Annotated in this window: 57 protein-coding genes, 1 tRNA gene and 1 riboswitch (1 of these 59 only partly in view); of the genes, 30 read left to right on the forward strand and 28 right to left on the reverse strand. The window is 63.2% G+C overall.

The annotated features are described in order from the left end of the window. Window positions 1-52: 52 nt before the first annotated feature. On the reverse strand, window positions 53-226 hold the full coding sequence (locus DEM27_RS33950; RefSeq protein WP_165823392.1) for a hypothetical protein: 174 nt from the start codon (window positions 224-226) through the stop codon (window positions 53-55). 98 nt (window positions 227-324) lie between these two features. Here DEM27_RS33950 and DEM27_RS10625 point away from each other — a divergent pair, with 98 nt between their 5' ends. From DEM27_RS10625 to DEM27_RS10685, 13 genes are all read left to right on the forward strand, one after another. Further along, window positions 325-798: a hypothetical protein gene (locus DEM27_RS10625; protein ID WP_128755490.1), complete on the forward strand. Its 474-nt coding sequence runs from the start codon at window positions 325-327 to the stop codon at window positions 796-798. Further along, complete coding sequence (locus DEM27_RS10630) at window positions 791-1,051, forward strand: hypothetical protein (RefSeq protein ID WP_109458223.1); 261 nt, start codon at window positions 791-793, stop codon at window positions 1,049-1,051. The genes DEM27_RS10625 and DEM27_RS10630 overlap by 8 nt, the downstream gene beginning before the upstream one ends. Then, entirely contained in the window at window positions 1,048-1,284 is a 237-nt protein-coding gene (locus DEM27_RS10635; protein WP_109458224.1) for a hypothetical protein, read from the forward strand. Before DEM27_RS10630 ends, DEM27_RS10635 begins: the two co-directional genes overlap by 4 nt. Beyond that, entirely contained in the window at window positions 1,281-2,063 is a 783-nt protein-coding gene (locus tag DEM27_RS10640; RefSeq protein ID WP_109458225.1) for a DNA cytosine methyltransferase, read from the forward strand. The genes DEM27_RS10635 and DEM27_RS10640 overlap by 4 nt, the downstream gene beginning before the upstream one ends. Continuing rightward, window positions 2,060-2,347 (forward strand): hypothetical protein, encoded by a 288-nt coding sequence (locus DEM27_RS33955; RefSeq protein WP_165823393.1) that lies wholly within the window; start codon window positions 2,060-2,062, stop codon window positions 2,345-2,347. Before DEM27_RS10640 ends, DEM27_RS33955 begins: the two co-directional genes overlap by 4 nt. Further along, on the forward strand, window positions 2,340-2,552 hold the full coding sequence (locus DEM27_RS33960; RefSeq protein WP_165823394.1) for a hypothetical protein: 213 nt from the start codon (window positions 2,340-2,342) through the stop codon (window positions 2,550-2,552). Before DEM27_RS33955 ends, DEM27_RS33960 begins: the two co-directional genes overlap by 8 nt. A gap of 50 nt (window positions 2,553-2,602) precedes the next feature. Further along, the gene (locus DEM27_RS34350) at window positions 2,603-3,799 is read left to right on the forward strand and encodes a DNA cytosine methyltransferase (protein ID WP_420028816.1); all 1,197 of its coding nucleotides are present in this window, start codon (window positions 2,603-2,605) and stop codon (window positions 3,797-3,799) included. Beyond that, window positions 3,796-4,104: a hypothetical protein gene (locus DEM27_RS10660; RefSeq protein ID WP_109458227.1), complete on the forward strand. Its 309-nt coding sequence runs from the start codon at window positions 3,796-3,798 to the stop codon at window positions 4,102-4,104. The genes DEM27_RS34350 and DEM27_RS10660 overlap by 4 nt, the downstream gene beginning before the upstream one ends. After that, on the forward strand, window positions 4,094-4,363 hold the full coding sequence (locus tag DEM27_RS10665; protein WP_109458228.1) for a hypothetical protein: 270 nt from the start codon (window positions 4,094-4,096) through the stop codon (window positions 4,361-4,363). Before DEM27_RS10660 ends, DEM27_RS10665 begins: the two co-directional genes overlap by 11 nt. Continuing rightward, complete coding sequence (locus tag DEM27_RS10670) at window positions 4,360-4,788, forward strand: hypothetical protein (protein WP_109458229.1); 429 nt, start codon at window positions 4,360-4,362, stop codon at window positions 4,786-4,788. Before DEM27_RS10665 ends, DEM27_RS10670 begins: the two co-directional genes overlap by 4 nt. A gap of 132 nt (window positions 4,789-4,920) precedes the next feature. Then, on the forward strand, window positions 4,921-5,799 hold the full coding sequence (locus tag DEM27_RS10675; protein WP_109458230.1) for a tyrosine-type recombinase/integrase: 879 nt from the start codon (window positions 4,921-4,923) through the stop codon (window positions 5,797-5,799). A gap of 30 nt (window positions 5,800-5,829) precedes the next feature. Further along, window positions 5,830-6,036, forward strand: coding sequence for a hypothetical protein (locus tag DEM27_RS10680; protein ID WP_109458231.1), 207 nt, complete (start codon window positions 5,830-5,832; stop codon window positions 6,034-6,036). After that, window positions 6,023-7,081, forward strand: coding sequence for a tyrosine-type recombinase/integrase (locus DEM27_RS10685; RefSeq protein WP_109458232.1), 1,059 nt, complete (start codon window positions 6,023-6,025; stop codon window positions 7,079-7,081). The genes DEM27_RS10680 and DEM27_RS10685 overlap by 14 nt, the downstream gene beginning before the upstream one ends. A gap of 36 nt (window positions 7,082-7,117) precedes the next feature. Here the strand turns inward: DEM27_RS10685 and DEM27_RS10690 are convergent. Further along, window positions 7,118-7,191, reverse strand: a tRNA-Gly gene (locus DEM27_RS10690). A 135-nt stretch (window positions 7,192-7,326) separates the two neighbouring features. On the opposite strand from DEM27_RS10690, the gene DEM27_RS10695 reads away from it, so the two are divergent. Next, on the forward strand, window positions 7,327-7,776 hold the full coding sequence (locus tag DEM27_RS10695; protein ID WP_109458233.1) for a hypothetical protein: 450 nt from the start codon (window positions 7,327-7,329) through the stop codon (window positions 7,774-7,776). Window positions 7,777-7,819: 43 nt separating this feature from the next. Here DEM27_RS10695 and DEM27_RS10700 read toward each other — a convergent pair whose 3' ends face one another. Beyond that, on the reverse strand, window positions 7,820-8,917 hold the full coding sequence (locus DEM27_RS10700) for a 2'-deoxycytidine 5'-triphosphate deaminase (RefSeq protein ID WP_109458234.1): 1,098 nt from the start codon (window positions 8,915-8,917) through the stop codon (window positions 7,820-7,822). 73 nt (window positions 8,918-8,990) lie between these two features. Beyond that, window positions 8,991-9,069, forward strand: a riboswitch (SAM riboswitch). A 44-nt stretch (window positions 9,070-9,113) separates the two neighbouring features. Here DEM27_RS10700 and DEM27_RS10705 point away from each other — a divergent pair. Beyond that, entirely contained in the window at window positions 9,114-10,298 is a 1,185-nt protein-coding gene (locus DEM27_RS10705; protein WP_109458235.1) for an O-succinylhomoserine sulfhydrylase, read from the forward strand. Between the two features lie 233 nt (window positions 10,299-10,531). Continuing rightward, window positions 10,532-10,924, forward strand: coding sequence for a Co2+/Mg2+ efflux protein ApaG (gene apaG / locus DEM27_RS10710; RefSeq protein WP_109458236.1), 393 nt, complete (start codon window positions 10,532-10,534; stop codon window positions 10,922-10,924). A 120-nt stretch (window positions 10,925-11,044) separates the two neighbouring features. Here the strand turns inward: apaG and DEM27_RS10715 are convergent, their stop codons facing one another. The 4 genes from DEM27_RS10715 to DEM27_RS33965 all read right to left on the reverse strand — a co-directional run bounded on the left by DEM27_RS10715 (window position 11,045) and on the right by DEM27_RS33965 (window position 14,576). Further along, window positions 11,045-12,028 (reverse strand): Hsp33 family molecular chaperone, encoded by a 984-nt coding sequence (locus tag DEM27_RS10715; RefSeq protein ID WP_109458237.1) that lies wholly within the window; start codon window positions 12,026-12,028, stop codon window positions 11,045-11,047. Between the two features lie 219 nt (window positions 12,029-12,247). Continuing rightward, window positions 12,248-13,165 (reverse strand): ornithine carbamoyltransferase, encoded by a 918-nt coding sequence (gene argF, locus DEM27_RS10720; protein ID WP_109458238.1) that lies wholly within the window; start codon window positions 13,163-13,165, stop codon window positions 12,248-12,250. 21 nt (window positions 13,166-13,186) lie between these two features. Further along, window positions 13,187-14,386, reverse strand: a complete 1,200-nt coding sequence (locus tag DEM27_RS10725) for an aspartate aminotransferase family protein (RefSeq protein ID WP_109458239.1) — start codon at window positions 14,384-14,386, stop codon at window positions 13,187-13,189. After that, window positions 14,361-14,576 carry a hypothetical protein gene (locus DEM27_RS33965; RefSeq protein WP_165823395.1) on the reverse strand — a complete coding sequence of 72 codons (216 nt, stop codon included), beginning with the start codon at window positions 14,574-14,576 and terminating at the stop codon, window positions 14,361-14,363. Before DEM27_RS33965 ends, DEM27_RS10725 begins: the two co-directional genes overlap by 26 nt. Before the next feature lie 225 nt (window positions 14,577-14,801). Between DEM27_RS33965 and DEM27_RS10730 the strand changes: the two genes are divergently transcribed. Further along, window positions 14,802-15,323 (forward strand): GcrA family cell cycle regulator, encoded by a 522-nt coding sequence (locus DEM27_RS10730; protein ID WP_109458645.1) that lies wholly within the window; start codon window positions 14,802-14,804, stop codon window positions 15,321-15,323. Window positions 15,324-15,464: 141 nt separating this feature from the next. On the opposite strand, the gene DEM27_RS10735 is transcribed toward DEM27_RS10730, so the two are convergent. Continuing rightward, window positions 15,465-18,110, reverse strand: coding sequence for a bifunctional diguanylate cyclase/phosphodiesterase (locus DEM27_RS10735; protein WP_245445781.1), 2,646 nt, complete (start codon window positions 18,108-18,110; stop codon window positions 15,465-15,467). Between the two features lie 232 nt (window positions 18,111-18,342). Continuing rightward, window positions 18,343-18,735, reverse strand: coding sequence for a PRC-barrel domain-containing protein (locus DEM27_RS10740; RefSeq protein ID WP_109458240.1), 393 nt, complete (start codon window positions 18,733-18,735; stop codon window positions 18,343-18,345). A gap of 181 nt (window positions 18,736-18,916) precedes the next feature. On the opposite strand from DEM27_RS10740, the gene DEM27_RS10745 reads away from it, so the two are divergent. Together DEM27_RS10745 and pgi are read left to right on the forward strand one after the other, a co-directional pair. Then, complete coding sequence (locus DEM27_RS10745) at window positions 18,917-20,614, forward strand: long-chain-fatty-acid--CoA ligase (RefSeq protein ID WP_109458241.1); 1,698 nt, start codon at window positions 18,917-18,919, stop codon at window positions 20,612-20,614. 165 nt (window positions 20,615-20,779) lie between these two features. Beyond that, entirely contained in the window at window positions 20,780-22,405 is a 1,626-nt protein-coding gene (gene pgi / locus DEM27_RS10750) for a glucose-6-phosphate isomerase (protein ID WP_109458242.1), read from the forward strand. A gap of 63 nt (window positions 22,406-22,468) precedes the next feature. Here the strand turns inward: pgi and DEM27_RS10755 are convergent, their stop codons facing one another. The 3 genes from DEM27_RS10755 to DEM27_RS10765 form a co-directional block, all read right to left on the reverse strand. After that, window positions 22,469-24,523, reverse strand: coding sequence for a bifunctional aldolase/short-chain dehydrogenase (locus DEM27_RS10755; RefSeq protein ID WP_109458647.1), 2,055 nt, complete (start codon window positions 24,521-24,523; stop codon window positions 22,469-22,471). Window positions 24,524-24,583: 60 nt separating this feature from the next. Beyond that, complete coding sequence (locus tag DEM27_RS10760) at window positions 24,584-25,567, reverse strand: sugar-binding transcriptional regulator (protein ID WP_109458243.1); 984 nt, start codon at window positions 25,565-25,567, stop codon at window positions 24,584-24,586. A 155-nt stretch (window positions 25,568-25,722) separates the two neighbouring features. Further along, window positions 25,723-26,916 carry an MFS transporter gene (locus DEM27_RS10765; RefSeq protein ID WP_109458244.1) on the reverse strand — a complete coding sequence of 398 codons (1,194 nt, stop codon included), beginning with the start codon at window positions 26,914-26,916 and terminating at the stop codon, window positions 25,723-25,725. 119 nt (window positions 26,917-27,035) lie between these two features. Here DEM27_RS10765 and DEM27_RS10770 point away from each other — a divergent pair, with 119 nt between their 5' ends. Beyond that, window positions 27,036-27,848: an AraC family transcriptional regulator gene (locus tag DEM27_RS10770; RefSeq protein WP_109458245.1), complete on the forward strand. Its 813-nt coding sequence runs from the start codon at window positions 27,036-27,038 to the stop codon at window positions 27,846-27,848. Between the two features lie 9 nt (window positions 27,849-27,857). Here DEM27_RS10770 and cydX read toward each other — a convergent pair whose 3' ends face one another. From cydX to DEM27_RS10800, 6 genes are all read right to left on the reverse strand, one after another. Further along, window positions 27,858-27,980 carry a cytochrome bd-I oxidase subunit CydX gene (cydX, locus tag DEM27_RS10775; protein WP_109458246.1) on the reverse strand — a complete coding sequence of 41 codons (123 nt, stop codon included), beginning with the start codon at window positions 27,978-27,980 and terminating at the stop codon, window positions 27,858-27,860. 29 nt (window positions 27,981-28,009) lie between these two features. Continuing rightward, window positions 28,010-29,164, reverse strand: coding sequence for a cytochrome d ubiquinol oxidase subunit II (cydB, locus tag DEM27_RS10780; RefSeq protein WP_109458247.1), 1,155 nt, complete (start codon window positions 29,162-29,164; stop codon window positions 28,010-28,012). 6 nt (window positions 29,165-29,170) lie between these two features. Next, window positions 29,171-30,751: a cytochrome ubiquinol oxidase subunit I gene (locus DEM27_RS10785; RefSeq protein WP_109458248.1), complete on the reverse strand. Its 1,581-nt coding sequence runs from the start codon at window positions 30,749-30,751 to the stop codon at window positions 29,171-29,173. A 177-nt stretch (window positions 30,752-30,928) separates the two neighbouring features. Then, window positions 30,929-32,614 (reverse strand): amino acid ABC transporter ATP-binding/permease protein, encoded by a 1,686-nt coding sequence (locus DEM27_RS10790; RefSeq protein ID WP_109458249.1) that lies wholly within the window; start codon window positions 32,612-32,614, stop codon window positions 30,929-30,931. After that, a complete protein-coding gene (gene cydD, locus DEM27_RS10795; RefSeq protein WP_109458250.1) occupies window positions 32,614-34,380 on the reverse strand; it encodes a thiol reductant ABC exporter subunit CydD in 1,767 nt (588 codons plus the stop codon). Before cydD ends, DEM27_RS10790 begins: the two co-directional genes overlap by 1 nt. 5 nt (window positions 34,381-34,385) lie before the next feature. Then, window positions 34,386-34,958, reverse strand: a complete 573-nt coding sequence (locus DEM27_RS10800; protein ID WP_109458251.1) for a GbsR/MarR family transcriptional regulator — start codon at window positions 34,956-34,958, stop codon at window positions 34,386-34,388. A gap of 461 nt (window positions 34,959-35,419) precedes the next feature. Here DEM27_RS10800 and DEM27_RS10805 point away from each other — a divergent pair, with 461 nt between their 5' ends. Next, window positions 35,420-36,715, forward strand: a complete 1,296-nt coding sequence (locus DEM27_RS10805; protein ID WP_245445813.1) for an alpha/beta hydrolase — start codon at window positions 35,420-35,422, stop codon at window positions 36,713-36,715. On the opposite strand, the gene DEM27_RS10810 is transcribed toward DEM27_RS10805, so the two are convergent. The 4 genes from DEM27_RS10810 to DEM27_RS10825 are packed head-to-tail and all read right to left on the reverse strand — an operon-like array spanning window position 36,678 to window position 39,648. Continuing rightward, window positions 36,678-37,061 (reverse strand): hypothetical protein, encoded by a 384-nt coding sequence (locus tag DEM27_RS10810; protein WP_109458253.1) that lies wholly within the window; start codon window positions 37,059-37,061, stop codon window positions 36,678-36,680. The two genes, DEM27_RS10805 and DEM27_RS10810, sit on opposite strands and share 38 nt — an antisense overlap. After that, entirely contained in the window at window positions 37,058-38,416 is a 1,359-nt protein-coding gene (gene accC / locus DEM27_RS10815) for an acetyl-CoA carboxylase biotin carboxylase subunit (RefSeq protein ID WP_109458254.1), read from the reverse strand. The genes DEM27_RS10810 and accC overlap by 4 nt, the downstream gene beginning before the upstream one ends. A 3-nt stretch (window positions 38,417-38,419) precedes the next feature. Further along, window positions 38,420-38,872: an acetyl-CoA carboxylase gene (locus DEM27_RS10820; protein WP_109458255.1), complete on the reverse strand. Its 453-nt coding sequence runs from the start codon at window positions 38,870-38,872 to the stop codon at window positions 38,420-38,422. 14 nt (window positions 38,873-38,886) lie between these two features. Beyond that, window positions 38,887-39,648: a LamB/YcsF family protein gene (locus DEM27_RS10825; RefSeq protein WP_109458256.1), complete on the reverse strand. Its 762-nt coding sequence runs from the start codon at window positions 39,646-39,648 to the stop codon at window positions 38,887-38,889. Between the two features lie 152 nt (window positions 39,649-39,800). Here DEM27_RS10825 and pxpB point away from each other — a divergent pair, with 152 nt between their 5' ends. The 5 genes from pxpB to DEM27_RS10850 all read left to right on the forward strand — a co-directional run bounded on the left by pxpB (window position 39,801) and on the right by DEM27_RS10850 (window position 44,666). Continuing rightward, the gene (pxpB, locus tag DEM27_RS10830) at window positions 39,801-40,469 is read left to right on the forward strand and encodes a 5-oxoprolinase subunit PxpB (RefSeq protein WP_245445785.1); all 669 of its coding nucleotides are present in this window, start codon (window positions 39,801-39,803) and stop codon (window positions 40,467-40,469) included. After that, window positions 40,466-41,482, forward strand: coding sequence for a 5-oxoprolinase subunit C family protein (locus DEM27_RS10835; RefSeq protein ID WP_109458258.1), 1,017 nt, complete (start codon window positions 40,466-40,468; stop codon window positions 41,480-41,482). Before pxpB ends, DEM27_RS10835 begins: the two co-directional genes overlap by 4 nt. Further along, a complete protein-coding gene (locus DEM27_RS10840; RefSeq protein WP_109458259.1) occupies window positions 41,479-42,729 on the forward strand; it encodes an NAD(P)/FAD-dependent oxidoreductase in 1,251 nt (416 codons plus the stop codon). Before DEM27_RS10835 ends, DEM27_RS10840 begins: the two co-directional genes overlap by 4 nt. A gap of 63 nt (window positions 42,730-42,792) precedes the next feature. Further along, entirely contained in the window at window positions 42,793-43,845 is a 1,053-nt protein-coding gene (locus DEM27_RS10845; protein WP_109458260.1) for a 4-hydroxyproline epimerase, read from the forward strand. 98 nt (window positions 43,846-43,943) lie between these two features. Further along, window positions 43,944-44,666 (forward strand): Crp/Fnr family transcriptional regulator, encoded by a 723-nt coding sequence (locus DEM27_RS10850; RefSeq protein ID WP_109458261.1) that lies wholly within the window; start codon window positions 43,944-43,946, stop codon window positions 44,664-44,666. 4 nt (window positions 44,667-44,670) lie between these two features. Here the strand turns inward: DEM27_RS10850 and DEM27_RS10855 are convergent, their stop codons facing one another. Together DEM27_RS10855 and DEM27_RS10860 are read right to left on the reverse strand one after the other, a co-directional pair. Continuing rightward, window positions 44,671-45,426 carry a hypothetical protein gene (locus DEM27_RS10855; protein WP_128755491.1) on the reverse strand — a complete coding sequence of 252 codons (756 nt, stop codon included), beginning with the start codon at window positions 45,424-45,426 and terminating at the stop codon, window positions 44,671-44,673. A gap of 203 nt (window positions 45,427-45,629) precedes the next feature. Continuing rightward, window positions 45,630-46,571: a tetratricopeptide repeat protein gene (locus DEM27_RS10860; protein WP_109458263.1), complete on the reverse strand. Its 942-nt coding sequence runs from the start codon at window positions 46,569-46,571 to the stop codon at window positions 45,630-45,632. A 181-nt stretch (window positions 46,572-46,752) separates the two neighbouring features. Between DEM27_RS10860 and DEM27_RS10865 the strand changes: the two genes are divergently transcribed. Then, the gene (locus DEM27_RS10865; protein ID WP_245445787.1) at window positions 46,753-47,391 is read left to right on the forward strand and encodes a FecR family protein; all 639 of its coding nucleotides are present in this window, start codon (window positions 46,753-46,755) and stop codon (window positions 47,389-47,391) included. Here the strand turns inward: DEM27_RS10865 and DEM27_RS10870 are convergent, their stop codons facing one another. From DEM27_RS10870 to DEM27_RS10885, 4 genes are all read right to left on the reverse strand, one after another. Further along, entirely contained in the window at window positions 47,392-49,272 is a 1,881-nt protein-coding gene (locus tag DEM27_RS10870) for a CHASE2 domain-containing protein (protein WP_109458264.1), read from the reverse strand. Window positions 49,273-49,287: 15 nt separating this feature from the next. Beyond that, entirely contained in the window at window positions 49,288-49,992 is a 705-nt protein-coding gene (locus DEM27_RS10875) for a Crp/Fnr family transcriptional regulator (RefSeq protein WP_109458265.1), read from the reverse strand. A 133-nt stretch (window positions 49,993-50,125) separates the two neighbouring features. Continuing rightward, entirely contained in the window at window positions 50,126-50,353 is a 228-nt protein-coding gene (locus DEM27_RS10880) for a hypothetical protein (RefSeq protein ID WP_109458266.1), read from the reverse strand. Between the two features lie 122 nt (window positions 50,354-50,475). After that, entirely contained in the window at window positions 50,476-51,726 is a 1,251-nt protein-coding gene (locus DEM27_RS10885) for an ROK family transcriptional regulator (protein ID WP_109458649.1), read from the reverse strand. Between the two features lie 243 nt (window positions 51,727-51,969). Here DEM27_RS10885 and DEM27_RS10890 point away from each other — a divergent pair, with 243 nt between their 5' ends. The 3 genes from DEM27_RS10890 to DEM27_RS10900 all read left to right on the forward strand — a co-directional run. Further along, window positions 51,970-52,995: a sugar ABC transporter substrate-binding protein gene (locus DEM27_RS10890; RefSeq protein ID WP_109458267.1), complete on the forward strand. Its 1,026-nt coding sequence runs from the start codon at window positions 51,970-51,972 to the stop codon at window positions 52,993-52,995. Window positions 52,996-53,198: 203 nt separating this feature from the next. Further along, entirely contained in the window at window positions 53,199-54,281 is a 1,083-nt protein-coding gene (locus tag DEM27_RS10895; RefSeq protein ID WP_109458268.1) for an ABC transporter permease, read from the forward strand. After that, on the forward strand, window positions 54,281-54,852 hold the 5' portion of the coding sequence (locus tag DEM27_RS10900) for an ATP-binding cassette domain-containing protein (RefSeq protein ID WP_109458269.1). Its footprint extends 211 nt past the window's final position; 572 of the gene's 783 nt are visible here — the first part of the coding sequence; it begins with the start codon at window positions 54,281-54,283; its stop codon lies off the right edge, out of view. Before DEM27_RS10895 ends, DEM27_RS10900 begins: the two co-directional genes overlap by 1 nt.

Below are 54,852 nucleotides of genomic sequence, written 5' to 3' on the forward strand. Positions count from 1 at the left end.
TGCCATTGAGGCCCATAAAGGGCCTCGCCGGCATCTTTCAGAAGTTTTGCGGTCATGCGGCTTCACCTTCGAATTCACGGGCCAGCTCGTCACGGAAGCCGACCAGATACCAGCCGGTCACATTGCTGTTCGGCATAACGCCGTAGGCATGGACTTCGCCGTTACGCTTGATGACGACCTTGTCGGCGGTTTCGAGGATGCGAGCGCGGATCTGATTGTTGGTCATGATATTCGGGCCTCCTTGCCCAGATCGGCGGGACAATTCCCTTCCGTTCATGTCCTAAATCTAGGACATTTATTTCCGGATTGCAAGAGGAATTTTCGATGAGCGATGAAAATCAACACCAAGCTCCCAAGGATAAAATGACGGCCGTTGAAGAGGTCAAGATTACGCATTCGGGTCCGGGCGAATACACGCCGGTTTATCTGACGATAAAAGACAGCATCGTTGCCGTTTTCGCCGGCGACGAAAGAGAAGCCGATCCATACAAATCGGTATGGATGTCTCACAGCCAGTTTGAACAGATTGCCGCATTCTGCTGCGCGCTCGCTAAACCTCAAATGACGGACATCGAGTGGAAAGCACAGGGCGATCAGGCCCGTGTATCCGGGTTCGCCGAAGGCATCGAGCGCGCGGCGAAGATTGCCGACGAACACGCTGCCGATTTCGAAAAACAGGCCGCCGCCGCCTCCTCGGCTCGCATGCATGATGCCTTGCTCTTGGCGTCCGACGCCTGCGAATTAACGGCGGATGCTATCCGCGTCCTCTCCGCCACTACGGAGGGCTCCGATGGTTAACCCGCGTGTCCAGAAATTTATTGAGAAGACGCTCGATTTGTTCGACCGCGCTATTACGCCGCGCCGCTGGCCCGTGTCGATGCGGCGCACTTATGTAATCACTTTCCCCATCTCGTCCCTACTACTCGGCATTGTCACCATTCTGGTCATGTCGACCGTTCTGGTGGCGGCAATTACGTGTTTTTTACTGGCGACCATCCTTGGATTTTTTGAATACGTCCGAGAACTGTGGTCGGCGGAGGATAAGCCATGACCGACATACCCAAGGATAATGTGGAAGGCGTCGATATCCCGCGTCTGCCGGTCGGCACGCCCGTCGTCAAGGTGCTCGGATACCCCTTCCCCGGCACTGTCGTTTCGACCTTCCATACGCTGTCGGGTCAGGAACGGTTTGTCGTCGAGGCAACCGGCGAAGCCTATCGCGGCATGCTCCACATCTTCAACGGTGACCAGCTTCGCGCCACTACGGAGGGCACCGACCGATGACGGCATATTACAACGAGATCGACCCCTACGCTGCGCAGTGGCTCCGCAACCTTATTGCCGCCGGCCATATCGCGCCTGGCGACGTCGACGAAAGGAGCATCGTGGATGTCCAACCGGACGACCTCATCGGATACACACAATGCCACTTCTTCGCCGGTATTGGCGGGTGGTCATACGCCGCCCGCCTCGCCGGATGGCCCGACGATCGACCAGTGTGGACTGGCTCCTGCCCTTGTCAGCCGCTTTCAAGCGCCGGCAAGCAAAAAGGCTATCTCGACGAACGACATCTGTGGCCCGCTTTTTTCGGCCTCATCTCCAAGCGCCGCCCTCCAGTTGTCTTTGGAGAACAGGTTGCTCAAAAGATTGGCCTCATGTGGATGTCAGCCGTTCGAGCTGACTTGGAAGGCGATCAATATGCCTGCGGGGTTGCCTGCCTTCCGGGTTTCTTCGCGGGTTCGCCCCAGCAGAGGGAACGGCTTTATTGGGTGGCCAGCGCCGACGGCGCAGGATGCCACGGGGTCTCGCAACAGAACAAGCAGCAGAAAGCCGGGGGCAATCTTCCATGGCGGCACGACGCTGACAGACGCTGCGGTTCTTTTTGGGCTTCCGCGCTCCCAGTGGAAGGCGCCGACAATACCCGGCGTCTACTGCCACCCGGAGTTAAGCTCCTGGCTGATGGGCTATCCGAAGGAATGGGCAAGCTGCGCGGATACGGGAATGCCATCATCCCGCAAGTCGGCGCGGAAGTGATCGGCTCATACATGGAGATCGCAGCATGACGAACCCTGAAACACCCTCCCCCAAGAACAATTTGCGGGTGAAGCCTCTCAAGTGGCGTGAAGATCGGACAGCAACGGCGCTTGGCGCAAAGTGGATGGTTTGGCCCTACTCCGATCCACTGAACGACGGCCTTGGCAATTGGCTGTGGCAAGTCGTTGATGCGGCTCCGCATGCGTCGGGGCGGTTTCATAGCGAGGCCGAAGCTAAGGCAGCGGCACAAGCAGACTATGAGGCCCGCATCCTGTCCTGCCTCGCCACCACGGAGGGCTCCGACCGTGGCTGATCGCAAATTCCAGAAGGACGATTACGTCCGCAAGACCAAAGGCTCTTGGTGGGAAGGCTACGTGCGCGGCTTTTATGACACCGAGGACAACCCGGACGGCATTTGCGTCCAACTCGACAAACCAAATGGACCGGTCCAGATCTATCCGGCCGCCGCGTTCGAATTGGCTGAGCCGCCCAAGGATAATATGGGAGCGGACGAATGATCCGCGTCCTCGACCTATTCAGCGCTGCGGCCGGCGGCTGGTCGCTCGGAATGCACCGGGCCGGCTTTACCACGATCGCCGCCTGCGAGTTCGTCGATTGGCGCCGGGCGCTCTATTCCCAGAACAACCCGGGAGTACCGGTTTACGATGACGTCAGAACCCTTTCCGCAGATCGACTTGTTCGGGATGGTCATCGACTACCCGACGTCATCGTCGGCTCGCCGCCGTGCCAAGACATCAGTTCCGCCAACACCAAAGGAAAAGGCGTCGAAGGCGAGCGCAGCGGCCTCTACTTCGAAGCAATCCGCATCATCGGAGAATGCCGCCCTCGTTGGTTCGCTCTTGAAAACAGCTCTAATCTCCGAACTCGGGGCGCTGACGCCGTCCTCGCTGCGCTGGAAGCACTCGGCTACTCCTGCTGGTCGTTCGTGGTACGTGCTGGAGACATCGGGGCCAATCACGAGCGGCCCCGATGCTGGCTTGTCGGCTGCGACGTCGGACAAATTGCCGACACCCGTGAAACCAAATGGTGGCCGCTCGCTGACCGTGGAAGCTATCGAGAGCGGCAAGCGGGCGAACGGCGCGAAAGCTCAGATCGATACGCCGAATATGCTGAAGCATGCCTTTCGGATGCTTCCGACCCCTATGGCTTCGGACGGGATGAAGGACGGCAAGGGCGGTGGGGCCGGTTCGACGTATCCGTTTCGGAAAATATTAGCGGAGACGACGAAGCTACCTACGCCAGTCAAAAACGACCGGAAGATGGAGCCGTGGTCAGAGGCTTATTCCCGTCGTCGATCGCCGAAACTGGACGCCCTGATGGACGGTGCGGCGAAATACGAGACCTTGCCGACGCCGACCAAGCGGGACAAGCGGATGGACGCATGGTCGCCGGCCTACGACAAGCGGAAATCGCCGACGATGGACGCGGTGCTCGACGGGGCGATGACGGATCGAGCCTCGGACAAATGGCAGTATGCCCGCCAGATCGCGTCGATGCTCCAATCTGGAAATCTGATTGGTCCCTCGATGACCTTGCCGATCACCTACAACTGGATGATGGGCTTTCCTCCTGGGTGGCTGGCACGCGCATTGCAGTCGGCGGTCCAAAAGGGACTTCTGCAGCTTCCCTCATCGTCGAAGCGTTCGGCGACGCCGTCGTCCCGCAAATCCCCGAAGCAATAGGCCGCGCGATCCTTCGGACGGAACGGGCGCTGGCTGAAGTATATGGAAGGATCGCAGCATGACCACATCCCCCAAGGATAACGTGGCGCCGGCCGATCTGACGAATGAGCAGAAGGAAATCACCCTGCTACGGATCATCGACGCCATGGGCGGCCAGACCGACAGCAGCGAAGGCAAGGGAAGCTGGATCAACTGGTTCTGCAGTGACGAAATTCACAACGTCCAGGATGACACTTTCAACCGCTGCAATGACAAGGGCTGGCTGCATACAACTCACAACAGCGACTGGGATACCAGCACCACGACGTTGACCAAGGCAGGCCGCGCCGTCCTCTCCGCCACCACGGAGGGCTCCGATGCAGGTTGAGATCAAAGGCAAGCCGCCGAAAGATCCGCAAGGCCGCGTTCTGGCGATCGAGGCGGCAGCCAAGGCCATTTGCCAGAGCGCGGGCACCGATCCGGCCGACGCCGTGATGATGCTGATGACGGCAGCTTGCCACCTCTACACGGTCCATTCTGGAAAATCTTCGGCGGACAGCATCACCCACCTTGCTCACTCGCTCGGTTGCGCGACGGTTGCAGCCGACGACTTCTTTAAGCTCAAGACCGTCAAGGTGCAGCCATGACCGACACACCCAAGAACAATGTGACGGCGTCGGCATTCCCTTCCCAGGAAGAGATCCGCGCCCTCGCCGAGAAGGCGCTTGAAGAGATGCAGGCCAAAGGCACCACCGAGCGCGAAGCCTGGGTGTCGTCTTATGAAAACGTCATCATGTCCTATCGCCGCCTCGCGCTGGCGAAGCAGCAGATTGCCGACAAAGAGGCCCTACCGGGCTACTGGCGCCCGATCTCGACAGCGCCGGAACACGTCTGGATACGCACCAAGCTGAGCACCGAAAAGGGTGAAAACGTCTGCATGCGAATCCCTCACAAGGGATACGAGGACGAGTGGGTCGAGCGGGGAACCGGTATCAGCACTGTAACTCACCACTCCTTTGCTGCGCCCGATAGATGGCGGCCGCTGAGCCAGGCAGGAGGAGACGATGCTTGAGGCGTACATCTATACCGCAATTTGGTTCGGGGTCTACAACTGCACCGGACGCCTCTGGTATTCGTTTCTCTGGCCCTATCACGTAGGCCGGTTGCTTGGTGCCACCCTTGTAGTTTTGAGGCCGAAGAAGCAATGAACATGAATTTCATGCCGGCATTTGAGGCCGCAACTACTCAAGCCGAATACGAAATCAAGTCTTTCGCCGAGGCGGCCGCCAGCTATATCGAGCACGGCGGCGAGGCCAAGTATCTGGATGAGGTCTTGCCGCATATCGGTGACAAGATGCTATCACGCATCTTTTCCTTTGATGTCCAGCAACTCGCCAATCAGCTCAAGCCAGAGGCGTCCAATGCCACGAAAAATCGGTGCGTCGTCACGCCGATTCGCGCAGTCTGCAACCACGGCCATGAACGTGGATGGGGCCCGGTCGGTCGGATAAAAGCTTTCAAAATGGAGCGGCCGAAGAGGAAAGATCCGGCCTCTCCTGCGTGGATCATGACCTTCTTGCGGCAATGCGACAAAGACGGACTGCCGCACCTTGCCGCTCTGGTGCTCTTCATGTCGAAGACCGGAGCCCGCGTCTCCGAGGCAATTGCACTTTGCTGGAGCGAGGTTGACCTGGCCCGCCGGACGGCCCTGCTGCTCAAGACCAAAACCGAGCGCAATTCAATCCGACATATGAGCGAGCAGCTTGTATCGCGCCTCAGCGAGATGCGAGTGGGCGCCGGTGAGGATGACCGGGTTTTTGGGTATCGTAACCGCCACTCCGTCAACGATAGGATCAGGGCCGTCTGCGAGCGGGCGGAGATCACCTACAAGCCGAGTCATACGTGCGGGCGGCACGCCTATGCGACAAACACGCTTGCCATGGGCATGGACATAAAATCGACCATGGATGCCGGCGGCTGGCGGAGCATTTCGATTTTTCTTGGTACCTACGTCAACCCGCACGACGCCGGCCGCGCTGTTGCCGCTCGCCACAGCATGTTTGACTTTCAGAACGCGCTTTGAGCCAATCCTTCCGTTCGGCGGAGATTACCTATGACCGCAAGCACTATGATCAAAAAGTCCGAACTCAACAGGATGGCCGACGTTGCCAACGATCGAGGCGTCACTGTTTGGGTGGAGTTTGAAGGCAGGCGTTACGGCGTTACGCCTCCGGCTGCAACGCCGCCACTTGACGACACGGAAGAATCCGATCTTGATCGCGAGCTTGAAGCGTTCAAGGCGAAAAATGGTTACCGTTGAATTGAAGGGCATCCACACCGTAAAAGCTAAGGGCCGCGTGTATTATTATGCCTGGCGCGGCGGCCCGTCGCTTAAGGGCGAGCCGGGCACCCCGGAGTTTATGGCTTCCTATAACGAGGCCGTCACCGGACGTAACGCTCCCGACGAAAGCCGGTTCAAGTCAGTCATCGTCAACTACAAGGCGACGGCCTACACCAAGCTCTCAGCGTCAACGAAACGTGTCTGGTCTCCATGGGTCGACAGGATCGAAGATCACTTCGGAGATCTCAGCATCAAGCAGTTCGCTAAGACGGAAAAGATCAGGCCCTTGATCCGCCAATGGCGCGGCAAATACAGCGGCACGCCGCGATCCGCAGATACTGGCATGCAAGTGCTTTCTCGCATCTTGGCCCACGCTGTCGATCCCATGGGGAAATTGCCGTCCAATCCTTGCGAGGGCATTAAGCACCTGTACACAGCATCTCGCGCCGAAATCATCTGGACGGAAGATGACATCGCTCAGCTGAAAACGGTCTGCTCCCCGGAAATCGCTCTTGCCGTAGACTTGGCAGCGCACACCGGTCTGCGCGTCGGCGATTTGGTCAGATTGTCCTGGTCGCATCTCCGCGAAGACTTGATCGTCATCTCGACCGGAAAGAGTAAACATCGGCGCGAGGCCGCCATACCTCGCTACGACGCATTAAATGAACTGCTTGCCCGCATACCCAAGGTTTCCCCAGTCATCCTCACAAGCAGCCACAAAAAGCCGTGGACGCAGGACGGCCTCGCCAGTTCGTTCTGGACGGCGAAGGTCAAGGCGGAGCTGCAAGACCGCGATCTGCACTTCCACGATCTTCGCGGAACGGCTGCCACGAAATTTTACACCGCAGGTCTTTCGATCCGCGTTATCGCCGAGATCATGGCTTGGGAAGAAGATCAGGTTGAGAAAATTATACGGCGCTATGTGAGTCGTGGCGCGGCTACGCGCGAGGTAATCCGACAGCTGAATGAGGCCAGATCGGGAACAGACATTGTAAAACTGCCTGTAAAACCGCCAAAAAAATAAGGGCGGAAACCCATCGTAAGTCATTGTAATCCATGCTGGAGCGGGTGAAGGGAATCGAACCCTCGTATTCAGCTTGGGAAGCTGCTGCTCTACCATTGAGCTACACCCGCGACAGGGGCACTTTTCCAACAGTTCCGGAAGGCTGTCAAGCGCGGGGCAAAAAGCCCAGATGTTTCTCCGGGAACAGACCGGTGCCCGCATTCGTGGTGAGATCTCCTCATAGACAAGGATTTGAGGAGAAATCGATGCGTATCCTGCTGCAACGCCTGGGGTCCTGCATCGTCGGTTATCTCTGGGCGGCCTTCATTGCCGCCATCGCCCTGACGATCATGCGCGCGACCCGCGACATCTCGAATGGAGCCATGAGCCTTGCCGACCTGATGCTCGCAGTGCCCTATTTCTCCGCGGTGATGACGGCGGCGATTGTGTTTGCGGCATCCGTGCCGGCTCTCATTGCCATCGTCATTGGCGAAGTGCTTCTTGGTCGCCACGAACCGGTCCGGCTTGGCTACTCGCTCATCGCCGGCATGGCCGTCGGATTTTTCCTGGCGATGGAGCCCGGATTGCCGATTTCATCGACCTTCAGCCCGAACAACGCGGAAGCGCTCTTTCGCATCGCAAGCGGCGGTATCGGCGGGTTGGCCTTCTATCATTTCAGCAAGCGCACTGGGAAAAGCGGCGTTCAGCCGGCCTGAGGGACGGACAATTTGTGATGCAACCCTGCTGCCCGCAACACGCCTATGGCAGGCGGAAGTGCTTGGACAGTTTCAGCCCCTGCGCCTGGTAGTTGGAACCCAGCCCCGTACCGTAGAGCCCCTGCGGGCGATCCAGCATATGTTCATAGACGAGGCGGCCGACGATCTGGGCGTGTTCGAGAATGAAGGGCACCTCGTGGCTGCGCACTTCCAGCACCGCCTTCGCGCCGGCGCCGCCGGCATCGGCGTGGCCGAACCCCGGATCGAAGAAACCGGCATAGTGGACGCGGAATTCGCCGACCAGCGTATCGTAGGGTGTCATTTCCGCGGCATAGAGCGGCGGCACATGCACGGCCTCGCGCGACACGAGAATGTAGAATTCATCCGGATCGAGGATCAGTTCAGCGCGGCCACGGCTGTAGAGCGGTTCCCAGAAATCCAGGACGTCGTGCGCCGCCTTGACGTCGACGTCGATGACCGCGGTGTGATGCTTGCCGCGATAGCCGATCAACCCGTCCGGGCCGGTGCCCTCGAGGTCGATCGACACGGCGATACCACCATTGGACACGTTCGGCGCCTCGCTGGCAACCAGGGTTTCGTCGTCGTGCAAGGAGAGCAGATCCGCATCGTTCAGCAGCGCGTGGCCGATGCGGAAGCGGATCTGCGACAGGCGCGAGCCGCGTCGGACGACGATCGGGAAGGTGCGCGGCGAGATTTCGAGGTAGAGCGGGCCGTTGTAGCCGGCCGGGATCTTGTCGAATTCCTGCGCCCGGTCGGTCATCACCCGGGTGAAGATATCCAGGCGGCCGGTCGAGCTTTTCGGATTGGCCGAGGCGGACATCTCCGCCGGCAGGTCGAGGCTCTCCATCAGCGGCACGATGTAGACGCAGCCGGTTTCGAGCACGGCACCGTCGGCAAGGTCGATTTCATGCAGCTTCAGCCGCGCAAGCTTGTCGGCGACGAGATGGCCCGGACCCGGCATGAAGCTGGCGCGAACGCGGTAGGCTTTCGAGCCCAGCCGCAGATCGAGGCTTGCCGGCTGCACCTGGTCGATATCGAGCGCTGCCTCGCTCTTCAGCCGGCCGGCTGCAAAAAGCGCCCGGATGGCGCCATCCGCCAGAATGCCTGTCTGTCTCGTCATTGCCTCTTTCCTTTTGGCGCCGACAAAATCAAACTCAAGGAATTGACGCAAGCCGGGATCGGCAGTATTCAGGGCTTTATCCCGTGGTGATTTGGCCGGTCGGCTTGCAGCCACGTTAAACAAGTGGCTAAAAGGACCGGGTAGAAACCGGTTCGCTTTCGCGACCGGTTTTTTTGTTTTGGAAAGTGATGACGGCATGAGCAACAAATGGCGCCCGGCAACACAACTCGTCCACGGCGGTACGCAGCGCTCCCAGCACGGTGAGACATCGGAAGCGATCTTCCTGACGCAAGGCTTCGTCTACGACACCGCGGAAGCTGCGGAAGCCCGCTTCAAGGGCGAGACGGACGGCTTCATCTACGCCCGTTATGGCAGCCCGACGAACGACATGTTCGAGAAACGCATGTGCGCGCTGGAAGGCGCCGAAGATGCGCGCGCGACAGCCTCCGGCATGGCCGCCGTTTCCTCCGCCATTCTCTGCCAGGTAAAGGCCGGCGATCACATCGTTGCCGCCCGCGCCCTGTTCGGCTCCTGCCGCTGGGTGGTCGACACGCTGGCGCCGAAATACGGCATCGAATGCACGCTGGTGGATGGCCGCGACCTCGCCAACTGGGAAAAGGCGATCCGGCCGAACACCAAGGTGTTTTTCCTGGAAAGCCCGACCAACCCGACGCTCGAAGTCGTCGACATTGCCGGCGTCGCCAGGCTCGCCGACCAGATCGGCGCCAAGCTGGTGGTCGACAACGTCTTCGCCACGCCGCTGTTCCAGAAGCCGCTGGAGCTCGGCGCACATGTGGTGGTTTATTCCGCCACCAAGCATATCGACGGCCAGGGCCGCTGCCTCGGCGGCATCGTGCTCGCCGACAAGCAGTGGATCGACGAAAACCTGCACGACTATTTCCGCCACACCGGGCCGGCCATGTCGCCGTTCAACGCCTGGACGCTGCTGAAGGGCCTGGAAACCCTGCCGCTGCGCGTCAAGCAGCAGACGGAAAGTGCAGCCCGGATCGCCGATTTCCTGGCAAACCGCAAGGAAATCGCCAAGGTCATCTATCCCGGCCGCAAGGACCATCCGCAAGCCGATATCATCGCCAAGCAGATGAGCGGCGGCTCGACGCTGGTGGCGATCGAGCTGAAGGGTGGCAAGCAAGCAGCCTTCCAGTTGCAGAACGCCCTGCAGGTGGTGAAGATTTCCAACAATCTCGGCGACGCCAAGAGCCTGATCACCCATCCGGCAACGACGACGCACAAGAACCTGACGGACGAGGCGCGCGCCGAACTCGGCATTTCCGACGGCACCGTCCGGCTGTCTGCCGGCATCGAGGATACCGACGACCTGCTCGCCGATTTCGAGCAGGCGCTGTCGCGCGTCTCCGCCTGAACCACGACCGGGACGGCACCTGCGTGCGCCGGCGTCCTGCCGGTGCATCGGCCGGCGCATCGCTGTCGGCGGTGTATCTGCCGGCACGTTGAAATATCAACCAATATTAACCTTTACCGGCCATAATGGTGCCGATGTGGTTCAAAACAATACGAGAATGGCGTAAAACCATTTCGTAGGCGCACGCCGTGGCGGCAAAGCATCGAAGATCGGTATTGAGTAAAGGTGTGGGCATGTATCGCGCCCTGACAAGGGACATAGAGGTGGTGGTCGAACCATTCTATCTGGAGGAGCAATCCGATCCGGACGACCATCGTTATGTCTGGGCGTACCGCATCGTCATTTCCAATCATTCGAAGGACAGCGTGCGGCTTTTGAACCGCTACTGGCACATTACCGACCAGAACGGCCAGGTCGATGAGGTCAGCGGCCCCGGCGTGGTCGGAGAGCAGCCGCGCCTGGAACCCGGCGATACCTACGAATATTCCTCCGGCTGCCCGCTCGACACGCCATCAGGCATGATGTTCGGCCGCTACCAGATGGAAACCGACGACGGCGAACTCTTCGACGTCACCATCCCCGCCTTCTCGCTGGATTCCCCCGGCCTCACCCGGACCTTGAACTGACGGGCGCACCCCCAGCTACGCGCGTGTCGCCTGAGGCGCATTCCACGACCAGCATGGAGCTGGCAGGTGGGATCGGCCAATCCGGACGATTGGCCGATCGGAGCCGCCTCGGCGCAACCCTTACTCGGAAAATTCCGCCGGCGCGTAGTGGTAGGTGGTCGAGCAGAACTCGCAGGAAACGGAAATCCGTCCGTCCTCGATGCTGCCTTCGATCTCTTCGGCAGAGAGGCCCTGGAGCACGTCCTTGATGCGGTCACGCGAACAGCTGCAACGATCATGCACGGCCTGCGGCTCGTGGACACGCACCCCGCGTTCGTGGAACAGGCGATAGAGCAGCCGCTCGCTGCCGACCTGCGGGTCGGTCAGTTCGTAGGCGTCGATGGTTTCCACCAGCATCAGCGCTTCGGACCACAGGTCGTCGATCACGTCGCTCTGCGCCGTGTCGCCGTCGCCGCCATGCAGGTCGGGCTGGCGCATGCGCTCCGGCGCCTGCGGCAGGAACTGCGCGATCAGCCCGCCGGCACGCCAGTGATGACGCGACTTGCCGTCGGCATCCCGCTCGTACAGCTCGGCGACGCCGAGGCGCACCCGCGTCGGGATCTGCTCCGACTGGCGGAAGTAGACGCCGGCGATCTCTTCGAGACTGGAACCGTCCAGCGGCACGATGCCCTGGTAGGGCTGCGTGAAACCGCCCTGATCAATGGTGAAGGCGAGGATGCCGGTGCCGAGCAGCTGCTGCGGCTCGGTGCGTCCGGCGGAAACCGCCTCCTGCAGCGCCGCCTCGTCGAAACGGGCGTAGGCACGCACGCTCTCGGGCGTGCGGAAATCGACGACGAGCAGGTCCACCGGCCCGTCACCCTTGGTCTGCACCGTGAATTTGCCCTCGAATTTCAGCGACGTGCCGATCAGCACCGTCAGCACGATGGTTTCGGCAAGCAGCTTGGCAACCGGCAGCGGATAATCGTGGCGGGTGAGAATGGTGTCGAGGATGGGGCCAAGCTGGACCGCACGGCCGCGCACGTCGAGGCCTTCCACCTGGAAGGGCACGACGCGGTCGTCTCCGGCGAAACCGAATTCGCCCAGCTCGGGTGCAGATACTGCCATGATGAATACTCCTTACACGGCGGCCATGACCGCCGGATGAAGTCCGCTGGAGCAATTCCAGGAGAAACGCGGAGCGGTTTTCCGTCCGGAATTGCGTGAAACAAAGAGAGGGAACCTTGTCGGCGAACCCGTGTTCGCCGACAAGGCCCTAAGTGGTATCGCTCGGCCGTGCGGTCAAGCGCCGGCGTCAGAAAATCGACAACAGGCGCAAAGCGCGCCTTACAGCGCGCCCAGGCACCATGCGAGGACGGATTTCTGCGCGTGCAGGCGGTTTTCGGCCTCGTCGAAGACCACCGACTGCGGCCCGTCGATCACTTCGTCCGTCACCTCCTCGCCGCGATGGGCGGGCAGGCAATGCATGAACAGCGCTTGCGGATTGGCCTTCTTCATCAGCGCGGGATTGACCTGGAAGGGCTGGAAGACGTTGTGTCCGCGCGCCTTGTGTTCCAGGTTCATGGAAATCCAGGTGTCTGTCACGACACAATCGGCATTTTCGACGGCGCGGTCGGCGTCATGGCAGAGCATGATGTCGCCACCATTGTCGCGCGCCCAGTTGAGGATGCGGTCGTTCGGCTCCGAACCCATCGGCACCGCCATGTTCATGCGGTAACCGAAGCGGGCAGCACCCTCGACAAAGGAATGCAGCACGTTGTTGCCGTCGCCGGTCCAGGCGATGGTCTTGCCGGCGACCGGGCCGCGATGCTCCTCGAAGGTCATGATGTCGGCCATGATCTGGCAGGGGTGCGTCTCGTCCGTCAGGCCGTTGATCACGGGCACGGTGGCATGCTCGGCAAGCTCGATCAGCCGGTTGTGATCCGTCGTGCGGATCATGATGGCATCGACGTAACGCGACAGGACCTTCGCCGTGTCGCCGATCGTCTCGGCGCGGCCGAGCTGCATTTCCGTGCCGGACAGGAAGATCGTCTCGCCGCCGAGCTGGCGCATGCCGACGTCGAAGGAGACGCGGGTGCGGGTCGACGGTTTTTCGAAGATCATCGCCAGCATCTTGCCCTGAAGCGGCTTGTCCGCGGTTCCGGCTTTCACGGCGGCTTTTCGTACGCGCGCGTCGTCGAGGATGCTGCGCAGATCGTTTGCCGTCATGGCCGAGAGATCGAGGAAATGCTTCGGAGCTGCCATTTTATCGTCCTGTATCCAGTATCAAGCGGATTTCTTGAGGTTTTCCTGCTGCAGTTTGCCGGCGGCGCGCTCGATGCGCGCCAGTCCCTCGCGGGCCTCCTCCGCCGTCGTCGTCAGCGGCGGCAGCAGGCGGATGACGTTGTCGCCTGCGAGAACGCCGAGGATATGCTGGTCGCGCATCGCCATCAGCAATTCGCCCGAGGGAACGCGCGCCTTGACGCCGAGCATCAGGCCTTCGCCACGGACATCCTCGATGATATCGGGGAAGCGGTCCTTGAGCGAGGCGAGGCCCTGGCGGAAGACGAGGGCGACATCACCGACATGCTGGAGGAAACCCTCTTCCAGCACCACGTCGAGAACGGCGTTGCCGATCGCCATGGCCAGCGGATTGCCGCCATAGGTGGTGCCGTGGGTGCCGGCAATCATGCCGGAGGCAGCCTCGGCCGTCGCGAGGCAGGCGCCGAGCGGAAAACCGCCGCCGATGCCCTTGGCGACGGCCATAATGTCGGGGGCGATGCCCGGCCATTCATAGGCGAAGAGCTTGCCGGTGCGGCCGACGCCGCACTGGACTTCGTCGAAAATCAGGAGAAGGCCGTGCTCGTAGCACAGGCCGCGCAGCGCGCGCAGGAACTCGGGGCTGGCCGAGCGGATGCCGCCCTCGCCTTGTACCGGCTCGATCAGGATGCCGGCGGTCGCTTCGGTGATCGCCGCCTTGACGGCGTCAAGGTCACCGAACGGCACCTGATCGAAGCCCGGCGCCTTGGGGCCGAAACCCTCGAGATATTTCGCCTGGCCGCCGGCAGCGATGGTGGCGAGCGTGCGGCCGTGGAAGGCGCCTTCGAAGGTGATGATGTGGAACCGCTCGGGATGACCCTTGGCAAATTGATACCGCCGCGCCGTCTTGATGGCGCATTCCAACGCTTCGGCGCCGGAATTGGTGAAGAACACCTTGTCGGCGAAGGTGTTGGCCGTCAGCCGCTCGGCAAGCTGCTCCTGGCCGGGGCTCTCGTAGAGATTGGAGAGATGCCAGAGCTTTTCGCCCTGCGTCTTCAGGGTCTCGACGAGATGCGGGTGGGAGTGGCCGAGCGCGTTGACCGCGATACCCGCCGCAAAATCGAGATAACGCTCGCCGTCCTCGGTGATCAGCCACACCCCCTCGCCGCGCTCGAAACGCAACGGAATGCGGTTGTAGGTCTCAAAAAGCGGCGTGGCCTGTGCCATAAGCGATGCACTCCTTCGGAAGAGCATGGACGGTCTTGCGATCCACCAGGATCTTAAAATCAAAAATGCCGCCTTTCGGCGGCGCTGCACTATCTCTATTTACCGGCGCGATGTCAACCAAACTGCGGCCTGACGGCATGCGGAAGACGATGGCGGTTGCAACCTTGAAGCGGTGCCGCAACCGTTGCAAAATTGACTCGCTCGTCGAGCAAGTTGGGGAAAACCGCGAAATCGATTCCGGATGATTCCGGCGACTCTTGTCACGGAGTCAGCCTCACACTAGGTTAAAGTTCAATTACTAGACTGCATGCGGCGGAACTAGTCACCAAAAGTATTGAAGCGTTCTGCTCCGGAGATGATCCGGGGCACGAGGATGGATTCTGCCATCAATATGAACGCGACGGCGGAGAGAAGCATGAACTGGACAGACGAGCGTGTCGAGAAACTAAAAAAGCTGTGGTCCGAAGGGCTGAGCGCGAGCCAGATCGCCGCACAGCTCGGCGGCGTCAGCCGCAACGCCGTCATCGGCAAGGTCCACCGGCTCAACCTGCCCGGCCGCGCAAAGGCCGGCAGCGCTCCGGCGAGCGCCCGCACTCCGAAAAGAACGCCCACCGCACCGCGTGCACCGAGCTTCACGCCGCGTGTTGCCACCCGTACCGTTGCCCGCCCCGCCGGCGCGACGATGATCCACGAGGAAATGGAAGTCGAGGGCGTCGAGGAAACCCGCTACGTTGCCAAGAGCAATGTCGTCGTTCCGATCTCCCGCCGCCTGGGCCTGACGGAACTGACGGAGCGCACTTGCAAGTGGCCGGTCGGCGACCCGCTCAAGGACGACTTTCACTTCTGCGGCGGTGAATCCCCGGATAGCTCGCCTTACTGCACCTATCATCAACGCCTCGCCTACCAGCCGGTCGCCGAACGCCGCAAGGCACGCTGAACAGACACGCATAAATCGCATATCACGGATGTTGCGCGCAGGAGGGACGCTTTCTGCGCGTTTTTGTTGCGGCATGTGTATCCGCGGCCCGGTCGGTTTCGGTTGCAAGCATGGTGAAGGCCGCGGCCATCCGCGTCCTCGTCAGGCCGGCAGCCTCAGGCGGTCAGGCTGGCTGCTTTCCCATTCCGTCAGCCAGTTTCTCTGGCGGGCGAAATCGAGGAAATCCGCTCCGCTCATCGGCCGTGCGAAGGCATAGCCCTGCAGGTGGTGGCAGCCGAGATCGCGCAGCAACGCCGCGTGGGCCATGCTTTCCACCCCCTCGGCGACGATTTCGATGCCGCACGCCTGACCGATATCGATGATCGACTCGACGAGCTGGCGCCCCGTCGACGATTGCAGGATGGGGCGGATCAGCTGCCGGTCGATCTTCAGGCGGCGCGGCGTCAGCTTCAGCAGGCTGATGATCGAGGCATGGCCGGTGCCGAAATCGTCGATCTCGATGTCGATGCCGAGCGCCTTCAGCTTCTGGATATTGCCGATCAGCAGCTCGTCGTGCTCATCGAAGGAAATGGATTCCAGAAGCTCGAAACAGACCGAGCCCGGCCGGATGCCGAGGCTGGACAAGCGGTTGAAGAGATTCTGGTCATGCAGGCGCTGGGCGGAGATGTTGACCGACACCTTCGGGATGTCGAGGCCGCTTTTCGCCCATTGCTGGAAGTGCCGGAGCGCATGTTCAAGGACGATCTCGTCGAGCCTGGAAACGACGTTGAGGCTCTCGGCGATCTTCAGGAAGGAGAAGGGCGGCATGATGCCCTTGCCCGGATGGTCCCAGCGCACCAACGCCTCGACGCCGCTGATCTCCAGCGTATGGGCGTCGAACTGCGGCTGGAAATAGGCAATGAATTCGTTCGCCTCAAGGCCCCGGAGGATTTCGTCGGCGGTCTGCTTGGTATGGATGACCGAGGATCGCAGCGTATCGGTGAAGAACTCGCTGCGATTGCGGCCCTTGCGCTTGGCCTCGTATAGCGCGATGTCGGCATCGATCAGAAGCTGCTCCAGCCGTTCGCTGCCATCGCCTTCCGAGGCGATGCCGATGCTGGCGCCGGCGCGGCATTCGTGACCCTCGAAGATGATCGGCGTGCTGAACGCCTCGATGATCTGCTTGGAGAGGGTTTCGTAATAACCGTTTTCGGCCGGCATTTCGGAGACGACGACAAATTCGTCGCCGCCGATGCGGGCCACGAAATCGCGGGGCGGCAGATGGTGCGTCAAAAGCCCGGCGACATGCTTGAGGATTTCGTCGCCGGCCGCATGGCCGAGCGTGTCGTTGATTTCCTTGAAGCGGTCGAGATCGATGTGCAGGATGGTCAGCGGCGATCGCAGCGCCACATTGGCTGCCTTTTCCGCCAGGAGCTGGTCGAGGAACCGGCGGTTCGGAAGATGGGTCAAAGCGTCGTGCAGGGAATTGTATTCCATCTGCCGGCGGGCCTGTTCAAGCTCGGCATTGTGCTGCTCGGCCCGGCGCTTCGCCTCACGCAATTCCTGTTGAAGCAGGACATCCTCGGTGACATCCCAATTCACGCCGATGATCTTCTGGTCTCCGAGGCTGTTGACGTAACTCACGCCGATCGCGCGGACATGGCGGATCTCGCCGTTCTTCAGCAGCAGGCGAAATTTATCCTCGTAGCCCTTCCCGTCCGAGGTCTGGGAAAACTCCCCCAGTGCCCTCTTCCTATCGTCGGGATGCAGGGCATTTTCCCAATCGCTCTTGTCGCCTTTCGCCTGATCCTGCGGCAGATCGTAGATCTGATGCATTCGCTCGTCCCACAGGAGGCGGCCGGTCTCGATATCGATCTCCCAGATGCCGATCTTCGAGGCGTCGATGGCGATCTCCAGGCGCTGCGAAATTTCCTTGAGTTCGTCCTTGCGCTGCTGCAGGACGACGATGTTGCGCTGGCGCTCGCTCATCAACCGCCCGCCCCAGATCATCGGCGCCATCACGACGATGCCGACAAGGGCGGTCAGCAATCGAAACGTCCAGATATCCGGCGGCAACGGGTGCCAGCCACCTTTGGGAACAGCCGCGATCCGCCATGTTTCCCGGCCGAGCTGCACGGTCATATCCACCGGCATATCCTGAAATGTCCGGGCATCCCCGAAAAATGGCGTGCCGTACTGACCCGCCGCGTCATTGCTGGCGAGAGCGATCTCGATCGGCAGATCCTGTGCGAGAAGCCCGGCATCCCGCAAGAGCCGGTCGAGGTCGATGACGGCGGAGACCAATCCCCAGAACTTGTGCTCATGCAGCGGCGTATCGACGAAGACGGGATACCGCGCAATCAGGGCTCTGCCGCCCTGCACCAGCTTCACCGGCCCGGTGACCATGAGTTCGCCGGAATCGCGAACCTGCAACGCCGGCCCGCTCTGGGCGAGATTGAGCCTGTAATCGAAATCGATGAGCTTTTCATTGCCCTTGAGCGGATAGATCATCCGGATGACGAGATCCGGAGCCGCGGCAATGTGGCGGATCTGCGTGTCGTTGCGCAGCAGGCGTTCCACCAGTTGCGCAAAACCGCTCTGGTCGATCGACGGTTCCATTTCCATCATCGCGACCAGACCCTGGACGAGCTGGACGTTGCCGTTGATCTTGCCTTCGAGGCGGGCGCGGATCAGGCTGAGCTGCTCGGTCACGGAGGCGCGGAGGTTTTCATCGGCAATATGCCGCTTCTGGCCATCGGCGAACCAGGCACATAGCACGACCATGACAAGAACGATCAGGGCCGGCATATAAGGCCAGTTCGACGCCTGCCTCAACGCCGTCCCGAAAGAGCCCTTCGCTCGCCTCTCCATTGCCGCCATACCGTTGATCCGTTAGCTGTGCATTGCCATCTATTCCAAGGAAACCTTAAAATTCCGCCCATCATCGCCGGATCGTCAGAAATATCGACGGTTGCAGCCCCATAAACGCGCAAAGGCCCCGCTGATAGCGGGGCCACGAATTTCACAGCGGTCGGACAGGTTACATCCAGTAAGGCGGCACGCCGTAATAATCGTAGATGCGGCGATCCTTCTCGCCATACCAGCTGTCGTCGTTTTCATCGCGGAAGCGCGGGGCGTTCTCGATCTGCTCCCGCGTCAGGTCGACACGGTAGCCGTTCAGGCTTTCGTCATAGGTGAGTTTTTCCCATGGCAGCGGGTAATAGTCGTCACCAAATCCGAGGAAGCCGCCGAAGCTCAGGACGGCATACGCGACCTTGCCGCCGCGCTTTTCGAGAATGACGCGCTCGATGGCACCGATATGCTTGCCGTCGGCGCCGTAGACGGCCGTTCCCTCCACCTTGTCGCTGGCGATCAGCGAACGGGTTTCGCGAATGGTCGGATCCTGGTGCAGCGGCGGATTTTCGTGCAGCATGGCACACCTCCTTCGTTCATCATGTGTTATTCGACAAGGGTTTAACGTGTCCACACGCAGAAGGTTCCTGCCCCGGCTCAAATCCGCGGGACTTGCACCTTGGCGGCAATCGCCTAAGCTGACTTCGGAAAGGGAGGACTTTCCGAACCATGGGCACAGGCATGACAGGGAGCGAGGCAGCATGAGCGAGATTTCCAGCCCAGGGACCGTCTTTGCGATGGAAAAACCGTGGCTTGCTTCCTACCCTAGCATGATACCGCCGGAGATCGTGCCGCCGAAGGAAACCTCGCTTGCCGATCTCCTGGAAAAGAACTGCAAGCTTTACGCCGCGCGGATCGCCTTCACCAGCATGGGCAAGGACCTGACGTTCCGCGACCTGGGGACATATACCGAAAGGATCGCCGCATGGCTGCAGTCAACCGGGCTGGAGAAGGGCGACCGCGTCGCCGTCATGATGCCCAACATCCTGCAGAACCCCGTCGCCGTCTACGGCATCCTGCGGGCGGGTCTGGTGGTCGTCAATGTCAACCCGCTCTATACGCCGCGGGAACTGGAGTACCAGTTGAAAGACGCCGGCGCCAAGGCGATCTTCGTGCTTGAAAACTTCGCCCACACGGTGGAACAGGTCCTGCCGCGCACCGGCGTGAAACATGTGGTCGTCACCAGCATGGGCGACATGCTCGGCCTCAAGGGGACGCTGGTCAACTTCATCGTCCGCAAGGTCAAGAAACTGGTGCCGGCCTGGTCGATCGACGGCCACCACAGGTTCCCCGATGTGATGCGCGCCGGCGAAAAGCTGCCCCTGAAGCCGGTGACGCTCGCCGGAAACGATATCGCCTTCCTGCAATATACCGGCGGCACGACCGGCGTTTCGAAGGGAGCGGTGCTGACGCACGCCAACCTGCTTTCCAACAAGGACCAGATCATTCTCTGGCTGCGGGCGGCTTTCCGCAAGACGCCGCAGCCGGAAATCCTGCGTTTCGTCTGCGCCCTGCCGCTCTATCACATCTTCGCCTTGACGGTGAACTCGCTGATGGGGCTTTCGGTCGGCGGGCACAACGTGCTGATCGCCAATCCGCGCGACATTCCGGCCTTCGTCTCCGAGATGCGCAAATACAAGTTCCACATCTTTCCGGGCCTCAACACGCTGTTCAACGCGATGATGAACTGCCCGAATTTCTCGAAGATCGATTTCTCGTCGATGATCCTCGTGCTCGGCGGCGGCATGGCGGTCCAGCGTCCCGTCGCCGACCGCTGGTTCGAAAGGACCGGCACGACGATCACGGAAGGATACGGCCTGTCCGAGACCTCACCGGTCGCCACCGCCAACCGTTTCGATTCCAGCGAATTCACCGGCTCCATTGGCCTGCCGCTGCCCTCCACCGACATCGCCATCCGCGACGACGCCGGCCATGACATGCCGCTCGGCGAAGTGGGCGAGATCTGCATCCGCGGCCCGCAGGTGATGGCCGGCTACTGGCAGAAGCCGGAGGAAACCGCCAAGGTGATGACCCCGGACGGCTATTTCCGCTCCGGCGACATGGGCTTCATGACGCCGGACGGCTATACCAAGATCGTCGACCGGAAGAAGGACATGATCCTTGTTTCCGGCTTCAACGTCTATCCCAACGAGATCGAGGAAGTGGTGGCGATGATGCCGGGCGTGATGGAGGTGGCGGCCATCGGCGTTCCCGACGAACATTCCGGCGAGGCCGTCAAGCTCTACATCGTCAGGAAGGATCAGGCGCTGACGGAAGCCGACGTCAAGGCCCATTGCGCGGCCAACCTGACCAACTACAAGCGGCCGCGCGTCGTCGAATTCCGCACCGAGCTGCCCAAATCGCCGGTCGGCAAGATCCTGCGCAAGAACCTGCGATAACCGCCCGTCATCCGCGTGTCAGCGCCCCGGGCTAACACTTGCCCGCAAGCGCTGCTTTTGCGTTTCGGCTTTTTTACGTTTCGAAAAGGGCCGAACTTGATTTGCCGCGGCGAATACGACTAGTTTCCGCAACCATTCCATGGACCTCGCCAAGGAGCCATCACCATGCAAGCGATCGTCGAACAATTGAAAAAAGCCGCCGCGGAAACCAGCGCCACCGATATTCGTGCCGCCTTTGCAGCCGATGCCGACCGGTTTTCCCGCTTCAGCGTCTCGCTGGACGATCTTCTGATGGATTATTCGAAGACGGCGGTGAACGACAGGATCCTCGCCCTGCTGCTCGAACTCGCCGACAAGGGCGGCGTCGCCGAAAAGCGCGAGGAGATGTTTACCGGCAAGGCGATCAACTTTACCGAGAACCGCGCCGTTCTGCACACCGCGTTGCGCAACCGCGGCAACACGCCGGTGCTGGTAGGCGGCAAGGACGTGATGCCCGACGTCAACGAGGTTCTGGCCGCCATGGGCGCCTTTGCCGACGGCATCCGTTCCGGCGAACTGAAGGGCGCCACCGGCAAGGCGATCACCGATGTCGTCAACATCGGCATCGGCGGCTCGGACCTCGGCCCGGTGATGGCGACGTTGGCGCTCGCCCCCTTCCACGACGGCCCGCGACTGCACTTCGTCTCCAACATCGACGGTGCCCATATCGCCGACACGCTAAAACTGCTTGCGGCCGAAACGACGCTGTTCATCATCGCCTCGAAGACCTTCACCACCATCGAAACGATGACCAACGCCCAGACGGCGCGCAACTTCATCGCGACAGCGCTCGGCGAAGACGCCGTCAAACATCATTTCGCCGCCGTTTCCACCGCGCTCGACAAGGTCGATGCCTTCGGTATCGCCAGCGACCGCATCTTCGGCTTCTGGGATTGGGTCGGCGGCCGCTACTCGATCTGGTCGGCCATCGGCCTGCCCTTGATGATCGCCGTCGGGCCGGAGGATTTCGGCCGTTTCCTCGACGGCGCGCATGCGATCGACACGCATTTCCGCACTGCGCCGGCGGAGAAGAACCTGCCGCTGCTGCTCGGCCTCATCGGCTTCTACCATCGCAACGTGCTGGGTTACCCGACGCGGGCGATCCTGCCCTACGACCAGCGCCTGTCGCGCTTCCCGGCCTACCTGCAGCAGCTCGACATGGAATCGAACGGCAAGGGTGTCACCATCGACGGCACGCCGGTCGAGGGCAATTCCGGCCCGGTGGTCTGGGGCGAGCCCGGCACCAACGGCCAGCATGCCTTCTACCAGCTGATCCACCAGGGCACGAGCGTCATCCCGGCGGAATTTATGATCGCCGCCAACGGCTTCGAACCGGAGCTGCGCCACCAGCACCAGCTTCTGATAGCCAATTGCCTGGCGCAATCGGAAGCGTTGATGAGGGGCCGCACGCTGGAAGAGGCGAAAGCGCAGCTGACCTCCAAGGGCATGGACGATAAAAAGGCTGATTTCATCGCGCCGCACCGCGTCTTCACCGGCAACCGCCCGTCGATCACTTTCGTCTATGACAAACTGACGCCGTTCGCGCTCGGCCGGCTGATCGCGCTTTACGAACACCGGGTGTTCGTCGAAGGCGTGCTGTTCCGCATCAACTCCTTCGACCAGTGGGGCGTCGAGCTCGGCAAGGAACTGGCGACGGGGCTGCTGCCGGTCGTGGAGGGCAAGGAGAGCGCCGCAGGACATGATTCCTCGACGCAGGGACTGGTCGCGGCGTTGGCGAAGGCTGCCAAATAAGCTTTCGCGACCAGGTATCTGGAATGATGGGGCGGGGCCGAAAGGTCCCGCCCTTTTCTGTGTTTACCGCATCGCCGCGGCAATGTTGCCGCCATCGACCGTCGTGACATCGGCCGTGGTGCGTTCGGCCAGCGCATGGTGGACGAAGGCCTGGGCCACGTCGTCGGCCGTCACTTCCAGGCCGAGCAGGTTGCCGCCCATATAATCCTTCACCGAGAGACCGCGGGCGGCGGCACGGTTGGCGATCATCTCGTCGTTCAGCAGGCCGGAGCGGATGCGGTCGGCATTGACGGCGTTGACGCGGATATGGTCTGCGCCGTGCTCCAGCGCATACTGGCGCGACAGGAACAGCGTTGCCGCCTTCGGCAGGCCGTAGGCGCCGAACTTGGCGCCCGGATTGACCGCCTGTTTCGAGGCGTTGAACAGGAGGACACCGCCGGTGCCCTGCTCCTTCATGATGCGCACGGCATTCTGCGCCACCGTCTGGTGCGAGAAGAAGTTGAGCTCGAAGCTCTTGCGCAGCAAAGCATCGTCCATTGTGGCGATCGGGCTTTCCCAGGCCGCGCCGGCATTGGAGACGACGATATCGACGCCGCCATAGGTTTCGACCGCCTTGTCGAAGGCGGCACGGACCGAGGCCGGATCGGTGACGTCGCAACCGACGCCGATCGACTGGTTGCCGGCCGCCTTGGCCGATTCCGCCGCCTTGGCGCCGTCGAGGTCGAGCACGACGACATGCGCGCCTTCACGGGCGAACGCCCTGGCGACGGCCGCACCGATGGCGCCGGCGCCGCCGGTGACGACGGCGACCTGTCCGGTAAACGGCTTCGGCTTGGCGCCGGCAAGCTTGGCTTGTTCCAGCGACCAGTATTCCAGCTCGAACAGGTCCGGCTTGCTGACCGGCTCGAAGGTCCCGACCGACTCGGCATCGCGGGCCGTTTCGATCCAGGTCTCGGCGACGTCGGCGGCGATCCTGGCGTCCTTCAGCGTGCGGCCGTGGCCGAACAGGCCGAGGCCGGGCACCAGTGTCAGGCGCGGCATCGGATCGAGCATGATCTTCTTGACGCCGCCGCGACCGTCATTGGCCTTGAAGTAGTTGGTATAATCCTCGATGAAACCGGCGGTACGCTCGGCGATCGCCTTTTTATAGTCGGCGAGATTGCCGGCATCCGGTGCCGGCAGAACCATCGGGCCGGTCTTAATGCGGATGGAAAGGTCCGGCGTCGACACGCCGCGGCGCGCCATATCTTCCACCTCAGCCGCATTGACGAAGGCGAGGATGTCCGGGGAGGTACGGAACTCGCTGACCATGTGGTCATAACGGCCCTCGCCCTTGGACACGGCGACGGCGCCGCGCAGCATCGGAGCGATATCGTTCGGCTTCGCCAGATTGGCCGGCAGGGTGACCGGCGTGAACGGGTTCTTGCCGTTGGCGCGGACGTAGTCTTCGGCAACCGTGACGTAGTGGATCATCCGGTCGTAGGCTTCCCTGGCGGTGGCGCCGAAGGTGAAGATGCCGTGCTTGTCGAGGATCAGACCCTCGACGGTCGGATCCTGATCGTAAACCTCTGCGGCGAGCTTGGCGAGGTCGAAGCCCGGCATGACATAGGGCACATACCCCATCTTCGGGCCAAACACTTCGCGGCTGCGCTTGTCGCTGTCGGCGAGGTCGGCAATCGCGAGAACGCCGGTCGAATGGGTGTGGTCGACGAACTTGTGCGGGATGAAGGCGTGCAGCAGCGCTTCCACCGAGGGGTTCGGCGAGGCGGGGTCGATGAGGTTGGCGCGCTGCAGCGTCACCATGTCCTCGTCGGTCAGCTTGTCGAGCTTGCGGGCCTTCAGCAATGCGTCGATCTTGACGGCCGGCAGGCCGGCGGGCTCGATGATGCCCATATCCCAGCCGCTGCCCTTGACGCAGAGCACGTCCCATTCGTCGCCGACGAGATCCTTGACCGTGGTCTTGACGGAGGTATTGCCGCCGCCGTGCAGCACAAGGCGCGGCTCGCCGCCGAGCAGGCGGGTCGTATAGGTGCGCAAGGCGAGATCGCGGTTGATGCCCTTTTCGGCATAGGCCGCCACCATGGCTTCCGCGTCACTGTCTTTCCAGAGATTCTCCACGTCGAATTCCTCCCTCATGAAGTTTGAAAGGCCCGGACCGACCGGGCGGATGATGATCGTTTATCCCTGCGCCTGTTGCGCCATGCGTCGGTTGCCGCCAGCGGCCCAGCGGCCGAGCAGGCGCCGCGCCATGCTGGCGGTCACGACGAGATGGGAGACGAAGCCCCCGTTCAGCGCCGAAACCAGCGGTTCGAATTTCGCATCCTCCTCGACCACCATCATCCGCTTGGGGATGGAGCGGATCGAAGACAGATCGGCGGAAATGCAGCGGCGATTGTGGGCGCACTCCATGCGCTGGCCATTGCGGTCGATGACCTGCCCGGCGATGACGCCGCCGGCGCCGGCCTCGGCAAGCGCCTGCATCTCTTCCTCCGTCAGGGCGCCGCAGCGCACCAGGTGGCTGTCGCTTTCGCAACCGCCGACGGAATAAAGCACCAGATTGCAATCGGAAATCGATGCCAGTTGCTCGCGGATGACGGGTTCGTTGCGCAGCGCGGTGGCAAGATCTTCCGAACTCAGCACCAGCGGCGCATAGATGTTGATGCCCTCGGCATTCAGCCGGCGGGCGATTTCCGTCGTGCACTGGTCCGGCCGATAATTGTAGGGGGCACCGAGATTGCCGCACAGTTGCACGACGGTGACGCCCTGCAGGTCGGCATTGGGCATGACATCGGCGATATGATAGACCGTGCGGCCCCAGGCGACGCCGATGCGATCGCCCTTGTTGATCAGTTCGAGGAAGACGGCGGCCGCGACCACCGGCATTTCCGACGCCGGATCCATGGCCTGCCGGTCCTCCGGGACGATCCAGACACCCTTGAGGCCGATGGCATCCTCCAGCTCCCGCGCCAAAACGTCCTCGGCGAAAAGCTGCGTCGATGTGGAGATGGTGACGACGCCGTTTTCACGGGCGCGGCGCAGGTACATGGCGACGGAGGCGCGGGAAATGTCCAGATGCCTGGCCACTTCGTCCTGTCTCAGACCATGCGTGTAATAAAGCCAGGCGGCTTTGTGCATGATCTGGTCGGCGGGCCGGATGGGCATGAAACGTCCTCAAGAAAAGTCTTTCGACATTATTCATGGGCGCTGACAAAAGTCAAACCACTCTGACGAAAGAAAAGCGGCCCATAGAAAAACCAGCCATGGCTTACGCACATGGCTGGCTGGCGGTGGAAGCGGTATCGCGGCGGCGATTGTGATCAGCGACGCGGAATGCGCGGCAGGAAGATGGTCAGAAGCCCCAGAAGCGGCAGGTAGGAGCACAGGCGGTAAACGAATTCGATGCCGTGCGTATCGGCAAAACCGCCGAGCGCCGCAGCGCCAAGGCCGCCGAAACCGAAGGCAAAACCGAAGAAGATACCGGCGATCATGCCGACGCGACCCGGCACCAGTTCCTGGGCGAAGACGACAATCGCGGAGAAAGCCGATGCGAAGATCAGGCCGATCAGCACGACGAGGATCATCGTCCATTGCAGGTTGGCGTAAGGCAGCAGCAACGCAAAGGGGATGACGCCGAGGATCGAGAACCAGATGACGAAGCGGGCGCCGAAACGATCGCCGATCGGCCCGCCGAGGAAGGTGCCGACGGCAGCCGAACCGAGGAACAGGAACAGCATCAGCTGCGCATCCCGAACCGAAAGCGCGAACTTGTCGATGACATAAAAGGTGAAATAGCTCGACAGGCTGGCCATGTAGACGTTCTTGGTCGCCGTCAGGAGGACGAGCAGCAGGAAAGCCAGCACTACCTTGTTCTGCGGCAGCGGCAAGGCGCGGCTCGGCGCACCCTTGCTGGCGGATGCCCGGCGATGAGCGGCGTACCAGTTGCCGACCCAGGTCAGGATGACCATGCCGAGCATGGCGATGGCCGAGAACCAGGCGACCGTATGCTGGCCGAGCGGCAGCACGATGAAGGCGGCGAGCAGCGGGCCGATGGCCGAGCCGGCATTGCCGCCGACCTGGAAAAGCGATTGCGCGAAGCCGTGACGGCCACCGGAGGCAAGGCGGGCGACACGCGAAGATTCCGGATGGAAGATCGCAGAGCCGAAGCCGATCAGACTGGAGGCGATCAGCAGCAGCGAGAAACTATCGGCGTAACCGAGCAGGAGCAGGCCGACCAGCGTGCTGCCCATGCCGACAGGCAGCGAAAACGGCATCGGCCAGCGGTCCGTCACCATGCCGACGACCGGCTGCAGCAGCGATGCCGTGACCTGGAAGGTCATCGTCAGGAGGCCGATCTGGATGAAGTCGAGATTGTAGTTTTCCTTGAAGATCGGGTAAAGCGACGCCAGCAACGACTGCATGATGTCGTTGAGCATGTGGCAGACGCTCACGGCCACCAGAATGGAAAACGTCGTCTTCTCGAACCGGGCCTCGGTGCCGGTAACAACCGCCATAATCTATTTCCTCCGTGATTCCGCTTATCGATGCGGACAGTCAACCACGGCTTTCTACCTGCCTTGCCTCTGGCCTGCTTTTGTGTTTTGGTCCAATTCTTTCGCGATTGGGCCAAAAGATGGAAAAGCTCACTGCCAAAACCCTGTCCGCGCTGAACGACGACCATTATCGCAATTTGGCATGGATGGAGCAGTCGGAAGCGGAAGTGCTGGTTCACAGCACCGAGATCCCCGGCGGTTACACCGTGCCGGTGCATCATCACCGGCGCACGCAGATCCTTTGCGTCTTCCGCGGCGTGGTGCTGGTGGCGACCGACAGCGGCCGGTGGATGATCCCGCCCGGCCACGCGCTGCTGATCCCGCGCGGGCTTGCGCACGCGGTGGAAATGCTGAGCGACGTCTCGATGCGGTCGCTCTATATCTCGCCGCGTGATGGCAAAGCCGTGCCCGGGGCGCCGAAGGTCCTGGAGGTCACCGATCTTGCCCGCAGCCTGCTTCTGGAAGCACTGAAACTGCGTGAGGCGCCGGCCGGCCACGGTAAGGCCAGGCTCGTCTATGCGCTGCTGCTGGAAGAAATGGAGAGCCTGCCGGAACGGCCGCTCGGCCTGCCCTTCCCGCTGCACGAACGGCTGGCGGATCTGTGCCGGCGTTATCTGCGCAATCCGGCGCCCGATGCGCGCATCGACGACTGGGCCGAGAGCCTGGCGATGAGCCGCCGAACCTTCACACGGCTGTTTCGCGAGGAGACGGGCCTGAGCTTCGTCACCTGGCGGCAGCAGGCCTGCGTCTTCGCAAGCCTGCCGAAGCTGGCGGAGGGCTGGCCGGTCACCCATGTGGCGCTGGAAGCGGGTTACGAGAGCGTGCCGGCCTTCACGACGATGTTCAAGCGTATGCTCGGAACATCGCCGCGCTCCTATTCGATGCAGCACTGAGGCGCTGCGTCAGTTTTTCGGCGCTTCGGCCTTCTTGCGGCGTTCGTCGTCCATCAACTCGTACCACATGGCGTTGAGCACGGCGAAGGCGGCGGCCAGCGGCAGGCCGAGGACCCAGGCAAAATACCACATCGTTCTTTCCTTTCTCAGTAAGCGTGGTCTCAGTAAGCGTGACCGCCCTTGTCGGTGACCGAAGCCTCATCCACCTTGCCCCAGAGCACCTTGTAGACCCAGCTGGTGTAGGCGACGATGATCGGCAGGAAGATGGCCGAGACCACCAGCATGATGAACAGCGTCATGTGGCTGGACGAGGCATCCCAGACGGTGAGGCTGGAGCGCGGATCGAGCGACGACGGCAGGATGAACGGAAACATCGAGACGCCGACCGTCGAGATGATGCCGAAGATCGACAGCTTGCTGAACAGAAGCGTCGAGACTTCACGACCGGCGCGCAGGCCGAAAAACGCGGCGAGCGCACCGAAGAAACCGAAGGCCGGCGCCACCCAGAGCCAGGGATGGGCGGCATAATTGGCGAACCAGGCGCCGCCTTCGGTCGTTACCGTCTTGAAGAGCGGGTTGGAGGGGCCGGTGGTGCTGATCTCGCTGGTGATGCGATATCCATCGACGCCGACCCAGAGGCAAAGACCGCCGAGGGCGAAAAGCACGATGGTGGCCAGTGCCGCTACGCTGCCGAACCGGCCGGCGCGTTCCGCCACCGGGCCGCTCGCCTTCAGCGCCAGCCAGGCAGAACCGTGCATGATCAGCATGGAGACCGACAGCAGGCCGCAGAGCAGCGCGAAGGGATTGAGCAGGCCGAAGAACGACCCCTCGTAGAATATCCGCATGTCATCGGCAAAGCGGAAGGGCACGCCCTGCAGCACGTTGCCGACGGCGACGCCGAAGATCAGCGACGGCACGAAACCGCCGACGAACAGCGCCCAGTCCCAATTGTTGCGCCAGCGGGCGCTGTCGCGCTTCGAGCGGTACTTGAAGCCGACCGGCCGCAGGATGAGCGCGAAGAGGATGGCAAACATCGCCAGGTAGAAGCCGGAGAAGGAGACCGCGTAGAGCGGCGGCCAGGCGGCGAAGATGGCGCCGCCGCCGAGGATCAGCCACACCTGGTTGCCTTCCCAGACCGGGCCGATGGTGTTGATGGCAACGCGCCGTTCGGTATCCGTCCGGGCGACGAAGGGCAGAAGCGTGCCGACGCCGAGGTCGAAGCCGTCGGTGACGGCAAAACCGATCAGCAGCACGCCGAGCAGCAGCCACCAGATGAGACGCAGGGTTTCATAGTCGATGAGTTCGTGCAGGATCATGGCTGGTCACTCCGCGGCCGGGACGATGGTTTCAGAGATGAGCCTTGCCTCCGGCTCGTGATCCGGTTCCGGGCCGTGCTTGATCGCCTTGATCATCAGCGTCATCTCGATGACGATCAGGACGGTGTAGAGCGCGGCGAAACCGACGATGGTGAACAGCACCGTGCCGGCGCCGAGGCTGGAGACGGCCATGGCCGTCGGCAGCACGCCTTCGATCACCCAGGGCTGGCGGCCGATCTCGGCGACGATCCAGCCGGCCTCGATGGCGATCCAGGGCAGCGGGATGGCGAAGACGGCAATGCGCAGAAGCAGCGGATAACGGTCGAGCTGACGCCTTGCCGAAAGCCAGAAGAAGGTGGCGGTGAGCAGGATGAAGAACATGCCGAGCCCGACCATGATGCGGAACGACCAGAACAGGGTCGGCACATGCGGAATCGTGTCCATCGCCGCCTGGCGGATCTGCTCGTCGCTCGCCTGGCGCGGATCGTCGACATACCGCTTCAGCAGCAGCGCGTAGCCGAGATCGTGGCCGAGATCCTCGAAGGAGGTGCGGATGTCGGCGGCAACCTCGGTGTTGGCGGGGGTAGCGCGGATCTTCGCCAGCGCATCATAGGCCTTGATGCCGTCGCGGATGCGCTCTTCCGCCTTCAGCTCGAGTTGGTCGATGCCGGGGATGACCGTCGTCAGCGAACGCGTGCCGATCAGGCCCATGGCCCAGGGGATATGCACGGCGAAATGGGTCTCGCGAGCCTGTTGATCCGGAAAGCCGATGGCGGTGAAGGCAGCCGGTGCGGCTTCCGTTTCCCACATCGCCTCGATGGCGGCGAGCTTCATCTTCTGGTTTTCGGTGGCGAGGTAGCCGCTTTCATCGCCCAGCACCACGACCGACAGCGCAGCCGCCAGGCCGAAAGAGGCGGAGACCGTCATCGAGCGCTTGGCAAGTTCGATATGCCGGCCCTTCAGCACGTACCAGGCCGAAACGCCGAGCACGAAGATGGAGGCACAGACGTAACCGGCCGAAACCGTATGAACGAACTTCGCCTGCGCCACCGGATTGAACACCACCTCGTAAAAACTGGTGATCTCCATGCGCATGGTCTGCGGGTTCAGCGCCGAACCGACCGGGTTCTGCATCCAGCCATTGGCGATGAGGATCCACAGCGCCGAAAAGTTCGAGCCCAGGGCAACGGCCCAGGTGGCGACGAGGTGGCCGACCTTGGAGAGCTTGTCCCATCCGAAGAAGAACAGGCCGACGAAGGTCGCTTCGAGGAAAAAGGCCATCAATCCTTCGATCGCCAGCGGCGCGCCAAAAATATCGCCGACATAGTAGCTGTAATAGCTCCAGTTCATGCCGAACTGGAATTCCATGACGATGCCGGTGGCGACGCCCAAAACAAAATTGATGCCGAACAGGGTGCCCCAGAACTTCGTCATCTGCCGCCAGATCTGGCGGCCGGTCATGACGTAGACGGTTTCCATGATCGCCAGAAGCACCGAGAGCCCGAGCGTCAGGGGGACGAACAAAAAGTGATAAAGCGCAGTCAGTGCGAATTGAAATCGCGATAAATCGACGATGTCGAGTTCCATAGTCTTTCTCCATGGCACCACGGGTTGCAAAGGGGGTCTCTACGCCAGATGGCGATGCGGGCAATTTTTCACGCTTAGAGCATTTCCAGCCGCAGCGGAATCGCTGTGACGTCGAACAATGCGGCAAAAACAACAGGATAGAGCATTTCCTGTGAACCAGTGGTCACAGGAAATGCTCTAATCCGGCCGCAGCCCCTGAAGCGCCATTTCGAACGCCGCCTCTCCACGGCGCGAAATTTCGATGATCCGTCCACGGTCGATATGGACGATACGGTCGGCGATGGCCGCCTCCCGCCGCAGGTGCGTGGCGATGACCACGGTCTTTTCCGCGGCGCGCGCCGCAAGCCGATCCAGCACGTCACAGGCCGTCGGCCCGTCCAGACCGTCGGTCGGCTCGTCCAGCAGCCAGAGTGGCGTGTCGCGCAGGAAAAGCCGCGCCAGGGCCAGCCGGCGCGATTGCCCGCCCGACAGGCCAAGGCCACCTTCTCCAAGCACGATATCGAGCCCGCCCAGTGCTGCGATGTCGTTCTTCAGGCCGGCATCGGCCAGAGCCTGCCAGAGCCTGCCATCATTGGCGTCGGGATCGGCGAGTTTCAGATTGTCGCGCAGCGTGTCCTCGAACAGTTCGGTGCGCTGCGTCATCAGCGTCGACGGCAGGCTGGCGACCGTTCCCTGCCGAACGGGGATCTCGCCGGCGGCGAGGCCAAGCAGCGTCGTCTTGCCGCTGCCGCTGGCGCCGATGACGGCAAGACATTCGCCGCGCTCGACGGCCAGCGAGAGTTCGCGGAAAACCGGATGCGGCGCACCAGCATGAGCCGCCGTCACGCCATCGAAGCGGAGCGCTTCACCGGCGGCCGGTTGTTGCGACAAAGGCACTTCCACATCGGCCGAGAGCCGCGGCGCGATCCGCCGGGCGGCCAGAAGGCTGCGGCCGAGTTCAAGCGCCCCACGGCGCAGGCCGGCAAAGGGTTCGACGGCGGCGAGCGTCAGAAGCACGCCGAAGGCGGCGACGGGAGCAGTGATCGCACCCGCCTCGGCGAGCGCTGCGACCGCCAGCAGGACGCCGCCGGTCAGACAGGCGCCGAGCATGCCGAGCGCCGCCAGCGTGCCGGTTTCGATCCGGTTCAGGCGATCCTCAGCCTTACCGAGGCGTTCGTCGGCATGGACGGCTGCCGCGCGTGCGGCGGCAAGCCGGCCGGTCATGACAAGATCGGTGCGCCCCGAGACCATGTCGATGGTCCGCGCGCGCAGGGCCTCCAGCGCGATCAGCCGCCGGCCGGCCGGGCGTAACGCCTTGCCCGCGGCGAGGAACAGGATGGCGTTTCCGCCGACCAGCAGCACCAGCCCGACGGCAAGGCCGAGCGGAACGCTGAGGAAAGCAAGGGCGATGCCGGCCGTCAATGCCGCGCAGAAAGCCACCAGTCCGGGGACCAGCACGCGCAGATAGAGGCTGTCGAGCGCATCGATATCCGCCGTCAGGCGGAAAAGCAGCCGGGCCGGCCGCTTGACGAGATCGCGTGCGGCACCCGGCGCCGACCAGCCGCGGAACAGCTTTTCCCGCAGGGTGGCCAGGATTTTCAACGTCGCGTCATGGGTGACGAGCCGTTCGCCGTAACGCCCGGCCGTGCGGGCGATGGCGAAGAAGCGGATGCCGGCGGATGGCGCGAAGACGTCGAAGGCGAGCGCCGAACCGGCCGAAAGGCCCGCCAGCGCCGTTGCCGTGACGAACCAGCCGGAGAGCCCGAGCAGGGCAAGCCCGGCCAGCATGGTGGCTGCCGCCAGCACGGCGCCGAGCAGGAGGCCGCGGCGCTGCACGCGCAGGAAAAGCGAAAGCACCGGATAAAGATCGGTAAGCCGAAGCATCAGACTGCCTCCTTCTGCAATGAGGAAAGATCGACGATCCTGTCCATGCGTGCCGCAAGCAGCGGATCATGGGTTGCGACGATCAGGGTGCGGCCCTGCGACAGCGCCATCAGGCCATCGACGATCCCGGCAGCCGTCTGGCGATCGAGGTGGGCGGTGGGTTCGTCGGCCAGCACGAGGCCGGCATCCTCGCCGGCGGCGGCGCGGGCGAGCGCCAGCCGCAACACCTCGCCACCGGAGAGGCCGACGCCGTTTTCGCCGAGCGGCGACGGGCCGTGATGGCGGGCGATCTCCTCGAAGGACACCGTCCGCATCGCCTTGTCGCGACAGACACCATCGACCCCGGGCCGGCCGAGCCCGATATTGGCCGCGACGCTGCCGGCAAAGATGTGCGGCTTCTGGCCGACGAAGGCGATGCCGCGGCGCAGACGATCCGCCGTCTTTGCCGTCAGCTCGGTGCCGCCGATGGAAATGCGGCCGCTATCGGCCGCCGCCAGGCCGGCGATCAGGGCGATCAGGGTCGACTTGCCGCAGCCGCTCGGGCCGAGCAGCGCTACCCGCTCGCCGGCGGCGACTGCCAGCGAGATGGCCTGCAGCGTCGGTTCGGTGCGGCCGGCATGGGTGAAGCTCACGGCCTCGACGCGAACCGAAGGGGCCGGACAGCGGGTTGCTGCAAGCGTCGCCGCGGCATCGCCTCCACCCAGGAGCACGCTGCCCTTGACGGCGAGTTCATCGAGCGCTTTCAGCGCCGCTTCGCCGGCAGCGCGATCGTGCCAGACGGCGGCGAGTTCGCGCAACGGCTCGAAGAAGGCGGGGGCAAGCAGGAGGATGAACAGGCCTTCAGCCAGCGACAACTGCCCGCCCCATGCGCCGATATCGAGATGCCCGAGCAGATGGAAACCGACATAAACGGCCATCAGCGCCACGCCGAGGGCGGCGAACAATTCCAGCACGGCCGACGACAGGAAGGCGATGCGCAACACCGCCATGGTGCGCCGGCGCAGCGAATCCGCCTCCTCGGCCAGCCGGATGGCGGTGCGGTCGACGGCGCCGAGCGCCCGGATGGTGGCAAGCCCGCGCAGGCGGTCGAGAAGGAAGGCATTCAGGCTGCCGGTCCTGACCAGTTGTTTTTCGCTGGCCGCCTGGGCGCGCCAGCCGATCAGCGCCATGAAGATCGGAATCAGCGGGCCGGAGATGAACAAGACGAGCGCCGCCATCCACGAGAACGGCAGCACGGCCGCGACGATGACCAGCGGCACGACGGTGGATTTCAGTCGCGCCGGCTGGAACCGCGACAGATAGGGCACGATCATGTCCGCCTGCTCGGCGACGACGCTGGCGGCAAGGCCGGAGGCCGGCGCCGACCTGTCGAGCGGCGAACGGGCGGCGAGGCTTTGCAGCGCATCGGCACGCTTCCTCGACAGGATGGCCCGCGCATCCAGAAAGGCCAGCCGTGCAGCAAAAGCGTCGAGCAGGACCTTGAGACAGCCGACGACGACGACAACCGCCACTGGCAGGAAGGCGTCCTGGAGACTGCCGTTTTCGGCGATGCCGCCGATCGCATAACTGATCGCCGCCGCCTGGGGCAACCAGAGCAACGCCGCAACCACCTGCAGCCAGGCCGGCCGCCGGGACTGCGGACCCGCCCTGTGCCTCGCCTTCCGCGACGGCTTGCCGCTGGAAGGGGCAAGCGCATCTCGCACCTGCGGCCGGACCTTGCCGGCGACATCGTCGAGATCGGCAGACAATCTGGCGCTGTGATCCATGGTAGTCATTCCTTTTCCGACGTACGGCGTACGCGCCCCAGCGACACGATCTTATCCTTGGTATCCAGAAGTTTCGTGACCTTGGCGCCGAGCGACAGCAGCATGGCAAGACGCCTGGTCTCCAGTTGCTTGACGTCGTCGTACCAGGTGGTCAGCTGCTCGATGAGCACATGCATCTCGCCCATGCGCTGCTGCGCATGGCGCTCGGCCTCGCTGGCCGGTTTCTGCATCAGGATTTCGCGCAGCACGGAGAGCGTCGGATCGACTTCGCGTTTCTTGCGCTCTTCGGCCAGCGTCCGCAGGATCTGCCAGACATCGTCGGGCGTAGTGTAGAAATCACGCCGGTCGCCCGGCCGGTGACGCAACAGCACCAGATTCCAGGCCTGCAGTTCCTTGAGGCTCATCGAAACATTGGAGCGGGAGATGTCGAGCGCATCGGTGATCTCTTCGGCGCAGAGCGGCTCGGGAGAGACGTAAAGCAGCGCATAGATCTGGCCGACGGTGCGGTTGATGCCCCATCGGCTGCCCATTTCGCCGAAATGCAACACGAAAGCCTGGACGAGAGGGGGAAGATCCATAAATTTCGTTCCATCTGAATTTTCAGAAATTTCTGAAATTCTTGTATTCCACGAACCCGAACTTTGCAATTTGCATTTTCCGCTGCGTCAAAGTGTGCCGGTCCTGCCTTCGCCGCATCCGTTGGACCGCAATGGGCTCTAGGATAAAATATGCAGCAGGCATAAAGCGCTACATCGAAGGTCCATGGCGCACGGTGCTTCGGTATCGCCCGGTTTCGCCACGCATCTGTGCATCGACATGGGGCCGCCGGCCTTGATGCATGTCAAGTCCGGAACCTTTGTGATGTTGCGCGCCGCCTCTGGCAAATTCGATGATACGCCTATATGACTTTGCCGGGCGGACGTCCCGTTCACAGGGGTAATTGCGTTTGATGCAAAACATCGTCGCCGGGCGTTTCAACGCCTTTCCAGGAGTTTTGGCCCGGCTTTGCGGCGCCGTTCTAGTCGTTGGCACCGTCCTGATGCTTTCGGGCTGCGGCGGCCGGCCGATCGGGGTCATGCAGCCGACCGGCCAGCAACTGCCGGGCACCACCGCTGTCGACCTTCTCGTCGCCACGACGCGTGCCCCTTCCGAAGACAGGGCGATCCTGTTTACCGGTGAACGGGGCACCGGCCTGCGCGTCGATGCGGTAAAGGTTTCCATTCCGCCGGAGGCCAACCGCAAGGTCGGCCAGGTGCAGTGGCCGGAAAAGCTGCCGGGCGATCCGCTGCGCGACTTCACCACCGTTTCGGTCGAGCCGATCGAAAGCGCTGCCGAAAGCTCCGCCTGGGTGCATCGCCACCTGCCGGCCAATCGCCGTGTCATGGTGTTCGTCCACGGTTTCAACAACCGTTACGAGGATGCGGTCTACCGGTTCGCGCAGATCGTCCACGATTCGCATGCCGAGGTGACGCCGGTCGTCTTCACCTGGCCGTCGCGCGCCAGCATCTTCGACTACAATTACGACAAGGAAAGCACCAACTATTCCCGCGATGCGCTGGAAGAGCTGCTGCAGCGGCTGGCCAACGACAAGTCCGTCGGCGAGGTCACCGTCATGGCGCATTCGATGGGCACCTGGCTGGCCGTCGAGGCGCTGCGCCAGTTGGCGATCCGCGACGGGCGCGTGCCGGCCAAGATCAGCAACGTCATCCTGGCCTCGCCCGACCTCGACGTCGATGTCTTCGGCCAGCAGATGGCGAGCCTCGGCAAGCAGGGTCCACATTTCACCCTGTTCGTTTCGCAGGACGACCGGGCGCTGATCGTCTCACGGCGCATCTCCGGCAATGTCGACCGGCTCGGCCAGATCGATCCGTCGCAGGAACCCTATCGTTCGGCGCTGGAACAGGCGGGCATCACCGTCATCGACCTGACCAAGCTCAAGACCGGCGACAGCCTCAACCACGGCAAATTCGCCGAAAGCCCCGAGGTGGTGCAGCTGATCGGCCAGCGCCTCGTCGCCGGCCAGACGATCACCGACAGCGAAGTCGGCCTCGGCGAGGCCGTCGGCTCGGTGGCGCTCGGTGCGGCGCAGACGGTCGGCAATGCCGCCAGCGTTGCCGTCAGCACGCCGATCGCCGTCTTCGACCCGCGCACCCGCCGCAATTACGGCCGGCAGGTGGAACGGCTCGGCAGTTCCGTCGGCAATACGTTGACATCGGTCGATACGGTCGGTCAGGCGGTGGATATCGGGCAATCGTCCGGTGTGCGCAGCGTGGCGATCGGCGGCGACTGCGCCGCGATCAGAGATAGGCGAAGAGCGGGCTGCAATAGCCGGTAACGGTCCCTTCGGCGACCAGCGGCGGGCCGAGGCGGCCATCCCGAGGCGCAACGACGGGCCGCAGCAGCGCGCCGACCTGCAGGTAGGCGACGATATCGCCCTTGCGCACCGGGCGCGGCGCGGCAGCGGCCGGCATATCGTCGAGCGGATGGTGCGAGCGGAAGAGGCCGGCATGCGGCGCCTGTATCGTCGTCAGGGAAGACCGCGCCACCGCTGCAGGGGACGGCAAGGCATCAGACCGGCCCGCCGGCAGCGATATCCTGCCCGTGGCATCCTCGTACACCACTTCGGCTATGCCGTAGCGGCGCATCAGCGCCCGCAACGCCTCGATATCGCCGCCGCTCATGACGGCGCTCCCCAGCCACCCTGCAGCAGCCGTTCCAGGTGATGGATATCGAAGCCACCGGCGACGAAACCCGGCTCGTCGAGCATGCGCAGATGCAGCGGGATCGTGGTGCGGATGCCCTCAATGGTGGTTTCCCGCAGCGCCCGGCACATGCGGGCGATGGCCTCCTTGCGCGTCGCGCCATGGGCGATGATCTTCGCCACCAGCGAGTCGTAATGCGGCGGCACGCGGTAGCCGGAATAGAGGTGGCTGTCGACGCGGATGCCGGGACCGCCCGGTGCCACGAACTGCGAGACAAGCCCCGGCGACGGCGTGAAGCGGAAGGCATCCTCGGCATTGATCCGGCATTCGATGGCATGGCCGGAAAAAACCACATCCTCCTGCGCCAGCGACAGGCGCTCGCCTATGGCGATGCGTAGCTGCTCACGAACGATGTCGATACCGGTGACCATCTCGGTCACCGGATGCTCCACCTGCACGCGGGTGTTCATCTCGATGAAATAGAAGGCGCCGTTTTCATACAGGAACTCGAAGGTGCCGGCGCCGCGATAGCCGATGGCGATACAGGCCTCGGCGCAGCGGCTGCCGATGGCATCGATGACGTTGCGATCGATGCCGGGGGCCGGGCTTTCCTCGATGAGTTTCTGATGGCGGCGCTGCGCGGAGCAGTCGCGTTCGCCGAGATGGATGGCGTTGCCGTGCCCGTCGGCCAGCACCTGGATTTCGACATGGCGCGGGAATTCCAGGAATTTTTCGATGTAGATGTCGCGGTTGCCGAAGGCGCGGCCGGCCTCTTCACGCGTCATGGCGGCGGCTTCCACCAGGGTCACTTCGGATCGGACGATGCGCATGCCGCGCCCGCCGCCGCCGCCGGCCGCCTTGATGATCAGCGGATAACCGATGCCGGCGGCAACGGCGCGGATGGCGTTCGCATCCTCCGGCAGGGCGCTGTCGGGGCCGGGAACGCAGGGCACGCCGGCGGCGATCATCGCCCGCTTGGCGGCCACCTTGTCGCCCATGGTGCGGATCGCCGCGGAAGGCGGGCCGATGAAGACGAGGCCGGCCGCCTCGACCATCTCCGCAAAACCGGCATTTTCGGAGAGGAAGCCATAACCCGGATGGATGGCGTCGGCGCCGGTGAGCCGGGCGGCGAGCAGGATCTCCCGGCCGTCAAGATAACTTTTTGCCGCCGGCGGCGGGCCGATGCAGAGAGACTGGTCGGCCAGGGCCACATGCCGCAGGTCGGCATCCGCCTCGGAAAACACGGCGACGCTTTCCAGCCCCATGTCGCGGCAGGCGCGCTGGATGCGCAGGGCGATTTCGCCGCGATTGGCGATCAGCACGCGGCGGATCACGGCTCAGGCCTCTTTTTCGATGAGGAACAACGGCGTGCCGGCTTCCACCGACGTACCGTCCGCCACAAGGATCGCGGTGATGCGGCCGGCGCAATCGGCCTCGACCGGATTGAAGGTCTTCATCGCTTCGAGTAGGCCGAGCGTCTGGCCATCCTCGACCCGGTCGCCCTCCTCGACGAAGACGGCGGCATCGGGTGCCGATGCCCGGTAGAAGGTGCCGATCAGGCCGGCGACCACCTTGTGTTCACGACCGGCATGTTCATGCGGCAGCGCCAGCACTTCGGCAATCTGCGCCTCGGCCGACATTTCCGGCGTTTCGGCACGGTCGCCGGCAGGCCCGCTACCACGGACCGATTTCGCAAGACGAATACGGACACCGTCCTGCGTGACGTCGAGTTCTTCGAGCGCGGAGTTTTCCAGCAGGCGCATCAGCTTTTCGATGAGAATGAGATCCATGCTTGGCACCCGGCTCAGATGAAATTGCGGACGACGATGCCGGCGGCTTCCAGCCCGTCGCGCACCGTGCGGGCGATGGCGACGGCCGAGGGCGTGTCGCTGTGGACGCAGATGCTTTCGATCGACGTCTCGATGCGCTTGCCGGTGATGGTCTCGATGGCGCCGTCCCTGACCATGCGGGCCGTGCGGGCCGCCGCTTCCGCCGCATCATGGATGACGGCGCCGGCGATGCTGCGGTGAACGAGATACCCTTCGTCGGTATAGGCGCGGTCGGCAAAGATCTCCGAGCGCACGGAAAGCCCCATGTCGCGCGCCTGTCGCTCCTGGTGGCCGAGCGCGATGGTCAGGCAGATGAGGTTCGGATCGACCGCCTTGATGGCATTGTTGACGGCGCGGGCGACGGTTTCGTCCTGCTGCGTCAGGTTGCCGAGCGCGCCATGCGCCTTGACATGGGTGATCGGATGGCCGGCATAGGCGGAAAGCGCCTGCGCCGCGCCGATCTGGTAGGCGACCAGCCGCTCGATCTCGCCGGCGGAAAACGGAATGTTGCGACGGCCGAAGCCCCAGAGGTCCGGAAAGCCCGGATGGGCGCCGACGGCAACGCCACGCTCCTTGGCGAGCGCAAACGTCGCCGCCATGATTTCCGGGTCGCCGCCATGCAGACCGCAGGCGATATTCGCCGAAGAGACGATGGAGAGCATCGCCGCGTCATCGCCCATCTTGTAGGCGCCGAAGCCTTCGGCCATGTCGGAATTCAGATCGACGCAGAGCGCCATGGTGTTTCCATCCCTGTTCTTTTCTCGGGCATGATCCTAAAACCAACCGCAGGGCTCTGACAACGTCGGGCCGGCCGATAAAATCGATAGGCAAGTTTCGTGAACTGATATATCAGAGAAACAACGAGGCACATGTGAGGCAGGAAGCGCCGGTGCAGGCAGGTCGCAACACACCGAGATTGAGCATGGAGGGCGCCGGCGCCATCCTTCTCGATTGCGCCGGCCAGACCTTCGACGACGATGCGCAAGCCCTGATCTGGGCCGTGGCGGCCGAGTTGCGCGCCCACGCCGGCGTGCTGGAAACCGTGCCCGGCATGAACAACCTGATGATCGTCTTCGATCCGCTGCGCCTGGCACCCGAGGCACTGGAGCAGGCCATCCTGCATTGCTGGCGAACGGTGGTTGCCGATACCGTCAGCGGCAGGACCATCGACGTGCCGGTGACCTATGGCGGGGCGAAAGGCGAGGATCTCGCCGCCTTCGCCGCCGCCAAGGGCATGAGCGTCGCGGCACTGGTCGCCGCGCATGTGGCGCCGCTCTATTCCGTCGCCGCCGTCGGCGCCATGCCCGGTTTCGTCTACCTCTCCGGCCTCGATCCACGGCTGGCGATGCCGCGCCGGGCCAATCCGCGCATGAAGGTGGAGGAAGGTTCGGTCATCATCGGCGGCGCGCAGGCGGGCATCATGCCGCTCACCGCGCCCTCGGGCTGGCACATTCTCGGCCATACGGATTTTTCGCTCTTCGATCCGATGAAGGACCAGCCCGCCGCCTTCCGGCCGGGCGACCGCATCCGCTTCACCGTCAGGGAGATCATTGCATGATCGAGATCCTGTCGACGGGCGCGGCAAATTCGGTGCAGGATCTCGGCCGTTTCGGCTATCTCGACGCCGGCGTCGGTCGTTCCGGCGCCATGGACGGGCTGGCGCTGGAAATCGGCAACCGCATGCTCGGCAATGTGCCCGAAGCCGCCGGCATCGAAGTAACGCTTTTCCCCTTCCGCCTGAGGTTCGACAGCGCGACGGCGTTTGCCGTGACGGGGGCTGATTGCCTGGTACGGCTCAACGACCGCCCGCTGCCGCCATGGTGGGCGATGCGGGCGGAGGCCGGCGACGTGCTGCAGCTTGGCCTGCCGAAATCCGGGGCGCGGGCCATGATCTGCATCGGCGGCGGCATCGACGTGCCGCCGGTCCTCGGATCGCGGGCGACCGACCTGAAAAGCGGCTGGGGCGGCTTCGAGGGGCGTGGATTGAAACGCGGCGACCGGCTGGCGCTCGGACCATCGGCAGCCAGCGGCCTGGCCGATTTGCCCGCCGGCTTCGGCATCGATCCGACGGAGATCCGCGGGCCTGCCGCGGAAACCGGCCAGGCGGGCGAGACAACGGTCCGCGTTCTGCCGAGCGCGGAATTTGCCGATTTTACCGACGCGGCGCGCGACGCCCTCTTCGCCAGCGCCTGGCAGCTGACCAACGATGCCAATCGCCAGGGTTTTCGCCTGCAGGGACCGCATCTGGCGCTGTCGAAAAAGCTCGAACTGTTTTCCCACGGCATCATGCCGGGCACCGTGCAGGTGCCGCCCTCCGGCCAGCCGATCATCCAGCTTGCCGAGGCCAATACCTGCGGCGGCTACCCGAAGATCGCCAATATCGTTGAAGCCGATCTCTGGCGGCTGGCGCAGGTGCCGGTCGGCCGGGCGATCCGCTTCGTCGAGATCGATCGCCCGGCCGCAATCGCGGCCCTGCGGCGCCAGAGAGCGATGATCGACGATATCGCAGCCCTTGCGGCGCTTGCCCGCAAGGATGTCAAACACCCGGAAAAGAGCGGAACCGCCGAATGAGCCCCGAACAGAACACTTCCGTCATCGTCGTCGGCGCCGGCATTATCGGCGCGTCGATCGCCTTTGCGCTGCAGAGCCGCGGGCGGCAAGTGACGCTTATCGACAAGGGCGAACCGGGGCGCGGCACCTCCTTCGGCAACATGGCGAGCATCGCGCTCGATTTCGCCGCCGGTTCGGGGCCGACGACATGGAAACGCATCCCGCGCTGGCTGCTCGATCCGGAAGGTCCGGTCTGGCTGCGCGCCTCCTACGCGCCGAAGATGATCCCCTGGTTCCTGCGCTTCCTCGCCGCCGGCCGGCCCTCGCGTCTGCGCGACATCGAGGATGCCGGCATGAGCCTTTCCGCCCATGCGCTGGCCGACATGCGGACCATGTTGCAGGCGATCGGCGCGCCGGAGCTGATCACCGACGAGGGTTGCCTGGCGATCTACGAGACGGAAGCGGAATTTGCGGCCGACCGCGGCCATCTGGAGCTGCTGCGCCGCTACAGGCTGGACCACGAGGTGCTGAGCGGCAGCGCCATCCGCGACCACGAGCCGACGCTTTCGCCGGGCATCGCCAAGGCGCTGCTTCTGCCGCACAACAAATCGATCCGCAATCCTTACCAGCTGGTGGTGAAAATCGCCGAGGCTGCCCAGGCGCTTGGGGCACAATTCCGCTCCGGCGCGGTGCGCACCGTCGAGAAGAAGCCGGGCGGCGGCGTTGTCGTCGTGCTCGAAAATGGCGAGCGGCTGGAGGCCGGTGCGGCCGTGCTTGCCGCCGGCGTGCACACGCGCTTCCTGGCGGATGCGCTGGGTGAGCCAATCCCGCTCGAAACCGAGCGCGGCTATCATACGCAGATCATGAAACCCGGCATCGCCATGCGTTACGCGATCATCTGGCCGCACCGCGCCTTCATGGTGACGCCGACGGCGGGCGGCATCCGCGTCGGCGGCAATGTCGAGCTGGCCGGCCTCGACGCCGCCCCGGACTATCGCCGCGCCCGGGTGCTGGTGCGCCATGCGCAGCGGGCGCTGCCGGGGCTGAAGGCGGAGGAAACGAGCGAGTGGATGGGTCATCGCCCGGCTTTGCCCGATACGATCCCGATCATCTCCGCCTCGTCGAAACTGCCCGGCGTCTGGTACGCCACCGGCCACGGCCATCTCGGCCTGACCTATTCCGCGACGACGGCGCGGCTGGTCGCCGACATGGTGACCGGCGCGAAGACCAATGTCGACATGGCGCCCTTCCGCATCGATCGTTACTGAGCCGATCGGCGAGCAAGAACATGAATGGCGGCCCGGTGCCGCGCCTGAACGGGAGTTTGAGCAATGAGATGGAAACGGACGATCCAGCTGCTGGATGTGCATGCCGAGGGTGAAATCGGCCGTGTGGCGATCGGCGGCGTTCCGAAAATTCCCGGCGATACCGTCGCCGAACAGCTGCACTGGCTGAACACCGATCCGAAGGGCGACGAACTGCGGCGCTTCCTCGTGCTCGAACCACGCGGCGCACCAATCGGCTCCGTCAACCTGCTCCTGCCGCCGAAACATCCCGATGCCGATGCGGCTTTCATCATCCTGCAGCCGGACCAGGCGCATGCGAGCTCCGGCTCCAACTCCATCTGCGTCACCACGGCACTCCTGGAGGCGGGCATCGTCGAGATGCAGGAGCCGGAGACGGTCGTGACGCTGGAGACGGCGGCCGGCCTGGTGAAGGCGATCGCCACCTGCCGCGACGGCCGTTGCGAAAAGGTCAGGCTGACCATGGTGCCCTCCTTCGTGCACGAACTGGACGTGGCGCTCGACACGCCGGAATGGGGCCGGATCAGCCTCGACCTGTGTTATGGCGGCATCTTTTACGCGCTGGTGGACGTCGGCCAGGTGGGGCTGACCATCGAGAAGGCCAATGCGGCAGCCCTGGTCCAGGCCGGCATGGCGCTCAAGGAGCGCATCAACCGCACCATTTCCGTGGTGCATCCGGAAATCCCGGCGATATCAGGCGTCGCCTACGTGATGTTCCGCGATATCGATCCGGATGGCGCGGTGCGCACCTGCACCACCATGTGGCCCGGCCGCGTCGACCGCTCGCCCTGCGGCACCGGAAGTTCCGCCAATCTCGCCACGATGCATGCGCGCGGCAAGGTCAAGGTCGGCGACATCCTGACATCGCGTTCGACCATCGGCTCGGAGTTCGAGGTGGGCCTCGCCGCCGAAACGACGGTGGCCGGCAAGCCAGCGATCATCCCGACCATCACCGGCCGCGGTTTCACCTTCGGCCTGTCGCAGGTGGCGCTCGATCCGTTCGATCCGATGGCGGCGGGTTTTGCCCTGACCGACGTCTGGGGACCATCTGCAGGTGAAATCGGCGACGCAACGAAATAAACCCGGCACCTCGCCCGTCATACGTTCGAAGAGTTTCAGCCGGACCGCCTCGCCCGACAGGGCGGGGACGGCCGGCACCAGCGAACGAGAGATCTGTTGTGACGAACGATATCCTGCTTTTCCCCTCGCGGAAGCACTCCATCAGCTTTCGTGTCTCCTCGATCTTTTCCAGCCTGTCGGAGGAGGAAGACCGGGCCTGGTCGCAACGCTGTCATGTCCGCTGCCTTCGCGCCGGCGAAACCCTTGTGGACCATGCCGACGAATCGACCGACCTTTTCCTGCTGCAGAGCGGCGAAGTTCGCGCCGTGCTGCGCTTCGGCGTCGGCAAGGAAGCGATTGTCGGCGTCTTCCGCCGGCATGAGGTGATGGGCGAACTTTCCGCCATCGACGAAATGCCGCGCGCCGCCAGCCTGACGGCGGTCAACGATTCCGTCGTGACCGTCATCCCATCGGCGGTCTTCCACGAGATTATCGCCCTCAAGCCGCAGGTGAACAAGGCCGTGCTGCAGCTTCTTTCGCTGCGCATGCGGCAACTCAACGACCGTGTTTCTGAACTGTCCTTCCTCGACACCAAGCACCGGCTCTACAATACGCTGCTGCGGCTTTCCCGCATCCGCATGGACGGCGGCGGCGAACGGGTGATCTCCCCGCCGATCGTGCATTCGGAGCTGGCCGAACATATCGGCTCCAGCCGCGAGACGGTGTCGCGCGAAATGGCCCGCCTGATGCGCGAAGCCCTCGTCGAGCGCACCAGCCGGGCGATCATCCTCAAGGACCCGGGTGAGCTCTCGAGCCGGATCTCGCGGGCATTGCAGAACTGACGGCTCAGAATATCCCGAGAGAAGCCGTATCGAACTTCAATGCCTCCAGCTTGGTCCGGAATGCCGGAAGATGCTGCTGGAATTTCGGATTTGGCTGGTAGGAGCCGTTGGGCTTGAATTTCCCGGCCGAGCCATAGACCTGCTGGTTGGCGCCCATATTGCCGCTCAGATCCACGGCTGCCATATCAAGAAGTTCGTCAAAAATATCGGGGTGGATGCCGGTCGCGTCACGGCCGAGCTTGCCGCCGATGAAATTGATCAGGCCGCCCCTTTTGATCTTGTCGACACTGGTGCGTCCGACGCTGTCCACCTGATCGATGACGGACTTGCCAAAAGCTTTGCGGTCGAAAGCAGCTCCCTTGATATTGAGCCCACCGGCGACGAAGGTATTCACCGCAACGCCAAAATCCTTTTCTTCGAGATAGGCTTCTTTCAGAAAGATCGCCTGCCGCTTCTTGCCGGTCTTGCGGAACTCGTTGACCAGCAGAAAGAAGGTTGCTTCCCCCGTGCAATAGATCAGGGTGGAAAAATTGAAGAAGGCGCGACGCCGCGCCGTCGTGGTGGTGTAACCAAGTATTTCGTTGATCGCCAATGTTTCTTTCATGTTCCCTGCAGACCTCTCGAAACGTCCAGAAAGCTCAAACCCGGCTTGACGGTCGCACCGACTCGCGGACGCACGGTTTCCTGCCGCGAGCGCGTCGCAGCCTGGAGAATTTTGCGAAATCCGCAGTGTCCGACCATCGCGTGAATGGTGTGGCATTGTTCCTGCAATGCTTTGATCTTGCAATCAATCTTGCGTAGTAGTCGCACTTTTGAGACGTCTAATTTTGGGGCAATATCCGATGTCGCCGACGCCGCATCGGACGGAAGCAGGCGCTTCCGGGGATCACGCATCACGCAAAAGCAATCGCGGCAGAGGCAAATCCTCCGCCGCGATTGCTTTTGCGTGAGAACAACGGGTGATCAGATGCCCGTGTCGTCCTTCGAGATCGAACCCACGGCTTCCGGGTCGATGGCGGGCATATCGGCGCCGCTGCTGGCCTGCATCTGTTGCTGCTGTTCCTTCAGGGCCGCGATCATCGCACCGATCGTTTCGAATTTCTGGGCGGCGTACTGGTCGCCCTTTTCGGCAGCGCTGCGATAGAGGTCGGCGGCGGCCATCAGGTTCGACTGCGTGCCTTCGCCGCCCTCGTACATCAAGGCGAGATTGACCATGGCGTCCACCTGGCCCTTGGCGACGGCGATCTTGTACCATTCGATCGCACGGGCATTGTCTTCCGGCACCAGGTTGCCTTCGTCGTAGATCACGCCGAGATTATAGGCAGCCGGGCCATAGTCCTTGGCGGAAGCATCCTCGAACCAGCGGATGGCCTGCGCGGCATCGACCTGCGTGCCGATGCCGTCGCGATAGAGGACCGCAAGATTGTAGGCACCCAGCGCATTGCCATCGTTTGCGGCCTGGTTGAACAGCGCAAATTCCTGGTCTGCGTCACCCATGCGGCCGTAGAGGAAACCGAGATGCACCTTGGCGATGGTATAATTGTCTTCCGCCGCTGCGGCATAGGCCTTCATCGCATCGGCGACGTCACCACGATTGTCGAGGGCACGGCCGAGTTGGAACGAAAAGCGGGGACTGCCGGTTTCGGAGAAAGCAACGCGGCAAGCGTTCACGGCATCTTCGCCACTCTTCAGCGCCGCTTCCTCGACGGGCTTGAAGGCGATGTTGCGGTTGATGTCGTAGCGGCTGCCGGCAAGGCGATCGCAATCGTCCTGGCTGGCGGATGGGGCTGCATGCGCCATGCTGACGGAGGCGGCCAACGCCGCCACCATCACCGCGCCGACACCAGCGGCGCGCGAGAAGCAAGCCTTCGAATGCGATGCGAAATGGGCGAAACCGGCGGACATTGCTTTTCTCCGTTATGTTGATGTGTCCGGATTTAACAACGTATCAACCTGCGAAGTTGTTCCCTGAGGGACAGCCGCCGGCTCGAAAATGTTTTAGAACATCCTAAGATGCCGGGCAGTTCGAGCTTGCACTCGGGTGCGACCGAAGTATCGTGGCGCAAAACAAGCGGCGGGGGTTAGAATGACGATGAAATATGCACAGCGTACAGTGACACTCCTCACGCGTCGCACGTTGATGGTGGGCGCAGGCGCCATGGCGCTCCTGCCTGCCTGGACGCCGGCCCATGCTTCGGCAATCGGCGAGACCGTCAAGGTCAGCGGCGAGGTGACGAGGCGCCAGCAGAAGGCGGAGGACCGCCTTGCGGCCGGCGCGCCACTGATGGACAACGACCTCGTGGTCACCGCAGCCGAGAGCTTTGCCGACCTGAAGCTCGGCAGCGATACCCGTGTGCTGCTCGGCGGCGACACGGAGCTTCTGATCGACAGCTTCATCGCCGGACAGGGCGGCACGCTGGAACTCGGCGCCGGCGCCATGATGTTCGATCGTCCTGAGGGTCTTGCCAAGATCGATGTCAGCGTGCGCACCACTTTCGGCATGATCGGCGTGCGCGGCACGAAGTTTTTCGCCGGGCCGAGCCGCGGCCGTTTCGCGGTTTTCGTCGAACACGGCAAGGTCGCCGTCACCAATGGCGGCACGACCCGCGAAGTGGGCAAGGGACAGGGTGTGGAAATCGCTTCCGTGGATGCGCGGCCGAGCGAACCCGTCGATTGGGGCAAGCAGCGCATCCGCGAGGCCTATGCGCTGGTCGGCGCGCGCTGATCAGGCTTCTGTGGCCGGCAGCCGTTTCGGCGGCTCGGGGCTGAACAGTTCCATCTCGCCGAAGCCGCGGATTTCGTGTGTGCCGAGACTGACCAGTTTGCTCGACGCCTGCCCGGCCGCCTGCGGCCCGATGCAAATCTGCGTGCCCAGGAACTTGTTGGCGTCCTGCAGCCGGGCCGCGAGGTTGATCGCCTCGCCATGGGCGGTGTAATCCAGCTTGCCGCCATGCCCGACCTCGCCCAGCACGGCGATACCGGTCTCGATGCCGAAGCGCGTCCGGCCGAAATCATGGTCGCGAAAGCGCGGCCGCGTGCGCATCTCCTCCGTCAGCCGACGCATCTCTGCGGCGCAGCGGATCGCCTGGTTGACGTGGTCGTCGAGATCTTCCGGTGCATTGAAAAGCGCATGGACGGCATCGCCGACGATCTTGTCGACCATGCCGCCATGATCGGCGACCAGCGCATTGACCTCGGAATAATAGGTATCGAGCATGGCGACGAGGTCGTGCGGCCCGACACGCTTCGTCAGGGCGGTAAATCCCTCGATATCCGTGAACAGCGCCGTCACCGGGCGCTCCTCGCCGGCGACACGCGCCAGATCGGGATTGTCGAGATAACGATCAACCACCGAGCGCGGCAGGTATTGGCCGAACCGCCGGCGCGCCAGCGCCTCGACACGGCGGATATGAGCAAACTGCGCAACGCTGGTGACGACCAGCACGAAAGCGAGCGCCAGCGTCAGCCGGAAACCGTCGGCCAGAATGGCTGTCGTGATGTAGAGCGCAAACGTTCCCCCGAGCACGGCGACGATGGCGGCGGCCCCGGCGGCAGCGGCCGTCACCGGGCGCAGGCGGATCGCCACCAGCGTGACGACAAGGCCGCAGATCAACGCCGCCAGCGCTTCGAACGGCACGTAGCTGTCGTCACGCTTGGGAATGAAGCCGGTCATCAGAGCGTTGACGATGTCGGCATGGATCTGCAGCGACGGTTCGAGCGGCATCGAGGCGCTGGCGCGGAGGCCGCCGAGGCTCGGCAGGCTGGAGCCGATCAGCACCACCTTGCCGGCAAGCCGCTCCGCCGGCACCTTTCCGCCGATGATGTCGCCGGCGGATATCGTCCGGCCGGAAATCGTCGCTTCCTGTCCGGCGACGAAACGCAGGCTGCCGTCGTCGCTGAAATCGATGATCGTGTCGTCGAGTTTCAGCCGCGGCGGATCGCCGCCGAGGATCGGCGTGCGCACATGCCGGGCCAGGCGGAAGATTTCGAGCGCCAGCGCCGGATAGGCGTCGTTGCCGATGATCGAGAAGGCCTGCACCTGGCGCACCTTGGAATCCTCGTCGCCGACGAGAAAATTGGCGGCGGTGGACCGGGCCGCCTCGGCAAGCACCGGGCAGGAGCTTTCCGCCCCGTCGATGAACCAGAGGTCGGGAACCGCCAATGGCCGGCTGATGGCCAGCGGCGGTCGGGGGCGCGGCATATCCCTGGCGATGTCGGCGATCAGGAAACCCAGCACCACCGGTGCCTGCCGCATCGCCGCCGCCAGCACCTGGTTCGTGGCATTGACCGGATCGCAATCGCCGCTGAAGACAAGATCGAAACCGATCGCCGCCGGCTTGGCCTCGGCAAGCGTGCGCACCAGCGCCGCCGTTTCGCTGCGGTTCCAGTCGGCGTTCGGCGCGGCCTGATAAGCGGCGCGGTCGATATCGACGGCAACGATGTCGGGCGAGACATGCTGCGGCGCCAGTTGCGTGAGGGTGTCGAAGAAAAGCTCGCGCTGGGCCTCCATCATTTCCTGGGGAACGGCAAACACCGCAAAGGCCGCCAGCAGGCTTGCCGCGATGCCGAAATGCAGGGGTCTGAGGCGAAAGGGACTTATCGCCATGGCGTGGCTGCGAAACTATGCCTCATCAGGTTCGGCAACCCGAATGAGCCGGTCGACATGGCAGGAGATGATGCCGTCCTTGCGGGAGATCGCGCCTGCCTCCTCCAGCGAAACGATCGCCCGGTTCATCTTCGGCCGGCTGCAACCGACGATGGCGGCGATTTCCGTCTGGCTGAGCTCCATCTGCAGGTTGGCGCGATCGGGCAGTTCCATGCCGTGGATCTGCTTCAGCGTTGCGAGGAAAAAGCGGGCGACGCGGGAATCGAGATCGTAGAGCGCCATGGTTTCCAGCCGCTCGGTGGTTTCGCGGATGCGGGCGCAGAGGAAGCGGATGACCGTCTCGGCCGTTTCGGACCTTTCGGTGATGATCGGCAGCAGGTCGCGCTTGGCGAGCACATAACCTTCCGTCGCGGTGACGGCCGTGGCATCGGCGGATCGCGGCTCGCCGTCGAGGATCGCCATTTCGCCGAGAATCGTGCCGGGTTCCATGTGGCGGATCGCCAGTTCCTTGCCCTGCGGCGTGATCAGCGACAGTTTCACCCGGCCGTTGAAGATGGCGATCATGTAATTGCCTTCGTCGCCGCGCTGGAAGATCACCGTTCCCGGCGACCATTTGCGATAGGTGGCGATGGCCGCGATTTCGGCGATCGTTTCCTTGTCGAACTCTTCGAAAATCGGGAAGGAACGCCAGAAGGCGGGACTCTTGTTCACTTCACTCATGGGACTCTTTCCGCCTGTTGCCGCGTTCGCAAGGACTGGATATGCGGAAAGAAGTTTTTGCCCAGTCGCTCGCATGTTGCAACAGAAAACATGCTTATCCCAGTCCGGGCATCGACTTGGGGGCGTCTTCCGCTCAGCTGCAGACGCGCACACGGGTTTTTGCAGCACCTGCGGCCGTTTCCCGCCTGTCGAGCGTGCGGGTCTCGCAGGCGGTCGGCGCGTGGAAGCTGGCATCGGCATCGACGCGGATCTCGCTGCCGGCATGACCGAACAGCGCCTGGAGGAAGCGCCCGGGGCTATCCGGCGCGGTCAATGCCAGCGCGGCGGCGGTAATCATGGCAGCAGTCAGCAGCAGGCGCATGAAGCCGTTTCCTTCGATCGGTGGCCAAAGGGCGTATTTTGCCCTGGCTCCTCTCTGTCAGATTCGAGCGGCAGCCGGCTGTTCCCGCGGGAACCGACCCCTGACCATCGCCGCCCGACCGGTCACCCCGGTTCGCTGCCGCTCTCGATTTCCTTGAAAAGCACGTTCTGATCGAGGAGATAGCGGGCAAAGATCGGCAGACAAGCACCCCCGATCGCCCGCGCCTGCGCGCCGACCGCGCCTTCCAGCAATTCCGGCATGATGACACCCTGCAGGTCGAGACGCCCGACCGCCCGCACGGTCGCCGCCACCAGCCGCGAGCGTACCCAGGCCGGAAAGCCGCCATCGATGACGGCGGCGGAAAAATCGATGATCGACGCGGCCGAAACGATCGCCTGGGCCAGCGCGGTGGCCGCCTCCTCGATCCAGCTTTCCAGCGGCTCGCCGAAATCGATCCAGTCGTCGGCCGAATACCAGAGCGGCTGCGGATCGAGGCCGCGCTGGCGCAGCATATTTTCGAGCACGAAGATCGAGGCGACCTCCAGCAGCTGCTTCGTCTCCCCGCCCCCGCCGCGCACCGGCAGCGATCCCACCGAGCCGGCCGTGCCGGTGCGGCCGACGAACAGGGCAGAATTCAGCACCACGCCGCCGCCGATGAACGAGCCGATGAAGAAATAGACGAAATCCGGATAGGACGGCCCGACTCCGAAGACCAGCTCCGCGCCGCAGGCGCTGGTCGCATCGTTCTGCAGGAAGACCGGATAGGGGACGACGGCGGAAACCGCCGCCTGCAGGTTGAACGACCGCCAGCTGTCCATGGCGCCGGCCGGCGCGCCCACCTCTTCCGCCCAGTTCCACAATTCGAACGGGGCGGCGATGCCGATGCCGGCCAGCCGCCGGCGCTGCTCGCCGGTCATCTGGCGTTCCAGGTCGCGGATACCGGAGGTGATGAACCCCATGATCTCCTGCGGCAGCGGATAGGCATAGGTCTGGTGCAGCTGCAGCCGGATGCGGCCGACGAAATCCATCAGCACCAGGTCGGCGCTGCGCCGGCCGATCTTGACGCCGAAGGAATAGACCGCGTCCGGATTGAGATGCAGCGGGATCGACGGCTGTCCCACCCGGCCGCGCACCGGCGCGCCGCGGATGAGCAGCCCGTCCTTTTCCAGCGACCGCATGATCACCGACACCGTCTGCGCCGAAAGCCCGGTGCGTCTGGCGATCTCGGCCTTCGACTGGCTGCCGTGACGGCGGACGAGCGACAGGACCAGCCGCTCGTTATAGGCGCGCACCCGCACCTGGTTGGCGCCGCCGGTCGGATCGAGCACCGGCAGGGGCGAGGATATGGCGAGACCATCCTCCAGCGACGACATGAATTTTTCCTCCCGCATTGGCTTGCCGCCAGTGCATTATTTTCCGCAACAATGCCACAACGAATTAATAATTCAATTGGATTTATTTATTGACAGGCCGGATTTCGAATGCTCTAAATTGCGGCGTGGAGCAGAGATCCTGATCGGAGGAGGTCTGGACGAGTCCTGATCCAGGCCCGCCTGCGGACTGTGCGACACGACATTTGCCGGGATGCCGGCCTCAAAAACTCTTGGGAGGAGTTCATGAAAAAAACGCTGCTTTCGGCCACTTTCGGTGCCCTGTCTCTGGGCGTCGCCTTCGTCGCACCGGCGCAAGCCGCCGACGTTTCCGCCTGCCTGATCACCAAGACCGACACCAATCCCTTCTTCGTGAAGATGAAGGAGGGTGCGACCGCCAAGGCGCAGGAACTGGGCGTGACGCTGAAATCCTACGCCGGCAAGATCGACGGCGATTCCGAAAGCCAGGTGGCCGCGATCGAAACCTGCATCGCTGACGGTGCCAAGGGCATTCTGATCGCCGCCTCCGACACCAAGGGCATCGTGCCGCAGGTGCAGAAGGCCCGCGAGGCCGGCCTGCTGGTCATCGCGCTCGACACGCCGCTGGAGCCGGCCGATGCCGCCGACGCGACGTTTGCCACCGACAACCTGCTCGCCGGCAAGCTGATCGGCCAGTGGGCGGCGGCAACGCTGGGCGACAAGACCAAGGACGCCAAGGTCGCCTTCCTCGACCTGACGCCGTCGCAGCCGACCGTCGACGTGCTGCGCGACCAGGGCTTCATGATCGGCTTCGGCATCGACCCGAAGGATCCGAACAAGATCGGCGACGAGGACGATCCGCGCATCGTCGGCCATGACATCACCAACGGCAACGAAGAAGGCGGGCGTACCGCCATGGAAAACCTGCTGCAGAAGGACCCGACCATCAACGTCGTGCACACCATCAACGAACCGGCTGCTGCCGGCGCCTATGAAGCGCTGAAGGCCGTCGGCCGCGAGAAGGACGTGCTGATCGTTTCGGTCGACGGCGGTTGCCCCGGCGTCAAGAACGTTGCCGACGGCATTATCGGCGCAACGTCGCAGCAATATCCACTGCTGATGGCAGCGCTCGGCGTCGAGGCGATCAAGAAGTTCGCCGACAGCGGCGAAAAGCCGAAGCCGACCGAAGGCAAGGACTTCTTCGACACCGGCGTTTCGCTGGTCACCGACAAGCCGGTCAGCGGTGTCGAATCGATCGACACCAAGGTCGGCACGGACAAGTGCTGGGGCTAAACCCGGCTTGCGGCCTTTTCACTGGGGGCGGCCTGCCCGCCCCCTCTTTCGCCGCCACCTTTCATTTTGACAAAACGCCTGAACCGTGAGCAGACTTCCCGTCCTGCCATGGCGCACCGTGACCGGCGCGTCCTATGAAAAAGCAGGGATGGGAAGAGGAGCCCATCATAAAAACAACGGTTTATGAGGCGGGAGGAGCTTTCATGAGCGAGCCGACAGCAGTTTCGCAGCCAGCCCAGGAGTTCGAGAAGGTCCTGAGCGACAGTTCGCGGCAACTCGCATCGTTCGATACCGACGACAAGACAGCCATTCAGAAACTGCAGCATTTCCTGCATTCTCATCCGGCCGGCGTGCCGCTGATCGTGCTCCTGTTGTCGATCATCATCTTCGGTTCGATCCTCGGCACGAAGTTTTTCTCGGCTTTCTCGCTGACCCTGATCCTGCAGCAGGTGGCCATCACCGGCATCGTCGGGGCGGCGCAGACGCTGGTGATCCTGACCGCCGGCATCGACCTGTCCGTCGGCGCAATCATGGTGCTGTCGTCGGTGGTCATGGGCCAGTTCGTCTTCCGTCTCGGCATGCCCGTCGAGATCGCCATCCTCTGCGGCTTCGGCGTCGGCGCGCTGTGCGGTTTCGTCAACGGCTGGCTGGTGGCGCGCATGAAGCTGCCGCCCTTCATCGTCACGCTCGGCATGTGGCAGATCGTGCTCGCCTCCAACTTCCTCTATTCCGCCAACGAGACGATCCGCGCACAGGATATCAGCACCACCGCGCCGCTCCTGCAGATCTTCGGCGCCAATATCCGCATCGGCAACGCCGTCTTCACCTACGGCGTCATCGCCATGGTGCTCCTGTCCATCGGCCTCTGGTACGTGCTGAACAAGACCGCCTGGGGCCGCCACGTCTATGCCGTCGGCGACGACCCGGATGCGGCGGAACTCGCCGGCGTCAACGTCAAGAAGATGCTGATGTCGGTCTACGTGCTTTCCGGCCTGATCTGCGCCTTGGCGGGCTGGGCCCTGATCGGCCGCATCGGCTCCGTTTCGCCGACCGCCGGCCAGTTCGCCAACATCGAATCCATCACTGCGGTGGTGATCGGTGGCATCTCTCTGTTCGGCGGACGCGGCTCGATCATGGGCATGCTGTTCGGGGCGCTGATCGTCGGCGTCTTCCAGCTCGGCCTGCGCCTGATCGGCACCGACCCGCAATGGACCTATCTCTTGATCGGCGTGCTGATCATCGCCGCCGTCGCAATCGACCAGTGGATCAGAAAGGTAGCAGGCTGATGGCTTCCGAACCCATTCTCACCGCCCGCGGCATCGTCAAGCGCTACGGCCGGGTGACAGCCCTCGACAATGCCGATTTCGACCTGCACAAGGGCGAAATCCTCGCCGTCATCGGCGACAACGGCGCCGGCAAATCCTCGCTGATCAAGGCGATCTCCGGCGCCATCCGGCCCGACGAAGGCGAGATCCGTCTCGACGGCGAGGTGGTGAACTTCCGCTCGCCGATCGAGGCCCGCAAGGCCGGCATCGAGACAGTGTACCAGAACCTGGCCCTGTCGCCGGCGCTCTCCATCGCCGACAACATGTTCCTCGGCCGCGAGATCCGCAAATCCGGGCCGCTCGGCAAGGTTTTTCGCATGCTCGACCATGCGGCGATGGAAAAGATCGCCCGCGACAAACTCTCCGAACTGGGGCTGATGACCATCCAGAACATCAACCAGGCGGTGGAAACATTGTCCGGCGGCCAGCGCCAGGGCGTGGCGGTGGCACGCGCCGCCGCCTTCGGCTCGAAGCTGATCATCCTCGACGAGCCGACGGCAGCGCTCGGCGTCAAGGAAAGCCGGCGCGTGCT

The sequence above is a fragment of the Rhizobium album genome, assembly GCF_003122325.1.
GTDB classification, from domain to species: Bacteria; Pseudomonadota; Alphaproteobacteria; order Rhizobiales; family Rhizobiaceae; genus Metarhizobium; species Metarhizobium album.

Bases quoted from the DNA above. Each gene is read 5' to 3' on its own strand.
- DEM27_RS33950 (WP_165823392.1), bottom strand. From the start codon at position 226: ATGACCAACAATCAGATCCGCGCTCGCATCCTCGAAACCGCCGACAAG.
- DEM27_RS10625 (WP_128755490.1), top strand. From the start codon at position 325: ATGAGCGATGAAAATCAACACCAAGCTCCCAAGGATAAAATGACGGCC.
- DEM27_RS10630 (WP_109458223.1), top strand. From the start codon at position 791: ATGGTTAACCCGCGTGTCCAGAAATTTATTGAGAAGACGCTCGATTTG.
- DEM27_RS10635 (WP_109458224.1), top strand. From the start codon at position 1,048: ATGACCGACATACCCAAGGATAATGTGGAAGGCGTCGATATCCCGCGT.
- DEM27_RS10640 (WP_109458225.1), top strand. From the start codon at position 1,281: ATGACGGCATATTACAACGAGATCGACCCCTACGCTGCGCAGTGGCTC.
- DEM27_RS33955 (WP_165823393.1), top strand. From the start codon at position 2,060: ATGACGAACCCTGAAACACCCTCCCCCAAGAACAATTTGCGGGTGAAG.
- DEM27_RS34350 (WP_420028816.1), top strand. From the start codon at position 2,603: ATGCACCGGGCCGGCTTTACCACGATCGCCGCCTGCGAGTTCGTCGAT.
- DEM27_RS10660 (WP_109458227.1), top strand. From the start codon at position 3,796: ATGACCACATCCCCCAAGGATAACGTGGCGCCGGCCGATCTGACGAAT.
- DEM27_RS10665 (WP_109458228.1), top strand. From the start codon at position 4,094: ATGCAGGTTGAGATCAAAGGCAAGCCGCCGAAAGATCCGCAAGGCCGC.
- DEM27_RS10670 (WP_109458229.1), top strand. From the start codon at position 4,360: ATGACCGACACACCCAAGAACAATGTGACGGCGTCGGCATTCCCTTCC.
- DEM27_RS10675 (WP_109458230.1), top strand. From the start codon at position 4,921: ATGAACATGAATTTCATGCCGGCATTTGAGGCCGCAACTACTCAAGCC.
- DEM27_RS10680 (WP_109458231.1), top strand. From the start codon at position 5,830: ATGACCGCAAGCACTATGATCAAAAAGTCCGAACTCAACAGGATGGCC.
- DEM27_RS10685 (WP_109458232.1), top strand. From the start codon at position 6,023: ATGGTTACCGTTGAATTGAAGGGCATCCACACCGTAAAAGCTAAGGGC.
- DEM27_RS10695 (WP_109458233.1), top strand. From the start codon at position 7,327: ATGCGTATCCTGCTGCAACGCCTGGGGTCCTGCATCGTCGGTTATCTC.
- DEM27_RS10700 (WP_109458234.1), bottom strand. From the start codon at position 8,917: ATGACGAGACAGACAGGCATTCTGGCGGATGGCGCCATCCGGGCGCTT.
- DEM27_RS10705 (WP_109458235.1), top strand. From the start codon at position 9,114: ATGAGCAACAAATGGCGCCCGGCAACACAACTCGTCCACGGCGGTACG.
- apaG (WP_109458236.1), top strand. From the start codon at position 10,532: ATGTATCGCGCCCTGACAAGGGACATAGAGGTGGTGGTCGAACCATTC.
- DEM27_RS10715 (WP_109458237.1), bottom strand. From the start codon at position 12,028: ATGGCAGTATCTGCACCCGAGCTGGGCGAATTCGGTTTCGCCGGAGAC.
- argF (WP_109458238.1), bottom strand. From the start codon at position 13,165: ATGGCAGCTCCGAAGCATTTCCTCGATCTCTCGGCCATGACGGCAAAC.
- DEM27_RS10725 (WP_109458239.1), bottom strand. From the start codon at position 14,386: ATGGCACAGGCCACGCCGCTTTTTGAGACCTACAACCGCATTCCGTTG.
- DEM27_RS10730 (WP_109458645.1), top strand. From the start codon at position 14,802: ATGAACTGGACAGACGAGCGTGTCGAGAAACTAAAAAAGCTGTGGTCC.
- DEM27_RS10735 (WP_245445781.1), bottom strand. From the start codon at position 18,110: ATGCCGGCCCTGATCGTTCTTGTCATGGTCGTGCTATGTGCCTGGTTC.
- DEM27_RS10740 (WP_109458240.1), bottom strand. From the start codon at position 18,735: ATGCTGCACGAAAATCCGCCGCTGCACCAGGATCCGACCATTCGCGAA.
- DEM27_RS10745 (WP_109458241.1), top strand. From the start codon at position 18,917: ATGAGCGAGATTTCCAGCCCAGGGACCGTCTTTGCGATGGAAAAACCG.
- pgi (WP_109458242.1), top strand. From the start codon at position 20,780: ATGCAAGCGATCGTCGAACAATTGAAAAAAGCCGCCGCGGAAACCAGC.
- DEM27_RS10760 (WP_109458243.1), bottom strand. From the start codon at position 25,567: ATGCCCATCCGGCCCGCCGACCAGATCATGCACAAAGCCGCCTGGCTT.
- DEM27_RS10765 (WP_109458244.1), bottom strand. From the start codon at position 26,916: ATGGCGGTTGTTACCGGCACCGAGGCCCGGTTCGAGAAGACGACGTTT.
- DEM27_RS10770 (WP_109458245.1), top strand. From the start codon at position 27,036: ATGGAAAAGCTCACTGCCAAAACCCTGTCCGCGCTGAACGACGACCAT.
- cydX (WP_109458246.1), bottom strand. From the start codon at position 27,980: ATGTGGTATTTTGCCTGGGTCCTCGGCCTGCCGCTGGCCGCCGCCTTC.
- cydB (WP_109458247.1), bottom strand. From the start codon at position 29,164: ATGATCCTGCACGAACTCATCGACTATGAAACCCTGCGTCTCATCTGG.
- DEM27_RS10785 (WP_109458248.1), bottom strand. From the start codon at position 30,751: ATGGAACTCGACATCGTCGATTTATCGCGATTTCAATTCGCACTGACT.
- DEM27_RS10790 (WP_109458249.1), bottom strand. From the start codon at position 32,614: ATGCTTCGGCTTACCGATCTTTATCCGGTGCTTTCGCTTTTCCTGCGC.
- cydD (WP_109458250.1), bottom strand. From the start codon at position 34,380: ATGGATCACAGCGCCAGATTGTCTGCCGATCTCGACGATGTCGCCGGC.
- DEM27_RS10800 (WP_109458251.1), bottom strand. From the start codon at position 34,958: ATGGATCTTCCCCCTCTCGTCCAGGCTTTCGTGTTGCATTTCGGCGAA.
- DEM27_RS10805 (WP_245445813.1), top strand. From the start codon at position 35,420: ATGCTTTCGGGCTGCGGCGGCCGGCCGATCGGGGTCATGCAGCCGACC.
- DEM27_RS10810 (WP_109458253.1), bottom strand. From the start codon at position 37,061: ATGAGCGGCGGCGATATCGAGGCGTTGCGGGCGCTGATGCGCCGCTAC.
- DEM27_RS10820 (WP_109458255.1), bottom strand. From the start codon at position 38,872: ATGGATCTCATTCTCATCGAAAAGCTGATGCGCCTGCTGGAAAACTCC.
- DEM27_RS10825 (WP_109458256.1), bottom strand. From the start codon at position 39,648: ATGGCGCTCTGCGTCGATCTGAATTCCGACATGGCCGAAGGCTTCGGC.
- DEM27_RS10835 (WP_109458258.1), top strand. From the start codon at position 40,466: ATGATCGAGATCCTGTCGACGGGCGCGGCAAATTCGGTGCAGGATCTC.
- DEM27_RS10840 (WP_109458259.1), top strand. From the start codon at position 41,479: ATGAGCCCCGAACAGAACACTTCCGTCATCGTCGTCGGCGCCGGCATT.
- DEM27_RS10845 (WP_109458260.1), top strand. From the start codon at position 42,793: ATGAGATGGAAACGGACGATCCAGCTGCTGGATGTGCATGCCGAGGGT.
- DEM27_RS10855 (WP_128755491.1), bottom strand. From the start codon at position 45,426: ATGCCACACCATTCACGCGATGGTCGGACACTGCGGATTTCGCAAAAT.
- DEM27_RS10860 (WP_109458263.1), bottom strand. From the start codon at position 46,571: ATGTCCGCCGGTTTCGCCCATTTCGCATCGCATTCGAAGGCTTGCTTC.
- DEM27_RS10865 (WP_245445787.1), top strand. From the start codon at position 46,753: ATGACGATGAAATATGCACAGCGTACAGTGACACTCCTCACGCGTCGC.
- DEM27_RS10870 (WP_109458264.1), bottom strand. From the start codon at position 49,272: ATGGCGATAAGTCCCTTTCGCCTCAGACCCCTGCATTTCGGCATCGCG.
- DEM27_RS10875 (WP_109458265.1), bottom strand. From the start codon at position 49,992: ATGAGTGAAGTGAACAAGAGTCCCGCCTTCTGGCGTTCCTTCCCGATT.
- DEM27_RS10880 (WP_109458266.1), bottom strand. From the start codon at position 50,353: ATGCGCCTGCTGCTGACTGCTGCCATGATTACCGCCGCCGCGCTGGCA.
- DEM27_RS10885 (WP_109458649.1), bottom strand. From the start codon at position 51,726: ATGTCGTCGCTGGAGGATGGTCTCGCCATATCCTCGCCCCTGCCGGTG.
- DEM27_RS10890 (WP_109458267.1), top strand. From the start codon at position 51,970: ATGAAAAAAACGCTGCTTTCGGCCACTTTCGGTGCCCTGTCTCTGGGC.
- DEM27_RS10895 (WP_109458268.1), top strand. From the start codon at position 53,199: ATGAGCGAGCCGACAGCAGTTTCGCAGCCAGCCCAGGAGTTCGAGAAG.